48 protein-coding genes and 1 pseudogene (1 of these 49 only partly in view) are annotated in these 57671 nt (G+C 52.3%); 11 read left to right on the forward strand and 38 right to left on the reverse strand.

Going from position 1 to position 57671, the window contains the following annotated elements; translation table 11 throughout:
* Window positions 1–147: 147 nt before the first annotated feature.
* The 4 genes from D9738_RS13440 to yfhM form a co-directional block, all read right to left on the reverse strand.
* On the reverse strand, window positions 148–1302 hold the full coding sequence (locus D9738_RS13440) for a bifunctional tRNA (adenosine(37)-C2)-methyltransferase TrmG/ribosomal RNA large subunit methyltransferase RlmN (RefSeq protein ID WP_130207500.1): 1155 nt from the start codon (window positions 1300–1302) through the stop codon (window positions 148–150).
* 149 nt (window positions 1303–1451) lie between these two features.
* On the reverse strand, window positions 1452–1883 hold the full coding sequence (gene ndk / locus D9738_RS13445; RefSeq protein WP_000963835.1) for a nucleoside-diphosphate kinase: 432 nt from the start codon (window positions 1881–1883) through the stop codon (window positions 1452–1454).
* A gap of 148 nt (window positions 1884–2031) precedes the next feature.
* Window positions 2032–4344 (reverse strand): peptidoglycan glycosyltransferase PbpC, encoded by a 2313-nt coding sequence (gene pbpC, locus D9738_RS13450; protein WP_130260399.1) that lies wholly within the window; start codon window positions 4342–4344, stop codon window positions 2032–2034.
* Window positions 4345–9303 (reverse strand): alpha2-macroglobulin, encoded by a 4959-nt coding sequence (gene yfhM / locus D9738_RS13455; protein ID WP_130260400.1) that lies wholly within the window; start codon window positions 9301–9303, stop codon window positions 4345–4347.
* Window positions 9304–9509: 206 nt separating this feature from the next.
* On the opposite strand from yfhM, the gene sseA reads away from it, so the two are divergent.
* A complete protein-coding gene (sseA, locus tag D9738_RS13460) occupies window positions 9510–10355 on the forward strand; it encodes a 3-mercaptopyruvate sulfurtransferase (RefSeq protein ID WP_130260401.1) in 846 nt (281 codons plus the stop codon).
* Between the two features lie 342 nt (window positions 10356–10697).
* Window positions 10698–10823, forward strand: coding sequence for a small toxic inner membrane protein TimP (gene timP / locus D9738_RS25435; protein WP_246769588.1), 126 nt, complete (start codon window positions 10698–10700; stop codon window positions 10821–10823).
* A 31-nt stretch (window positions 10824–10854) separates the two neighbouring features.
* On the opposite strand, the gene sseB is transcribed toward timP, so the two are convergent.
* The 11 genes from sseB to trmJ all read right to left on the reverse strand — a co-directional run bounded on the left by sseB (window position 10855) and on the right by trmJ (window position 19696).
* Window positions 10855–11631: an enhanced serine sensitivity protein SseB gene (gene sseB / locus D9738_RS13465; protein ID WP_130260402.1), complete on the reverse strand. Its 777-nt coding sequence runs from the start codon at window positions 11629–11631 to the stop codon at window positions 10855–10857.
* 118 nt (window positions 11632–11749) lie between these two features.
* Complete coding sequence (gene pepB, locus D9738_RS13470) at window positions 11750–13033, reverse strand: aminopeptidase PepB (RefSeq protein ID WP_130260403.1); 1284 nt, start codon at window positions 13031–13033, stop codon at window positions 11750–11752.
* A gap of 58 nt (window positions 13034–13091) precedes the next feature.
* Window positions 13092–13292 carry a Fe-S cluster assembly protein IscX gene (gene iscX, locus D9738_RS13475; RefSeq protein ID WP_000523616.1) on the reverse strand — a complete coding sequence of 67 codons (201 nt, stop codon included), beginning with the start codon at window positions 13290–13292 and terminating at the stop codon, window positions 13092–13094.
* An 11-nt stretch (window positions 13293–13303) separates the two neighbouring features.
* Window positions 13304–13639, reverse strand: coding sequence for an ISC system 2Fe-2S type ferredoxin (gene fdx / locus D9738_RS13480; protein ID WP_130260404.1), 336 nt, complete (start codon window positions 13637–13639; stop codon window positions 13304–13306).
* Between the two features lies 1 nt (window position 13640).
* Entirely contained in the window at window positions 13641–15491 is a 1851-nt protein-coding gene (gene hscA / locus D9738_RS13485) for a Fe-S protein assembly chaperone HscA (RefSeq protein WP_001196613.1), read from the reverse strand.
* Between the two features lie 16 nt (window positions 15492–15507).
* Entirely contained in the window at window positions 15508–16023 is a 516-nt protein-coding gene (gene hscB / locus D9738_RS13490; RefSeq protein WP_000384413.1) for a co-chaperone HscB, read from the reverse strand.
* Window positions 16024–16118: 95 nt separating this feature from the next.
* A complete protein-coding gene (gene iscA / locus D9738_RS13495) occupies window positions 16119–16442 on the reverse strand; it encodes an iron-sulfur cluster assembly protein IscA (RefSeq protein ID WP_000028953.1) in 324 nt (107 codons plus the stop codon).
* A 16-nt stretch (window positions 16443–16458) separates the two neighbouring features.
* Window positions 16459–16845: a Fe-S cluster assembly scaffold IscU gene (gene iscU / locus D9738_RS13500; protein ID WP_000331707.1), complete on the reverse strand. Its 387-nt coding sequence runs from the start codon at window positions 16843–16845 to the stop codon at window positions 16459–16461.
* Between the two features lie 27 nt (window positions 16846–16872).
* Window positions 16873–18087 (reverse strand): cysteine desulfurase, encoded by a 1215-nt coding sequence (gene iscS / locus D9738_RS13505; protein ID WP_001295373.1) that lies wholly within the window; start codon window positions 18085–18087, stop codon window positions 16873–16875.
* 111 nt (window positions 18088–18198) lie between these two features.
* A complete protein-coding gene (iscR, locus tag D9738_RS13510) occupies window positions 18199–18687 on the reverse strand; it encodes a Fe-S cluster assembly transcriptional regulator IscR (protein ID WP_001241357.1) in 489 nt (162 codons plus the stop codon).
* A 268-nt stretch (window positions 18688–18955) separates the two neighbouring features.
* Window positions 18956–19696 (reverse strand): tRNA (cytosine(32)/uridine(32)-2'-O)-methyltransferase TrmJ, encoded by a 741-nt coding sequence (gene trmJ, locus D9738_RS13515; protein ID WP_000940020.1) that lies wholly within the window; start codon window positions 19694–19696, stop codon window positions 18956–18958.
* Window positions 19697–19814: 118 nt separating this feature from the next.
* Here trmJ and suhB point away from each other — a divergent pair, with 118 nt between their 5' ends.
* From suhB to csiE, 3 genes are all read left to right on the forward strand, one after another.
* Window positions 19815–20618, forward strand: coding sequence for an inositol-1-monophosphatase (gene suhB, locus D9738_RS13520; RefSeq protein WP_130260405.1), 804 nt, complete (start codon window positions 19815–19817; stop codon window positions 20616–20618).
* A 145-nt stretch (window positions 20619–20763) separates the two neighbouring features.
* Window positions 20764–21618 (forward strand): alpha/beta hydrolase, encoded by an 855-nt coding sequence (locus D9738_RS13525; protein WP_130260406.1) that lies wholly within the window; start codon window positions 20764–20766, stop codon window positions 21616–21618.
* 190 nt (window positions 21619–21808) lie between these two features.
* Window positions 21809–23089, forward strand: a complete 1281-nt coding sequence (gene csiE / locus D9738_RS13530) for a stationary phase inducible protein CsiE (protein WP_130260407.1) — start codon at window positions 21809–21811, stop codon at window positions 23087–23089.
* Here csiE and D9738_RS13535 read toward each other — a convergent pair.
* Window positions 23081–24220, reverse strand: coding sequence for a 3-phenylpropionate MFS transporter (locus D9738_RS13535; RefSeq protein ID WP_130260408.1), 1140 nt, complete (start codon window positions 24218–24220; stop codon window positions 23081–23083). The genes csiE and D9738_RS13535 overlap by 9 nt on opposite strands.
* 256 nt (window positions 24221–24476) lie before the next feature.
* Between D9738_RS13535 and D9738_RS13540 the strand changes: the two genes are divergently transcribed.
* Window positions 24477–24899, forward strand: a complete 423-nt coding sequence (locus D9738_RS13540; RefSeq protein WP_130260409.1) for a DoxX family protein — start codon at window positions 24477–24479, stop codon at window positions 24897–24899.
* Between the two features lie 159 nt (window positions 24900–25058).
* On the opposite strand, the gene D9738_RS13545 is transcribed toward D9738_RS13540, so the two are convergent.
* The 6 genes and pseudogenes from D9738_RS13545 to D9738_RS13570 all read right to left on the reverse strand — a co-directional run bounded on the left by D9738_RS13545 (window position 25059) and on the right by D9738_RS13570 (window position 33987).
* Window positions 25059–25931: an aldose 1-epimerase gene (locus D9738_RS13545; protein ID WP_130260410.1), complete on the reverse strand. Its 873-nt coding sequence runs from the start codon at window positions 25929–25931 to the stop codon at window positions 25059–25061.
* A gap of 11 nt (window positions 25932–25942) precedes the next feature.
* The gene (locus D9738_RS13550) at window positions 25943–27037 is read right to left on the reverse strand and encodes a zinc-binding dehydrogenase (protein WP_165383333.1); all 1095 of its coding nucleotides are present in this window, start codon (window positions 27035–27037) and stop codon (window positions 25943–25945) included.
* A 32-nt stretch (window positions 27038–27069) separates the two neighbouring features.
* A complete protein-coding gene (locus tag D9738_RS13555; RefSeq protein ID WP_130260411.1) occupies window positions 27070–28068 on the reverse strand; it encodes an ABC transporter permease in 999 nt (332 codons plus the stop codon).
* A gap of 24 nt (window positions 28069–28092) precedes the next feature.
* Entirely contained in the window at window positions 28093–29604 is a 1512-nt protein-coding gene (locus D9738_RS13560) for a sugar ABC transporter ATP-binding protein (RefSeq protein ID WP_130260412.1), read from the reverse strand.
* A gap of 22 nt (window positions 29605–29626) precedes the next feature.
* Window positions 29627–30609, reverse strand: a pseudogene (locus tag D9738_RS13565) (substrate-binding domain-containing protein).
* Window positions 30610–30705: 96 nt separating this feature from the next.
* Entirely contained in the window at window positions 30706–33987 is a 3282-nt protein-coding gene (locus D9738_RS13570; protein WP_130260413.1) for a DUF5107 domain-containing protein, read from the reverse strand.
* Window positions 33988–34104: 117 nt separating this feature from the next.
* Between D9738_RS13570 and D9738_RS13575 the strand changes: the two genes are divergently transcribed.
* Window positions 34105–35298: an ROK family protein gene (locus D9738_RS13575; protein ID WP_130260414.1), complete on the forward strand. Its 1194-nt coding sequence runs from the start codon at window positions 34105–34107 to the stop codon at window positions 35296–35298.
* A 197-nt stretch (window positions 35299–35495) separates the two neighbouring features.
* On the opposite strand, the gene glyA is transcribed toward D9738_RS13575, so the two are convergent.
* A complete protein-coding gene (gene glyA / locus D9738_RS13580) occupies window positions 35496–36749 on the reverse strand; it encodes a serine hydroxymethyltransferase (RefSeq protein WP_000919159.1) in 1254 nt (417 codons plus the stop codon).
* Between the two features lie 330 nt (window positions 36750–37079).
* Between glyA and hmpA the strand changes: the two genes are divergently transcribed.
* Window positions 37080–38270: an NO-inducible flavohemoprotein gene (hmpA, locus tag D9738_RS13585; RefSeq protein ID WP_130260415.1), complete on the forward strand. Its 1191-nt coding sequence runs from the start codon at window positions 37080–37082 to the stop codon at window positions 38268–38270.
* Window positions 38271–38313: 43 nt separating this feature from the next.
* On the opposite strand, the gene glnB is transcribed toward hmpA, so the two are convergent.
* From glnB to purL, 5 genes are all read right to left on the reverse strand, one after another.
* Entirely contained in the window at window positions 38314–38652 is a 339-nt protein-coding gene (gene glnB / locus D9738_RS13590) for a nitrogen regulatory protein P-II (RefSeq protein WP_000717691.1), read from the reverse strand.
* 60 nt (window positions 38653–38712) lie between these two features.
* Window positions 38713–40047: a two-component system response regulator GlrR gene (gene glrR / locus D9738_RS13595; RefSeq protein WP_130260416.1), complete on the reverse strand. Its 1335-nt coding sequence runs from the start codon at window positions 40045–40047 to the stop codon at window positions 38713–38715.
* Window positions 40037–40750, reverse strand: a complete 714-nt coding sequence (gene qseG / locus D9738_RS13600; RefSeq protein WP_130260417.1) for a two-component system QseEF-associated lipoprotein QseG — start codon at window positions 40748–40750, stop codon at window positions 40037–40039. The genes glrR and qseG overlap by 11 nt, the downstream gene beginning before the upstream one ends.
* Window positions 40751–40913: 163 nt before the next feature.
* Window positions 40914–42341 (reverse strand): two component system sensor histidine kinase QseE/GlrK, encoded by a 1428-nt coding sequence (gene qseE / locus D9738_RS13605; protein ID WP_130260418.1) that lies wholly within the window; start codon window positions 42339–42341, stop codon window positions 40914–40916.
* A 596-nt stretch (window positions 42342–42937) separates the two neighbouring features.
* Window positions 42938–46825 carry a phosphoribosylformylglycinamidine synthase gene (gene purL, locus D9738_RS13610; protein ID WP_130207544.1) on the reverse strand — a complete coding sequence of 1296 codons (3888 nt, stop codon included), beginning with the start codon at window positions 46823–46825 and terminating at the stop codon, window positions 42938–42940.
* Window positions 46826–47084: 259 nt separating this feature from the next.
* Between purL and mltF the strand changes: the two genes are divergently transcribed.
* Window positions 47085–48641 carry a membrane-bound lytic murein transglycosylase MltF gene (mltF, locus tag D9738_RS13615; protein WP_130207546.1) on the forward strand — a complete coding sequence of 519 codons (1557 nt, stop codon included), beginning with the start codon at window positions 47085–47087 and terminating at the stop codon, window positions 48639–48641.
* Here mltF and tadA read toward each other — a convergent pair.
* A complete protein-coding gene (gene tadA / locus D9738_RS13620) occupies window positions 48638–49141 on the reverse strand; it encodes a tRNA adenosine(34) deaminase TadA (RefSeq protein WP_064526984.1) in 504 nt (167 codons plus the stop codon). The genes mltF and tadA overlap by 4 nt on opposite strands.
* Before the next feature lie 57 nt (window positions 49142–49198).
* Window positions 49199–49834: a phosphatidylglycerophosphatase C gene (gene yfhb / locus D9738_RS13625; RefSeq protein ID WP_130207548.1), complete on the reverse strand. Its 636-nt coding sequence runs from the start codon at window positions 49832–49834 to the stop codon at window positions 49199–49201.
* Window positions 49835–50041: 207 nt separating this feature from the next.
* On the opposite strand from yfhb, the gene D9738_RS13630 reads away from it, so the two are divergent.
* Together D9738_RS13630 and yfhL are read left to right on the forward strand one after the other, a co-directional pair.
* On the forward strand, window positions 50042–50890 hold the full coding sequence (locus D9738_RS13630; RefSeq protein WP_130207550.1) for a MurR/RpiR family transcriptional regulator: 849 nt from the start codon (window positions 50042–50044) through the stop codon (window positions 50888–50890).
* Between the two features lie 55 nt (window positions 50891–50945).
* Entirely contained in the window at window positions 50946–51206 is a 261-nt protein-coding gene (gene yfhL / locus D9738_RS13635; RefSeq protein ID WP_001196294.1) for a 4Fe-4S dicluster ferredoxin YfhL, read from the forward strand.
* Between the two features lie 193 nt (window positions 51207–51399).
* Here the strand turns inward: yfhL and D9738_RS13640 are convergent, their stop codons facing one another.
* The 8 genes from D9738_RS13640 to lepA all read right to left on the reverse strand — a co-directional run.
* The gene (locus D9738_RS13640) at window positions 51400–51480 is read right to left on the reverse strand and encodes a small toxic protein shoB (protein WP_130207596.1); all 81 of its coding nucleotides are present in this window, start codon (window positions 51478–51480) and stop codon (window positions 51400–51402) included.
* A 419-nt stretch (window positions 51481–51899) separates the two neighbouring features.
* Window positions 51900–52280 carry a holo-ACP synthase gene (gene acpS / locus D9738_RS13645; protein ID WP_064526159.1) on the reverse strand — a complete coding sequence of 127 codons (381 nt, stop codon included), beginning with the start codon at window positions 52278–52280 and terminating at the stop codon, window positions 51900–51902.
* A complete protein-coding gene (gene pdxJ / locus D9738_RS13650) occupies window positions 52280–53011 on the reverse strand; it encodes a pyridoxine 5'-phosphate synthase (protein ID WP_130260419.1) in 732 nt (243 codons plus the stop codon). Before pdxJ ends, acpS begins: the two co-directional genes overlap by 1 nt.
* 11 nt (window positions 53012–53022) lie before the next feature.
* The gene (recO, locus tag D9738_RS13655) at window positions 53023–53751 is read right to left on the reverse strand and encodes a DNA repair protein RecO (RefSeq protein WP_130207598.1); all 729 of its coding nucleotides are present in this window, start codon (window positions 53749–53751) and stop codon (window positions 53023–53025) included.
* Between the two features lie 131 nt (window positions 53752–53882).
* Window positions 53883–54788, reverse strand: a complete 906-nt coding sequence (gene era / locus D9738_RS13660; RefSeq protein WP_000020738.1) for a GTPase Era — start codon at window positions 54786–54788, stop codon at window positions 53883–53885.
* The gene (gene rnc, locus D9738_RS13665) at window positions 54785–55465 is read right to left on the reverse strand and encodes a ribonuclease III (protein WP_001068343.1); all 681 of its coding nucleotides are present in this window, start codon (window positions 55463–55465) and stop codon (window positions 54785–54787) included. Before rnc ends, era begins: the two co-directional genes overlap by 4 nt.
* 272 nt (window positions 55466–55737) lie before the next feature.
* Entirely contained in the window at window positions 55738–56712 is a 975-nt protein-coding gene (gene lepB / locus D9738_RS13670; protein ID WP_000002532.1) for a signal peptidase I, read from the reverse strand.
* Window positions 56713–56727: 15 nt separating this feature from the next.
* Window positions 56728–57671 carry the 3' portion of a translation elongation factor 4 gene (lepA, locus tag D9738_RS13675; RefSeq protein ID WP_130260420.1) on the reverse strand. Its footprint extends 856 nt past the window's final position, so only the last 944 of its 1800 coding nucleotides appear in the window; the start codon falls outside the window, past its right edge; it ends in the stop codon at window positions 56728–56730.

Consider the following 57671-nt stretch of genomic DNA (forward strand, 5'->3'; position numbering starts at 1 on the left):
TCAAAGCTAACTCACTGTTGCATCGTTACATACTGCCTTAAAGTCAGCAAAAACGCACCGTTAATATTGATCAGACAATTGCAACTTAATGCTATATTCATAAAAGATTACGCCACGGTACAAAAAGTAACCGTGGCGCAAGAGACATCAAACCGTTTTCACATCGATGGCTTCACCCTGCATCCGTTTGCGCAGGGTACGTTTAGTGCGGTCGATAACCTCGCCCGCTAATTGCCCGCAAGCTGCGTCGATATCATCCCCACGCGTTTTACGCACGATGGTTGTGAACCCATAGCTCATCAACACTTTTGAGAAGCGATCGATACGACTGTTCGAACTGCGGCCATACGGCGCGCCCGGGAACGGGTTCCACGGAATCAGGTTGATCTTACACGGCGTATCTTTCAGCAGCTCCGCCAGTTGATGCGCGTGCTCTGTACCGTCGTTAACATGGTCAAGCATCACGTATTCAATGGTGACGCGGCCCTGGTTGGCATTGGACTTTTCCAGATAGCGGCGTACCGCAGCGAGGAAAGTTTCGATATTGTACTTTTTGTTGATCGGTACAATTTCGTCACGAATTTCGTCGTTCGGCGCGTGCAGAGAGATTGCCAGCGCAACGTCAATCATATCGCCCAGTTTATCCAGTGCCGGAACAACACCCGATGTAGAGAGCGTCACGCGACGTTTAGACAAGCCAAAGCCAAAATCGTCGAGCATGATTTCCATCGCCGGAACGACATTGTTCAGGTTGAGCAGCGGTTCGCCCATGCCCATCATCACTACGTTAGTGATCGGGCGCTGACCGGTGACTTTTGCTGCGCCGACGATTTTCGCCGCACGCCACACCTGGCCGATAATTTCCGACACCCGCAGGTTACGGTTGAAACCTTGCTGGGCAGTGGAACAAAATTTACACTCCAGCGCACAGCCGACCTGCGAGGAGACGCAAAGTGTGGCGCGGTCGTCTTCCGGAATGTACACCGTTTCAACGCGCTGATCGCCCACGGCAATTGCCCATTTAATGGTGCCGTCAGATGAACGCTGTTCTTCAACCACTTCCGGTGCGCGGATCTCCGCCACCTCTTTCAGCTTGCCACGCAACACTTTGTTGATGTCGGTCATCTCATCAAAGTTGTCGCAGCAATAGTGATACATCCACTTCATCACCTGATCGGCGCGGAAGGGTTTTTCACCCAAATCTTTAAAAAACTCCCGCATCTGCTGACGGTTGAGATCCAGCAGGTTGATTTTTCCATCTTTCGTGGTGACGTTTTCAGGTGTGACTAATTGTTCAGACATATGCTATTCCGGCCTCGTTATTACACGTTATGGCCCCTGGAGGGTTGAAAAAAGAAACGCCCCGGTGAGCGACTGCTCGTCCGGGGGCGCTGCATTGTACAAATTCTGGCGCATGGATGCCACGTTTGCACGCGGCATTTACGAAAATATTAACGTGTGCGCGGACACACTTCGCCTTCACCGAAGAAGAAGGCGATTTCGCGAGCGGCAGATTCTACAGAATCAGAACCGTGGGTACCGTTTTCGGTCAGGCTGTCAGCATAATCAGCACGCAGAGTACCGGCCAGTGCGTTTGCCGGGTTGGTCGCGCCCAGCAGATCGCGGTGACGCTGAACGGCGTTTTCACCTTCCAGTACGGAAACCACGATCGGGCCAGAGGTCATGAACTCAACCAGACCATCAAAGAACGGTTTTCCATCGTGTTCAGCATAAAAGCCACGAGCCTGTTCAACGGTCAGGTGCAGCATTTTGGTGCCGACAATTTTGAATCCAGCAGCTTCAAAGCGCGCAAAGATATTACCAATAACGTTTTTTGCTACCGCGTTCGGTTTGATGATGGAAAAAGTACGTTCAATAGCCATTTTTACCTCTGTAAATTATTCTGTTGTTGTCTGTACCAGCGTACGAGATGGCGCGGATTATAATGAGCTACAGGGCCGTTGACTATTGATGAAGGTAACATTTTTTTAAAATAAACCGAGTTTAAGCAACAAAATCTGACAAAACAGACTACTGCATGGCAAATCTCACCGTCGCGACCTGTCCCATTTCATCCATCACCAGTAACTGATAATCACCTTTTTCACTCAAACGCAACGTAATGTTACGCCCACGTTCAGTTAACGGCGCACCATTAAGAAACCACCATCGTTCACCTGTGCCACCCGTGGTTTGCACAGGCAAAGAAGCATCAGCAGTGCCAGGTAAACGTTTAATAATCGCGCCATCGCGAACGCCTGTCAGCTGCAGCGGGAGCTGGGCATCGTGACCGTACGGCGGGCAACTTGTTGATGCCGATGGCAGGCGTGCGGCGCGGCGCTCCGATGCAGGCAGCCAGGGTTCCAGCGGTAGCGGCCAGACATTTATCATTTCTTGTCGCGCCTGAGGGCAATCAGCGGCAACACGTTTGCCGTTTTCATCCAGCCAGATGGGGAAACGAATGCCATTAATGCCTTCCTGCTCCGGTAGTAATAGAGTTGGCGGCTGGCTCCCGTCCAGCAGCCAGGTTGCCAGGCGGCGGCGACAGTTACCGTCACCTTCCGGCAAAGACTGTCCGCCCGGCCAGCAGATAACGCCACGGCTTACAGAGTCAGGACGCGGGTCTTCCGGCAGATTCGCACTGTGCGACAGTAAGATATTATTGACCTGATTCAACAGCGGTACGGCGCTGGCAAAACCAAACTGACCGACAACGGGCGTGCCGTCCGGCCTGCCGGTCCAGATACCGACCACATAGCGAGCGTTTATCCCTATTGCCCATGCATCGCGGTAGCCATAACTGGTTCCTGTTTTCCACGCCAGTGGTACGACGCGTGGTAAGGCGCTATCCGGAAGCGGCTGCGCTTCATCTGCCATAATACGGCGGATAATCCACGCGGCCCCCGGCGACATTAACGGTCGCTCAAGTAATGGGTCGCCCGGCTGTAAGCGCAACTTACCCGCCTTACCGTGGCGAGCAAACGCGGTATACGCTGCGGCCATATCTTCCAGTTTTGCACCAGCGCCGCCAAGAATGAGCGAAAGATTGGGCGCAGCACCGTTGGGCAGATACAACGGCAATCCAACATTGCGTAATTTTGCCGCAAACCGTTTCGGGCCATAGGCTTCCAGCACCTGCACAGCAGGTAAGTTCAGCGAGCGCACCAGCGCCTCGCTCATGCTGATCGGGCCATGAAAACCGCTGTCAAAGTTACCAGGTCGATAATCACCGGTGCGTCGGGGGACGTCTTGCAACAGCGATGCCGGGTGGATCAAACCTTCATCCAGCGCCAGACCATAAACAAATGGTTTGAGCACCGATCCTGGCGATCGGATCGCATTAACCATATCAACATGACCAAAGCGTGAATCATCGTTGAGATCGACCGATCCTACCCAGCCGCGAACACGCATATCGGTATGATCAACCACGATCATCGCCAGTGAGCTGCGCGCCGGCAATCGTCCTTTCCAGTTTTGCGCCAATTCTTCCAGACGTCGTTGAAGACCTGCATCCAGCGTAGTAACGATTTTGTCGCTTTTACTTTTACCGAGCATCATGCGCGAAAACAGCGGTGCCAATTGCGGCATTTGCCTGGGGGCCAGCCAGATGGGCTCTTCACTAGATTCTTTTACCTGCTCACGGGACCACACACCTTGCGCAGCCATCCGTTTGAGCACTTTATTACGTGCGGCCTCAGCACGTTCCGGCCAGCGATCCGGGCGCAGTCGGCTGGGCGCTTGCGGTAACACCGCCAACATTGCTGCCTCGGAATAGCTCAAATTTGCAGGCGATTTCCCGAGATAAGCCCAGCTTGCCGCACCGATCCCCTGTAACGTACCGCCAAACGGGGCGCGGTTAAGATACAAGGTCAGAATTTCACGTTTAGACAGGTGCCATTCCAGTTGAAATGCGCGCCAGAGTTGGCGAATTTTACCGCCAAAGGTTTTCGAATGTGGATCAAGCAGGCGAGCTACCTGCATAGTGAGCGTACTGCCGCCGGAGATAACCCGACCAGAAGTAAGATCCTGCCAGGCAGCACGAGCTACCGAGAATGGGTTCACGCCTGGATGCTTCCAGAACCAGCGATCTTCGTAATTGATCAGTGCTTCGAGATAACGCGGAGAAACATCTTCGATGGTTACCGGATAACGCCAGATGCCATCAGCATCGGCAAAGCGCCAGAGCGGCGTCCCATCCTGCGCCACGACGACGCGTGCGGGGTTAACTTCATGTAGCGGCAGAGGCCAGAGTTTATCTGCCCCCCACGCTGCCAGAATGATAATAAAGGGCGTGACTGCCAGCGTTATCCAGCAGCCACGTTTGGTTAACAGACGAGGCATTTACGGTCTGATAATCAGCAAATCTTCAGTAGCGCCAGTCGCCCGCCATTGGGGAACATACATTGATTCCACCATCGGTTGCGGAACCTGATACGTTCCCGGCGTTACCGCCCGCGCCAGATACACCAGCGTTACCGGCTGATATTCATCTACAGCAACCGCCGCTACAAAGCGATCGTCCCGAAACTCAATATGCTTAATGTTCGCTTGTTGCATTTGATTGAGTAGGTTTTGCACTTCGCTGCCACTTTGCTCCAGGCTGGCGCTGCCGTTAGCCAGGTTCTGGTTTTCCAGTTCCAGGCCCGCTGGCAGTAAATCAACGACCAAAGCATCCGGCACGCTGTCACTGGCTTTTACCTGCAACCAGACCAGCACCAGATCGCCGCTACGCAACGAGTCCAGAGACTTACTCTTACCGTCAGTACCAAGAATATGACGCTCAATTTGCAGCACATTGCTCGCAGGTTGTGGTGCGGATTGCGGATAACCGCTGGCATCCACACGCAGCCATAACGGCTGGTCGCCACGGTTGGTCACCTGCAACGCTGCCAGTTGATCGCTATCCAGATTGCTGTTTTGCGCTTTCTCGCCTGTCAACGGCTCGGCAGACAAAGACGTCTGCGCCTGCCATTTACCCGGTAAATCCTGAAGAGTACGGGCAGCCAGGAACAGCGCGTTACTTTCCTGGGTCGAGAGCCAACGTTCGCCAAATGCCTGCTGTGAAAGGGTGTTAATCAATGCCTGCTGTGCATCAGGCAGTAGCTTGTTCTCTTCAAGTAAAGAGAGCATCAGCGCGTTATCGCGCAGTGGACTACCGTAATCGCCCAGCCATTTCCGTGCATCGTTACGCGACGTTTTCAGCGCCAGCGCAATCGCTTCTTCACCACGCGTCGCATCACCCATGGTTTTCAGCGCAACGCCAAGTTGCAGCAGCGGTAAACCAGAAGCCGCATCTGCACGACGCTCCCAGATTTCACGTAGCGCACCCAGCGGTGCTTTTTGCTGCCGTGCCAGCACCAGCGCTGCGTAAGACTGAACGGCAAACTTACTGGCTTTAAGATTATCAGCGTACGGAATCGACATCATGCCCTGATCTTGTAAATAGCGCAGCAGACGCTCGTTTCCACGATTAATGGCTTCTGTCGGCACGCTGTAACCCTGTTCACTAGCACGGGTCAGGAAATCCATCACGTAGGCGGTCAGCCAGTACTCTTCGTCACCGTTTTTATCCCACAGGGCAAAGCCGCCGTTATCACGTTGCATTTGCAGCAAACGCGAAATGCCAATATCGACTGCCGCACGGCGTTTATCATCGCTGTCACCTTTTATACCCAACGCCTGCAGTTGGGCTGCATTGGTATAAAGTGACGGAAACAGGCCGCTGGTGGTTTGCTCCAGGCAGCCGTAGGGATATGCTTTTAACTCTTTGATATAACGCGCGATGTTCAGCGGTGGCTTGCCGCTCAACAACAACTGCCCTTCCAGCGTAACAGGCGAGAAGTTTTGCAACCCATCAGCCGGGAGCGCCCATGTTTCACCAGGCTGTAATGCCGTACCGTAATTGACCGTTTGTGCCGGGAATGCCGGACGGACGCCGATTTTCCACTGCTTATGCTGATCGGCAACGGTTTCACCTGGTAACGCTAACCCGCTAATGGTGGCCTGAATTTCACCATCGCCAAACCCCGTCAGAGCACGCACCGGGATAAACAGCGTGGTTCGCACACCTGGCGCTAATTCAACAGGTGCGGGGGAATTACTCACCAGTTCAAGCAAGCCACTGGCGGTCAGAGCAACGTTAAGTTTTTGCGGTTTATCGGTAAGATTAGTGATGTCCAGCGTCAGACGTGAGGTGTCGCCGCTAGCCATAAAGCGCGGCATGTTCAGTTCCGCTATCACGGGTGCCGCAACAACCACTTTGCTTTCGTTGCTGCCGAAGTCATCGGCCGTCCATGCTTGCGCCATGACGCGCAATTCACCGTTAAAATCGCCAATCGGCAATGTAACCGTGCCTTCGCCCTGTTCGTTGAGCGTTACCGGCAGCGCCTGTTGCGCGACAATATTGACGTGATTTACTGGCGGTTTGCCACCGCGTTTCAGTTCATCACCATCGCCACCAAAGCGCAGTGCAGCCAGACGCCCCTGACCTTCAATAACCTGACCGTAAATATCGTAAATGTCTGCGCCATAGCGTTTCTGACCAAAGAACGCCTGCCACGGATCTGGCGTGACGTAGTCAGTAATATTCAGCACACCACTATCAACGGCAGACACCAGCACATTCACCTGTTTTGGCTTCTCGCCATTTTTAGTGCTGGCTTTAATTTTCACGGTTAATGGTTGATTGGGACGCATTTTTGATGGTGTTTCCAGCGCCAGATCAAGGCGACGGTTTTCATCACCAAGCGGCAAATGCAACACACCAACCGCGCGTTTTGGCGTCGCGGAGCGAGATTTATCGCCAGGACGCACCACCAGAGTACTCAAATAAAGATCATGACGATTCCAGGTTTTATCGACCGGAATCGTCAGATCCAGCCCTTGAGCCGGAACATCAATCTCTTGCCACCACAGCGGCCCTTCACTGGACTCGACCATCGCATAACCTTTACCCGCCGTTGGCGCGGTGATATGCAACTTAATGGTGTCGCCCGGGCGATAACTGGCCTTATCCAGTTTCAGCGTGACACGGTCCGGACGCACTGCGCCGCTACCGTCGCTATTATCCTGCCAGCTATATCCGGCCCAAAAACGCACGCTACTGACCGCTTCATTCGGCGCTTTGACTTCCAGACGATAAGCGCCCCACTCTACCGGAAAACTTACCTTGCCGGTTTCGTCCGCTTTCAGATCCAGCGTTTGCTCATTTTCGATCAGATCTTTTTGATCGAACTGTGACTTCCAGCCTTCATCTTCCGACCAGTTCCAGTAGTAATCGCGACGTTCGCGAATCAGTCGCACCTGCAAGCCCGACACTGCTTTTTTCACGCCCTGCGCATCGCTATAAACGATATCAAAAACAGCGTTACTGTCTTCATCAACAATGGGCTGTTTTACCATGCTGTCAGTGCGATAATCGTAAACTGATTTTGAAGAGAACTGCGGACGGATCCCTGGCAGCACATCGGCAGGCCAGATAGCCTGTTCAGCGCGGCGCGTCACCGGGCGACCGCCCGATTCCAGCAAACTCCCCTGGAAAATAACCTGTAATGGGGAATGTACTTCCTTCCACTGGCTTTCAGTGGAAACTTCGCCGCGTCCTTTATCATCCAGCGTCAGCTGGACTTCATCCAGCGTGCGGGAAAGGTTTTCGGCAGCAATATCGCCAAATTCGAAACCAGGCAATGCAGAAACGGCTTCACGCAGCGGCCGCAAGAAAAGCTGTCCCTGCAAGGTATTGCCATTAGCAGGTGCACCATACAGGTAGTACCCCACCACGGAGAATTTCACTTCATCTTTTGGCGTTAATGGCGTTTTCTCGCCGGTCAGATTCAACGCCATGCGCTCCGGCATAAAATCTTCGACGTGGAAATCCCACATCCGATACTGGTTATCCCCAGTGTTGGCTCGGATATGCCACATTCCAGTTGCCGCAGTGCTATCCAGCGGCCAGGTAAAGTGGTAGAGGCCATTTTCCGGCTGGCTAACAACACTACGCAGTACCTGCCCGTCAGGTTTAATCACGTCCAGTTTGATGGGTTGATCCGGCAGAGCTTTACCGTCTGCATCACGCAGTAAGCCGTTGAGGATTACCGTTTCGCCAGGGCGATAAAGATCGCGCGGACCAAACATAAAGAACTGTTTGCTGTAGCCTGGCGCGCCAGCAATGTTAAATTCCGCTAAGTCCAGTGCCGGAAGTTTTAAATCGAGCAGCGTTGTCTGACCGTCTTTACGCGCCAGCAGTAGCGCCGCGTTTTTATCATTTTCCAGCTGTACATGGCCTTGTGAATCACTGGTCGCTTGAGTCAGGGTCTGCCCTTTTTCATTTAATAGCGAGACTTCAATTCCTTGCTGGGCCGCGCCGTTTTCCAGGCTTTGAGTAAAGATATCCAGACGATTGTGATAACGGTGGGCCGATACGCCGATATCACTTAACGTAAATAGCGTAGCTGGATTACTGTAATCGTAATGTCCGGCCTGATTCATTACAGCCAGATACACGCCCGCCTGCTGAAGCGGCTTGATATCGCCCAGCGGCAGCAATAATTTTTCACGGGTGTTACGCGCAGGATTGAGATCAAACCGCCCGGTATAGACCAGGTCCGCCATCTCCAACAGTTTGTCCGATTGCCAGTTCGCCAGTGAGTTACGATATTCCCACTGGCTAATGAAAGCTGGCAGCGATTCCGGCTTAACACGGAAGAAGTTAACATCGACATTGTTAACGTTGAGCGCCATTACCGGCAGTCCTTCCACGACTTTTCCGGGTAGCAGCGAACCACGGCTGGCAAAGCCGACGCTGGGTTGGATATCGCGGGTGGTGATGGTTTTTTCGTAATCTTTACTGAAGGTGGCGTTATTGAGTGCCTTAACTTCCTTGCCAATAGTGACGATCAAATCACGTTTCGGTTCGAGGTGGCGTAAACGCAGTTCTTTGAGATTATCTGACAACTCCCAGGCGCCATCCACTTTGCCGCTCTTTTTATCGACGACATGAATAACACGAGAGAAGTCCTGATCCGGGTCGAGGGGGACAGAGAAAGTCAGTACCAGCGTGGCTGCGCCATCGAGCTGTACCTCAGAGAGATCCAGCAATGTCAGTGCCTTACCCGCACTCTGTTGTGCCAGTTTTTGTCGCGCCGGCGAGGAGAGTTTCGCAGAAGTCGCATTTGTCGAAGATGACTCTTTAGCAACTTCAGAAGACGTATCTTTTTTCAATGCAGTTGGCGCGTTATCGTTGTTGTCGCACCCTGCCAGCGCCAGCATCAACATACAGGCGGCTAAGCGTAACTTTTTCATCTCTCATCCCTGCCACAATGGCCCGTTAGCAACGTCGAATGATTATTATGCGTGAGAAATGATGTTATGTAATTCACTATCACATCTACAAAATCCGAATTTTAGTGAGAAATGTGGCTCAGGCAGCCAAATCAGCCTCTTTTGCTTGTCGCTTTTCGGCAAACATCCGACAATTTAACTTAACCCCGGCAAAAATGGAGATGCCTATGTCCACGACATGGTTTGTAGGAGCCGACTGGCTCGCCGAACATATTGATGACCCGGAAATTCAGATTATTGATGCTCGTATGGCGCCGCCCGGGCAGGAAGAGCGTAACGTTGCCCAGGAGTATCTGAACGGTCATATCCCCGGTGCAGTATTTTTCGATATCGAAGCTCTTTCTGATCATACATCCCCCCTTCCGCACATGCTGCCTCGCCCGGAAACGTTCGCCGTCGCGATGCGTGAACTGGGCGTTAATCAGGACAAGCATCTGATTGTCTATGATGAAGGAAACCTATTTTCTGCGCCGCGCGCGTGGTGGATGCTGCGCACTTTTGGTGTGGAGAAAGTGTCAATCCTTGGCGGTGGCTTAGCGGGCTGGCAACGTGATGATCTGCTGTTAGAAGAAGGCGCAGTGGAACTGCCGGAAGGTGAGTTTAACGTCGCGTTTACCCCGGAAGCCGTGGTGAAAGTGACCGATGTGTTATTGGCAAGTCATGAAAAAACGGCACAAATTATCGATGCCCGTCCGGCTGCGCGTTTTAACGCGGAAGTTGATGAACCTCGCGCAGGTTTACGTCGCGGACATATTCCCGGCGCGGTGAATGTCCCATGGACAGAACTGGTGCGCGAAGGCGAACTGAAAACGACCGATGAACTGGATGCGATATTTTTTGGTCGCGGCATCAGCTATGACAAACCGATTATCGTCAGCTGCGGCTCTGGTGTAACGGCAGCCGTGGTTTTGTTGGCACTCGCAACACTGGATGTGCCAAATGTGAAACTATACGACGGGGCGTGGAGTGAATGGGGCGCACGGGCCGATTTACCGGTTGAGCCATTGAAATAAGCTTTTTACAGGCAATAAAAAACCGCCGAATTTGGCGGTTTTTTATTGCTGGTCTGGTTCGCGGCCTTTCCAGCTGGTTGACTTGTGTTGCCGGAGCAACGCAGGCACCCCACAGTGTTGAAATACTCTGTTTTATGCCTGGCTATGTCAAGATAATAAACAGAGTAATTATTCAAACATGAGAGTATTATTCTTAACGGCCCTTTTCGCCGTCTCGCAAACGGGCGCTGGCTTTAGGAAAGGATGTTCCATGACCGTAAATACAGGCACCCCACAGCGCTTGCTATCGCGGCAATATCGCCAGTGGTGCTGTCGTGATGCGGTCTTCGCATGGACCGCACAATGAAGATACGGTGCTTTTGTATCGTACTTATTGTTTCTGGTGCGCTGTTTTCCGAAGTAAATAATAACCGGAGTCGCTTCGGTAACAATTTACTGGTGGTTAACAACCTTCAGAACAGCAGGTAAGCCCGAATGCCGCCCTTTGGGGCGGCATATTTTAGATTATCCGATTCTGTTTAAAGTCACGCAAAAAACCACCCCAGCGACGTTCATAGAATGGCGCAATATGTTCGGTAATAAAGTGGCTAATTCCTTTTCCCCCTTTTTTTACCTGACAAATATCTATTGGTTCATCGCCAGGTAATGTATCGGTCGCTACACTTCCCGCTGCCTGAATAATTTCTTCGATATCACCATCGGCTTCAATGCCAATAAGTAAATTAGGCTGTGCCTCTTCGTTCTCTTTAATTGAACAAATAAAAGCACGCTTCACTGGCTTAATGGTTTTAAATAAGGTGGTGAGTGAATCAATCATTTGTGCTGGCGGCTCTGCGACTTCCGATAATATCAGCGATTCACCGCCTTCCAGTACTTCCTGACTGCTCAGCGGATTCCCTTCTTCACCAATCAACAAACTGATTTCACGCGGCATAAATTCTTTACCGGTTGGCAGTTTGGCGTTAAGGAAGAGCGTTTCGCCAAGGGTCATCTCAAACAATGTGCGAACGGGCATTACGACAAATGCCTGTTCGTCTTCAACCGCCTGTTGAAGTGCTTCTAACGAGGTGAAAAAAGGAATGACGCTGGTGCCGTCATCTTTTTCCCAGTGCTGTAAATCGAGCGCGCTATCTTCAACTACAGCCTCGCCCTGTGCCGCCGTACCGGGCACCCAGACGGTGGATTCCAGTAGAGTACGGAAAAAGGCCGGGCGGTGCGCCGGTTCGATTGCTGCTTTTTCCAGCAGGTCTTCAAGTTCGTTTTTTGTTTCGGACATAAGAACCACAATTCATTCAATGTTCGGAGCGAAAATGCCTGATGCGCTACGCTTATCAGGCCTACAAGGGAGTCGCAATCTATTGAATTTTCGCAATTTTGTAGGCCAAATAAGACGTTTACGCAGTTAACAGATTGGCAATCGTGCGCACACCCAGCCCGGTCGCCCCCGCAGACCACTGTTCAACCGGCGCTTTACGGTAAGTCGCCGAGCAGTCAATATGCAGCCAGCCTTGCTGATAGTTCTCAACAAAGTGCGACAGGAAGCCCGCCGCCGTACTTGCACCTGCCGGATAAGCAGCACTGCCCGTGTTGTTCAGTTCGGCAAAGTTAGACGGCAGCTGGTTGCGATGGAACTCCGCCAACGGCAGACGCCAGAACGGTTCGTTCTCCTGCGCGGCACTCGCCAGCAAGCGACCGGCAAGCGCATCGTCAAAACTGAACAGCGCGTGATAATCATTACCCAGCGCGGTTTTCGCCGCCCCGGTGAGGGTCGCCGCATCAATGATCAGTTCCGGTTTCTGCGCACTGGCATCAATCAGGCCATCGGCCAGCACCAGACGCCCTTCGGCATCAGTGTTCATCACTTCGACTTTTTTACCGTTGCGATAGGTGATGATATCGCCCAGTTTGAACGCGTTGCCGCTGATCAGGTTATCCGCACAGCAGAGGAACAGCTTCACGCGCTTGTTCAGTCCGCGCGTAATGGCAAATGCCAGCGCCCCGGTAACCGTTGCCGCGCCGCCCATGTCCGACTTCATTGAGTCCATAAACGCGGTCTGTTTGATGCTGTAGCCGCCGGAATCAAAGGTGATGCCTTTACCAACCAGGCATGCGTACACCGGCGCTTCTTTATCGCCAGTTGGGTTGTAATCCAGCGCCAGCAATACCGGAGAACGTTCTGAACCGCGTCCGACGGTGTGCAGCCCCATATAACCTTGCTCACGCAAATCTTCGCCTTTGGTGATCCGGTAAGTCACACGATCGCCTGCGACGTTGCTGATCAGATCAACAGCACGCTGTGCCAGTTGCGATGGCCCTAATTCTTCAGCAGGTGCATTGATGGTGTCACGCACCCAGTCGATGATCATCAGGCGGTTATCCAGTTCCTGACGCTGGGCATCGTCCAGATCCGGCCACTCCACTTTACGCGTCCCTTTCGGGGCTTTGTAACCTTGCCAGAATGCCCAGCAGCGATCCGCATCCCAACCTTCACCGCTTAACTGAACATGCTTGATGCCCAGACCGTCAATCTTGCGCGCCGCACGCTGGATCAGCCCCAGATCGTCAGCCCCATTCAAATGCAGGGTAATGCCATCATTATTAATGCTGTAAGTCGCTTTTTCTCCCCAGCGCGCGTCGGCAGGTTGGGGAGAGAGGGTAATCTTCATCGCTTCTGTCATTTTAGTTATCCTTATTCGTTTAACAGCAAAACGGGCCACCCTCAGGCAGCCCGTTTATTCATTCGGCTTCGTCCAGCCAGACTAACAAAATCGCTTCGAGGATTTTCTCGTTGGATGCCTGCGGGTCGTCGTCGAAATCTTCCAGATCGCAAATCCACTGATGCATATCGGTGAATCGAACCGTTTTAGGATCAAGATCGGGATACGCATCGTACAGTGCTTCGCCAATTTCGCGACTATCGGTCCACTTAAGTCCCATACTAACCTCTGTTAATGCTCACGCGCATGGTTGATAGTGTAACGCGGAATTTCGACCACTAAATCTTCGTCGGTAACGCGCGCCTGGCAGCTTAAACGGCTTTCCGACTCCAACCCCCAGGCTTTGTCCAGCATGTCGTCTTCCTGCTCTGAGCTTTCCGGCAGCGAGTCAAAACCTTCACGAACGATGCAGTGGCAGGTGGTGCAAGCACAGGATTTTTCACAGGCGTGTTCAATCTCGATACCGTTACGCAGCGCAACGTCGAGAATGGTTTCACCGCTATTCGCTTCCAGAACAGCGCCATCAGGGCAGAGATCCTGATGAGGCAAAATAACAATCTTTGGCATATTAAACCTCGTCCACGGAATGGCCTTTCAGCGCACGACGAACCGACTGGTCCATGCGGCGAGCGGCGAAATCCTGGGTTTGTTTGTCTACGTTTTTAATCGCTTGTTCGATGGCGTCAACATCATCGCCCTGCGCCACCTCACTCAGGTGAGCGGCAGCATCGTCAATGACCTGACGCTCTGCGGCGCTTAACAGCGCGGCATCAGCAGCCAGCGCACCGTGCAGACTTTCCAGCACGCGCGCCGCTTCTACTTTTTGTTCAGCCAGCATACGGGCTTTTACGTCCTGCTCGGCATAGCTCATTGAGTCTTTGATCATCGAAGCAATTTCGCTGTCAGTTAGACCATAAGAAGGTTTGACCTGAATAGACGCCTCAACGCCGGTGGATTTCTCCATCGCCGTCACGCTCAAAAGACCGTCGGCATCGACCTGGAACGTCACGCGAATATGCGCACCGCCAGCCGGTAGCGCCGGAATACCACGCAGCGCAAAACGCGCCAGTGAGCGGCAGTCCTGCACCAGTTCGCGCTCACCCTGCATTACATGGATAGACATCGCCGTCTGACCATCTTTAAAGGTGGTGAAATCCTGAGCGCGGGCCACCGGAATAGTGGTATTACGCGGAATCACTTTCTCCACCAGGCCGCCCATCGTTTCGAGGCCCAGCGACAGTGGGATCACATCAAGCAACAGCATTTCGCTGTCTGGCTTGTTACCCACCAGAATATCCGCCTGAATCGCCGCGCCAATAGCGACGACTTTATCCGGGTCGATGGAAGTCAGCGGTGGACGACCGAAAAATTCGCCTACCCGTTCACGCACCAGCGGCACGCGAGTAGAACCGCCCACCATCACCACTTCCAGCACTTCATCAGCTTCTACACCCGCGTCTTTCAGCGCGCGACGACAGGCCAGTAAGGTTCGTTTTACCAGTGGCGCGATCAGTTCATTGAATTGTTCACGGCTGATTTCGCCCTGCCAGCCCGCAACATTCACGGTCACAGAGTCCGCATCGCTCAGCGCGATTTTGGCTGCAATGGCGGCATCCAGCAGTTCACGCTGAACGCGGTTATCGCTACGATCAGGAATGCCCGCCTGCTCGCGAATGTAATCCGCCAGCAGATGGTCGAAATCATCGCCGCCGAGCGCGGAATCACCGCCGGTTGCCAGCACTTCAAACACGCCGCGACTTAAGCGCAGAATGGAAATATCAAACGTCCCGCCGCCGAGGTCATAAACGGCGATCACGCCTTCCTGACCGGAATCCAGCCCGTAAGCGATAGCCGCGGCGGTCGGTTCGTTAAGTAAGCGCAAGACGTGAAGGCCCGCCAGACGCGCGGCATCTTTGGTGCCCTGACGCTGGGCATCGTCAAAGTACGCCGGAACGGTGATAACTACACCATCCAGCTCGCCCGCCAGGGCTTCAGTTGCCCGCGCTGCCAGTGCTTTGAGGATGTCCGCAGAAACGCGCACCGGGTTCAGCAGTCCCGCCGCCGTTTCAATCATCGGCAGGCCGTTTTCACTGGCCTGGAATTGATAAGGCAGATGCGGATAGCGTTGCTGGATATCAGCCAGCGAGCGCCCCATCAGGCGTTTAACAGAACTAATGGTGTTGGCGGTGTCAAGCGCAGCGTTAGTACGCGCGTCATAACCCACCGAATGCCCTTGCTGTTGATAGTGAACAACAGACGGCAGCAGGTGACGGCCTTCATGGTCGGCTAACGTTTCGGCCTGACCGCTGCGCACTGTTGCCACCAGCGAGTTGGTTGTGCCCAGGTCAATACCGGCCGCCAGACGACGCTGATGCGGCGCAGCACTCAAACCAGGTTCACTAATTTGTAATAAGGCCATGTTTAGCTTCCAGAAATTAAAAATCGAGCAGTTTTTCTTCGAGTTGTTCGGCACTGCTTCGCAGTTTATCGAGAAAACGCAGCTTACGCACGGTATCCGCCGCCGCGTCCCACGTCTCGTTGTCTAACTGTTCAACCATCAACTGATGGCGGGTATCAAACATCTTTTTCACACGTTTGATAAAGCTTTCCAGCCGCGCTTCATCTTTTGCCTGTTCGATCTCGTCCAGTTCTTCGCGCAGCTCCAGCTGTTCCATCAGGAACGCGGTGTCACGCACAGTATGCTGCTCGCTGGCGAGATCAAAACCGTGCAAAGAAAGCAAATATTCCGCACGCATTAACGGATGACGCAGCGTTTGCCAGGCCTGGTTAATGGTTGCAGATTGCTGTACGGCGGCGAGTTGTTCCGCCTGGCTTCCGCTGGCGAATTTATCAGGATGATACTGACGTTGTAGATCCTGAAAACGCAGGCTCAGCGCCTGAGTATCGAGTTGATAACGGGCAGGCAAGCCAAAGAGGGTGAAGTAATCCATAACATTCTCAGGGCTGCGATCCGCCGCGATAACGGCGAATCAGGTAAAACAAACCCCACGCGCAGGCGACCACGGTGGGGTTATCGGTATGCGCATCAAACGTGGAAGCTTTCGCCGCAACCACACTCATCTTTAACGTTCGGGTTGGTGAATTTAAACCCTTCGTTCAGACCTTCTTTTACGAAGTCCAGCTGCGTACCGTCCAGAAATTGCAGGCTTTTGCCATCGACCACGACTTTCACGCCTTTGTCTTCAAACACGATGTCTTCCGGCGTCGGTTCGTCAACAAATTCCAGTACATAAGCCATACCTGAACATCCGGAGGTTCTCACGCCCAGACGCAGGCCAAACCCTTTGCCGCGGTTAGCCAGAAAGGTATTTACTCGCGCTGCTGCACTGTCGCTCAGTGTAATCGACATAACCAAACCTCAACTCTTATTTTGCTTCACGTTTGCTTTTATAGTCCGCAATGGCGGCTTTGATCGCGTCTTCTGCCAGAATAGAACAGTGAATTTTCACCGGCGGCAGTTCAAGTTCTTCAGCAATATCGGTGTTTTTGATCGCCTGTGCTTCGTCGAGAGACTTCCCTTTCACCCATTCGGTGACCAGGGAGCTGGAAGCGATAGCGGAACCGCAGCCGTAAGTTTTAAAACGCGCGTCTTCAATGATACCTTCATCGTTGACTTTAATCTGCAACTTCATCACGTCGCCACAGGCCGGTGCACCCACCATGCCGCTGCCGACGTTCTCGTCGTTGTTGTCAAAGGAACCCACGTTACGCGGATTCTCGTAATGGTCGATAACTTTTTCGCTGTAAGCCATTATAAATTCTCCTGATTCCGATACCGATTAATGATGAGCCCATTCGATGCTGTTCAGATCCACGCCCTGCTTGTACATTTCCCACAGCGGAGAAAGGTCACGCAGACGACCGATAGATTTACGAACTAACTCGATGGTGTAGTCGATCTCTTCTTCAGTAGTAAAACGACCTAAAGAGAAACGGATAGAGCTATGTGCCAGCTCGTCGTTCAGCCCCAGCGCGCGCAGCACGTAGGACGGTTCGAGGCTTGCTGACGTACAGGCGGAACCTGAAGAAACAGCGAGGTCTTTCAGCGCCATAATCAGCGACTCACCTTCAACGTAGTTGAAGCTGACGTTGAGAATGTTCGGCGCACCGTGTTCCAGGTCACCGTTCAGGTAAACTTCTTCGATATCTTTGATGCCGTTCCACAGACGGTTACGCAGGCCGCGCAGACGTTCCATCTCGGTCGCCATCTCTTCTTTTGCGATGCGATAGGCTTCGCCCATACCGACGATCTGGTGAACAGGCAGAGTGCCGGAACGCATACCGCGTTCGTGACCGCCACCGTGCATTTGCGCTTCGATGCGTACGCGCGGTTTACGACGCACATACAGCGCACCGATACCTTTCGGACCGTAGATTTTGTGGCCGGAGAAAGACATCAGGTCAACTTTCAACTGGCTCAGATCGATAGGCAGTTTTCCCACGCTCTGGGTTGCATCAACGTGATAGATAATGCCACGAGCACGGCACATTTCGCCGATAGCCGCGATATCCTGCACCACGCCGATTTCGTTATTCACGTGCATGATAGAAACGAGGATGGTGTCGTCACGCATCGCTGCTTCAAGTTCTTTCAGGTCGATAATGCCGTTACGCTGCGGTGCCAGGTAGGTGACTTCGAATCCTTCGCGCTCCAGCTGACGGCAGGTATCCAGTACCGCTTTGTGTTCGGTTTTGCTGGTGATGATGTGCTTGCCTTTTTTCTGATAAAAGTTGGCTGCACCTTTGATCGCCAGGTTGTCAGATTCGGTTGCACCAGAGGTAAAGACGATTTCACGCGGGTCAGCGCCGACCAGATCGGCAATCTGATTACGGGCGATATCTACCGCTTCTTCAGCCTGCCAGCCGAAACGGTGAGAACGGGAGGCCGGGTTACCAAAGGTTCCGTCCATCGTCATAAACTGCATCATTTTCTCGGCAACACGCGGGTCCACCGGCGTGGTTGCGGAGTAGTCGAGATAAATCGGTAATTTCATTGCTCTATAAACTCCGTACATCACTCAATGCAAGGAATCAGGCTACCGGCTGGATGTACGACCGTGTTTACGGAGCGCGATACGCCCCGGCCTGATTCTGAATTCTTTTTATTAAGCGCGTAACTTAACGTCGATCGCGTCTTGTGTGCGGGTGCGTGGCGCGTCGTGAGTATGCTGACGACCAGACACATCCAACACTTCCTGGTTATTAACCAGTTCGCCTAAAGTAATGTTGTTGAGAAAACCGGTGAGACGGTCGCTCAAATCACGCCACAGCGCGTGGGTCAGGCATTTATCCCCGCCCTGGCAGCCGCCTTTACCCTGACAACGGGTGGCATCTACAGATTCGTCAACGGCGCTAATCACTTCGCCAACGGCGATGCTGCTGGCATCTTTGCCTAACAGATAACCACCGCCTGGTCCGCGTACGCTGGAAACCAGACCATTTTTACGCAGACGGGAAAAAAGTTGTTCCAGATAAGAAAGGGAAATTCCCTGTCGTTCGGAAATATCAGCCAACGGTACCGGGCCTGCTTCGGAGTTGAGCGCAACGTCAAGCATTGCGGTCACGGCATAGCGCCCTTTAGATGTCAGTCTCATGTCTTACTTCACCTCAAACTCGCCCCTGCCCGGGGTTTTTATTGTAAAAGTGGGGGTATTGCATAGCAGGGTCAAGTCTGACATTCCCGAGTAATTTGGTCAACTATTTACTTGACTGATTTAGTCAGGTATTTAACCTTCAGTGCCATTTTTTATCGTGCCGTTTGTACCTGTTGTCGGATGCGGCGTGAACGCCTTATCCGACCTGGGATTGCGTGCACTTCCAGGCCTGATAAGACGCGTTAAGCGTCGCATCAGGCAATCACTGTTATTCGGTCTTATTACCTTTATTCTGCTGTTCAATAGAAGCCAGAATCCCGCGCAGGATATTCAATTCCTGGCTTTCCGGGCGCGCACGGGTAAACAGACGACGCAGTTTATTCATCACCTGACCCGGATGGTTTTCACGGATAAAACCGGTTGCCAGCAACGTTTGTTCGAGATGACCATAAAAACGCTCCAGATCATCGACCAACGGATACGGCGTCTCTTCATGCTCAACCTGCTCGCCGTTTTCCTGAGTTGCCAGCCAGGCCATACGCACTTCATAGGCAATAACCTGAACCGCCATCGCCAGGTTCAGCGAGCTGTATTCCGGGTTAGCGGCAATCGCGACATGATAATGGCACTTCTGCAACTCTTCATTGGTCAGGCCGACACGTTCGCGACCAAAAACCAGCGCCACCGGGGTATTTGCCGCTTCAGCGACGCTTTTCAGACCGCATTCGCGCGGGTCGAGCATCGGCCACGGCAACGTGCGCGAACGTGCACTGGTGCCAACCACCAGGCTACAACCGGCTAACGCTTCGTCGAGCGTATCGACGATGTGAGCATTACCAATCACATCGCTGGCGCCTGCCGCCAGGGCAATCGCCTGGGAGTCGGGTTTCACCAGTGGATTAACCAGCCACAGATTAGTTAATCCCATTGTTTTCATGGCACGGGCAACAGAACCCATATTGCCGGTGTGTGACGTCTCCACCAGCACAATTCGAATATTTTGCAGCATTGTCTTTCTTCGTCTAAAGATTATTCGCGCATCTTAACATAAAACGAAGACAGATGCCGATCTCGCTGCTATACTCTGCGCCGTTTTCCCGTTCTTTAACATCCAGTGAGAGAAACCGATGCATCCGATGCTGAACATCGCCGTGCGCGCAGCGCGCAAGGCGGGTAATTTAATTGCCAAAAACTATGAAACCCCGGACGCTGTAGAGGCGAGCCAGAAAGGCAGTAACGATTTCGTGACCAACGTAGATAAAGCTGCCGAAGCGGTGATTATCGACACGATTCGTAAATCTTACCCACAGCACACCATCATCACCGAAGAAAGTGGTGAACTTGAAGGTACTGATCAGGATGTTCAATGGGTTATCGATCCACTGGATGGCACTACCAACTTTATCAAACGTCTGCCGCACTTCGCGGTATCTATCGCTGTTCGTATCAAAGGCCGCACCGAAGTTGCTGTGGTTTACGATCCTATGCGTAACGAACTGTTCACCGCGACTCGCGGTCAGGGCGCACAGCTGAACGGCTACCGTCTGCGCGGCAGCACCGCTCGCGATCTCGACGGTACTATTCTGGCGACCGGCTTCCCGTTCAAAGCAAAACAGTACGCCACCACCTACATCAACATCGTTGGCAAACTGTTCAACGAATGTGCAGACTTCCGTCGTACCGGTTCCGCGGCGCTGGATCTGGCTTACGTCGCTGCGGGTCGCGTTGACGGTTTCTTTGAAATCGGTCTGCGTCCGTGGGACTTCGCGGCAGGCGAGCTGCTGGTTCGTGAAGCGGGCGGTATCGTCAGCGACTTCATCGGTGGCCATAACTACATGCTGACCGGTAACATCGTTGCCGGTAACCCGCGCGTTGTTAAAGCCATGCTGGCGAACATGCGTGACGAGTTAAGCGACGCACTGAAGCGTTAATTTCTCTGGCGGGTGACGTTCCTCACCCGCCCTTGCCTTTCAGGCGCTATTCCGAAATACTTTCGCACCGCTTTACTTTCCTACGCCACTCTCCCACCATCCTTTCCCGATTAATGGATTACAAAGCAAGTCGTAAGGAAAGGTCATGGTTCTGCCAGCGAACAAACGCGTTCTCAAGATTCTGTTTATTCTTTTTATTTCTGCTTTCTGCGTTTATTTAGTGCCGCGCATCGCCATCAACTTCTTTTATTATCCCGACGACAAAATTTACGGTCCTGATCCATGGTCTGCTGAATCTGTTGAATTTACTGCTAAAGATGGCACACGGCTACAAGGCTGGTTTATCCCCTCTTCCACTGGTCCCGCCGAAAACGCTATTGCTACCGTAATTCATGCTCATGGCAATGCCGGGAATATGTCCGCCCACTGGCCGCTGGTCAGTTGGTTACCAGAACATAATTTCAATGTTTTTATGTTTGATTATCGCGGGTTTGGTAAATCTAAAGGCACTCCATCACAAGCCGGATTACTGGACGATACGCAAAGTGCCATCAACGTGGTGCGCCATCGTAGCGATGTAAACCCCAAGCGGCTGGTGCTGTTCGGGCAGAGTATTGGCGGGGCGAATATTCTTAACGTTATTGGGTTAGGAGATCGCGAGGGCATACGTGCGGTGATCCTCGACTCCACATTTGCCTCTTATTCGACCATCGCTAACCAGATGATACCCGGCAGTGGCTACTTACTTGATGAGAGTTACAGCGGCGAAAATTACATCGCCAGCGTCAGCCCGATCCCGCTTTTACTGATTCACGGCAAAGCTGATCATGTTATTCCATGGCAGCATAGCGAGAAATTATTTGCCCTGGCGAAAGAGCCAAAACGCCTGATTTTGATCCCCGATGGCGAACATCTTGATGCCTTTTCCGATCGTCACGGAGACGTTTATCGCGAGCAAATGGTGGACTTTATCCTTAGCGCATTGAATCCACAGAATTAACCTTATGGTCGAAACCAGATAAAACAGCAAGAAATCACCTTAAGGGATGGCATTAAACTGCCAGAAAGTGTTTATATCGATAAAAATTCTGTGATGTTTGTCATCATTTCTGATTAATAGCATTCCATTCACCGTATCCCTAAGCAAACTTTAGCTATTCTTATAAATTATGCTTATGGGAGATCTACAGATGATACCTACACTTGCCCCACCATCTGTACTTTCAGCTCCCCAGCGCCGTTGCCAGGTATTGCTGACGCTGTTCCAGCCGGGGTTGAGCGCCACCACGGCAACTTTCAGCGAGATTAATGGTGTGGATGATGAAATGGTGGGTCGCGATATCAGCGAAACAGGACGGGAGATCCAGCGCTATCATCAACTCACCATTACAACTGGATATGACGGGAGCTACCGGATTGAAGGTACAATACTTAACCAACGCTTATGTTTATTTCATTGGCTACGACGCGCTTTTCGCCTTTGTCCGTCATTTATCAGCAGCCATTTTACGCCCGCGTTAAAGGGGGAGCTAAAGCGTCGGGGGATTGCTCGTAATTTTTATGACGACACCAATCTACTGGCGTTAGTTAATCTCTGCTCGCGAAGGCTGCAAAAACGCTTTGACGCGCGTGATGTTCATTTCCTGTGTTTGTATCTGCAATATTGCTTATTGCAACACCATGCCGAAATCTCGCCCTTATTTAACCCGCTGCAACGTCACTGGTTGGAATCTTGCATTGAATTTCAGGTTGCACAGGAAATTGGCCGCCACTGGCAACGGCGGGCGCGTCAACCTGTTCCCCCAGCTGAACCGCTATTTATGGCATTACTTTTTTCCATGTTGCGGGTTCCCGATCCACTGCGAGACACCCATCAGCATGGCAAACAGTTGCGCCAGTCAATTAACCGTCTGGTACAGCATTTTCGGCAGTTGAGTAACGTCCGTTTCTATGATGAACAGGGGTTGTGCTATCAGCTTTATACTCACCTGGCCCAGGCGTTAAACCGCTGTTTGTTTTCTATCGGCATTGATAACACTTTACCGGAAGAGTTCCGTCGACTTTATCCACGGCTCGTGCACACCACCCGCGAAGCGCTGGTCGGGTTTGAAAATGAGTACAATGTCAGTCTTTCCGATGAAGAAAGTTGTCTGGTGGCAGTGATTTTCGGTGCATGGCTGATGCAGGCAAATGAAATTCACGAAAAGCAGATTATTTTGCTGACGGGCAATGACAGCGAACGAGAAGCGAATATTGAGCTGCAATTGCGTGAGCTAACGATACTGCCGCTCAATATTAAACACATGTCTGTGAAGACATTTTTGCAGATTGGCGCGCCGCGCAATGCCGCACTTATTATTGCGCCTTATACCATGCCGCTACCGCTTTTTTCACCACCGCTGATTTATACGGATCTGACCCTGACGGCACATCAACAGGAACAAATCCGCAAAATACTTGAATCAGCATGAGGGAACGACTTTCGGGCGCAAAAACATTGCCGGAAACGCCACCAATGCCATCACCCAGAACACGCCATGCCCCAGATATTGATACAAAAAACCGGCGAAGACGGTCATGATGGCGATACTGCCGCCCATCGCGACGGCAGAATAAACTGCCTGCAAGCGGATAACCTCACTTCCCTGACGAGCGGCAATGTAGCGCATAGCGGCCAGATGGCACACGGTAAAGGTGCCGCAATGCAGAACTTGCACCATAATCAACCACGGCAACTCAGTGGTTGCCCCCATAATGCCCCAACGTACTACCCCGGATACCGCCGAGATCAGCAACATATCACGGGCGCTACAACGGCGGAAAAGCTTATTACTCAGCGCAAAGATAATGACTTCCGCCACCACGCCCAGCGACCACAAATAGCCCACCGCCGAGGCCGAGTAGCCAGCTGCCTGCCAGTAAATGGCGCTAAAACCGTAATAGGCCGCATGCGCCCCCTGCAATAAACAAACGCAGGCCAGAAAACGCCAGTTCTGGCGGACCAGCGCCAACCACGCTGGCCACCCCGTGCTCTCCTGTTGACGGCTGGCCCCTTGTGGCTGAATCGTCGGACGGATAAGAAAGCCGAGCAGCATGGATGCCACGCCCAACGTCAGCAATGCCAGAATAACCCGATAATCGAATACGCTGACCAGTTTCCCCGTTAGCGCCGAGCCAATGACAAACGCCACCGAGCCCCAAAGTCGCACTTTGCCATAATCAAGCGGGAACTGCTTTTGCCAGGTATTCGCCAGCGCATCGGTCAACGGCACCAGCGGTGAGAAAAAGAGGTTAAAACCAACCATCACCACCATCAACCACGCCACATGCGCACCCGCCCAGAAGGCGATGGCAAAGAGTAGCGTCAGCAACGCCAGCACACGCAGCGCAGAAATCAGGCGAGAAGGATCGCTGACGCGAGGCGCAATTATCAAACTACCGAGAAAACGGGCAACCAGCCCGGCCCCCAACAACAGGCCGATGGTTTCTGGCGTTAAGCCAATCCCCTTAAGCCAGACGCTCCAGAAAGGTAGAAAAATACCGTAGCTAAAAAAGTATGTGAAATAACCGAGCGCCAACCAGCGCGTGGATTGCAAAACCATGAGTCCCTCCCGTCAGGAGGCGTTAGTCTGGAGTTAATCGAATGTTGGTGCAAGTTGAAAAATAAGAAAATTCGAGTCTGCTTCCAGTACACAGAGCTGGAAAAAATATCGTTAATACCGCTAACAAAATATCACCTAAAGAAAATGTGCTGGATATTGACCTGGATAATTACCAAATTTCTCATCCGCTGGGGCGTGGCGAGGTGCAAGAGTGTGTATTACGTTTAAATCACATTATCTTGCAAAGGGATTGGTTATGAACTCACTACGTTATTTTGATTTTGGTGCTGCCCGCCCCGTTTTGTTATTAATTGCCCGTATCGCCGTCATCTTAATTTTCATTATTTTTGGTTTTCCCAAAATGATGGGCTTTGACGGAACGGTACAGTATATGGCCTCGCTGGGCGCACCGATGCCGATGCTGGCGGCAGTTATTGCGGTGATTATGGAAGTACCCGCCGCGATATTAATCATACTTGGCTTTTTCACCCGTCCGCTGGCGGTGCTGTTTATTTTCTACACGCTGGGAACTGCGGTGATTGGTCATCATTACTGGGATATGACTGGCGATGCGATTGGACCAAATATGATTAATTTCTGGAAGAATATCAGCATTGCTGGCGCATTCCTGCTGCTGGCAATTACCGGGCCGGGGGCAATTTCTCTCGATCGGCGTTAGGAAAGATGCCGGATGCGGCGTGAACGCCTTATCCGGCCGACCGCTCCAACACCAATTGTAGGCCTGATAAGACGCGGCAAGCGTCGCATCAGGCATGGTGCGCCGAGTGCTACAAAATCGAAATTACCCTGTAGGCCTGTGCATCCGGCATTTTATAAATTACAGCCACTCTACCCGCAACGACATCTCTGAGGTTGTTGATTCACCCGGCGCAAGCGCAATGAGGTCACCACCTTCCGGGCGATGATGGTCATCTGGCGCATGACTCATCGGCTCCAGACAGAAGAAATCAAACGCATACCCTTTATCAAACGCGGGATCGGAGACAAAGATGAAATAGCACGGCGCAGGCGGCGTCGTTTCCATGATGACGGCGTAACCCTCCTGCGGCTGCTCGATGCGGGCCTGGCCATTCCATCCGGAAAAACCGTTGTTCACCCACTGGCGCGGCAACGGCGCGAGCTGGTTGAAATCCAGTTCTGGCGGTAACTGCTCGCAAAACTCGCCCGCCAACCACTGCTCCCGCTCCAGCCAGTAACCATTCGCCTGCGCCTGAATCAGCGTTTTCGACGACAACGGAAAATAAGGATGCCAGCCAGTACCAAATGGCAGCGTCTCAGTGCCTTCATTGGTGACAGAGAGCGTGACCGTCAGTGAATCCGCCGTTAAATGAAATGCCTGGCTTACACGATAATGATAAACGCCACAGTGATGTTCATACGCCAGACGCAAACTATCATCGCTGCGCGAGACACATTGCCACTGCCCCAACCAGCCATCGCCGTGTAGATAGTGCGCATCCCACTCAACATTCGGTTGCAGTTGATACTCTCGCTCCTGCCAGACAAATCGGTTACCACTCACCCGGTTTGCAAATGGCACCAGCGGAAAACAAGAGGCATCGGTTGCCACACCGCTTTTTTTACCAGGACGTAACAGCGGCGTCGTATCGCGCCAGAAGCCTTCGATTACGCCGCCCTGGTCAGAAACGTCCAGCTTTAGCGGCCCGTGAGATAAGGTATAGATGGTCATCCGCTAACTCCTTAATCCGGGAAGTTAATCACAACTTTCCCGCACTTGCCGCTCGCCATCAGTGCGTAGGCATCTCCCGCCTGTTCCAGAGAGAAGCGGTGGGTAATGGCGTTACGTGGCCATAGTTTCCAGTCGGTCAGATCGTGAGCGCATTTTTCCATATGGAACAGACTGGTTACCCAAGAGCCAATAATCCGCCGTTGATGGTGCATCAGATCGGCGCTGACTTCGAACTCCACTTTTCCGGTTTCACCAATGTAAACCACGCGCCCCCAGTCGGCGGTGGATTGCAATGCCAGCAAGCGCCCCGCAGCATTACCGGAACAATCGAGCGCAACATCCGCGCCGCCGTGAGTGAGTTCAGCGATTATCTGCGGCAAGCCCTCGGTCGTCGCTAAATAACCGTGATCCATCACCCCTAACTGCTTCGCCATCGCCAGACGTTCCGGCAACATATCAACGCCGATGATCCGTTTTGCACCGCGACCTTTCGCCAGCATCATCGCCATCATGCCGACCGGTCCCAGACCGACCACCAGCACGTTATCGCTGCCGGAGACTTCGCCGCGCAAAATCCCTTCATAGGCCGTGCCAACGCCGCAACTGATAAACGCACCATCTTCGTAACTCTGTGCATCCGGCAGGAGGATCAGATCTTTTTCTTCCGCCAGCAGATATTCGGCATGACCACCGTCACGCTGCCAGCCGTAAGCCGCTTTTCCTTTGCCAGTACAAGAGATAGGAAAGCCGCGGCGGCAGTTCGGGCAAAAACCACAGCCAGAAATGTGATACACCAGCACGCGATCACCCTCTTTAAAATGGCGACAGCCTTGCCCCATCGCCACAATTTGCCCGCACGGCTCATGACCGTTGATAAAGCCCTGGTATAACGGTTTATCGGGCGCCGCCGCCGTGGCGCGGTGTTGATGGTAGATATAGTGGACATCGCTTCCGCAAATCCCGGAGGATTTCATTTTGATCAGCACCTGGTTAATCCCCGGCGTCGGCACCGCAACTTCCCGCAGATCGACGGTCGAATTTCCTGGTAAATAAGCTGCCAGCATCGTTTTCATAAATCCCTCATTAACAATACGATTAATTTTCATCCCTGCCGCACCCGCGCCAGGGGCGTTAAGGTTTAGCGTTTCGCTTTATTGCTTCGCTGGGTCAGCAAGATATTCGCCAGGACTGCCACCACGATGATGACGCCGCGTACCACCTGCTGGAAAAAAGAGTTAATCCCGAGCAATACCAGACCGTTACCGATTAGCGTAATCACCAGCACACCAAGCAATGTACCGAACAGGGAACCGCGACCGCCGGAAAGTGCCGTACCGCCGACCACGACCGCGGCGATGACGTCAAACTCCAGACCGTTTGCGGCACCTGCGTTACCAGAACCAAGACGCGCCGCCAACAAAATGCCGGTCACCGCCGCTAATAATCCCGAAAGGGTAAAGATAAGAATGCGCACCCGACGAACGTTGATGCCGCACAACTGCGCCGCAGTGGCATTACCGCCAACGGCAAAAACCGAGCGCCCGAAAGCGGTTTTACGACTGATGAACACAAACAGCGCAAACAATACCATCATGATCAGCGCGGATACCGGCACTCCGAGAAATTGTCCGCCCAGCCAGTCCAGCACCTCGTTTTCGTCAATTGGCACTGGCAGGGCGTTAGTCATAAACAGCCCCATTCCGCGCAGGGCGCTCCACAGCCCCAACGTGGCAACGAAACTTGGTACGTTAAACACACCGCGCAGCACCCCGGCCAGCGTTCCCATCAGCGCACCTAACAGCAACACCAGCAGACAAGCAATCGCCAGCGGAACGTCAAATTGCAGCAAAAATGCCAGGCACACCGAGACAAAAGCCACCATCGGCCCAACGCTGACATCAATTTCCCCGGAGATAATAATCAGCGTCATCGCCCAGGCGGCGATCCCAATGGTAGCGGCATCGCGCAGCACGTTCATTTGGTTATTCAATGAGATAAAGCCAGGCGCGTTCAGGGAGAAGACCAGATACAAAATGGCAATCACCACCAGCAAACCGATCTCATTAATATGGCGACTGACAAATTGTTTGAGCGAGACGCTCTTGCCCTGCGGCAATGGTAATGACGAAGCAGACATCTTCAGGTTCCTCGGTAAAATTCATCAGTGCACAGACAGAATGGCGGACATCAGCTCATCCACATTGACTGGAGAGTGAAACTCCTGCGAGAACGTACCGTGCTGTAACAACAGAATGCGGTCGCACACCAGCGGTAACTCCTCCACTTCACTGGAGATAAACACCACGCTTTTTCCTTCGGCAGCCAGCTCGCGGACAATACGGTAAATCTGCTGTTTTGCTTCGATATCGACGCCGCGCGTTGGCTCGTCGAGCAACAAAATCTGGCTGGCGGCATAGACCCAACGACCGATCACCACTTTTTGCTGATTACCGCCAGAAAGCGTGCCGATGGGTGTTTCGCTACTGGCAGCCTTAACCGTCATCCGCTGCATCACCTCTTCGGTCAGGCGGCGGATGGTGGACCATTGCAGTACGCCGTTGGCGCTGATTTTTTGCCGATTGGTCAGCACTGTATTTTCGTCAACGCCCAGCCAGGGAATGATCCCCGCTTCTTTGCGGTTTTCTGGCGTATAGCCAATGCCGCGTTTCAGCATGTCGCCGTAATCGGGGCGCGTGATTTTCTCGCCGTTGATAACAATTTCGCCCTGTTCATACGCTTCCAGCCCAACTATCGCTTTCAGCAATTCACTGCGCCCTGCCCCCAGCAGGCCGGCAATGCCGAGCACTTCGCCACGACGCAGTGAAAAACTGATCTCCGTAAGTTTTGGTCTGTGGCGTAACGCGCGAACTTCCAGTACGGTCTGGTCCGCAATCTCCTGAGCTGCAACCGGTGCAATATCAACGTGATCGCGTCCGAGCATCAACGACACAATATGGCGAGTTGAGGTGTTTTCGAGCATCACATCGCCCGCCACCTGCCCGTCGCGCATGACGGTGGCACAGGAAGCGATACGGCGGATTTCCTCCATCCTGTGGCTGACGTAAATCACCGCCACGCCCAGTGCCGACATTTTTTTCACGGCGCTGATCACCAGTTCAACTTCCGCACTGGCAAGCGAGCTGGTGGGTTCATCAAGGATGACCACGCGCGGCTCGCCCTTCATCACCCGCGCAATTTCCACCAGTTGCTTTTGCGCCGGGCTTAGCGTTGAAACAAGTTGTTCAGGGCTAACGTCAACGCCCAGCGCCTGTAAGCAACGTTGGGCATCCTGCGCCATTTGCGGGTAATCAATCATGCCGTTGCGGCGAGGCCATTGACCAAGGCAGAGGTTTTCTGCCACCGTCAGCCCTTCCACCAGACTTAATTCCTGATAAACCGCGCGTACCCCCAGTTCAGCGGCACGGCGAGTCAGCGTAGCTTCGTCGCCTTCCAGTCGCGTCTCGCCAATCCAGATATCACCGCTATCCGGACGTTCGCTACCGGTAAGCATTCGAATGAGGGTCGATTTTCCCGCACCGTTTTTGCCTAACAGCGCGCGAACTTCGCCTTTATTGAGCGTGAAGTTAACGTTATCCAGCGCAACGACGCCGGGGTAACGCTTATTTCCTGCCACCACTTTTGCTACCGGGACTGCCTCTGTTGCCGTGAACATAGGGACCTCTGCGAATCAGCTATTAGGGCAGACCATCAACGTGCGTTGCCAGCCACTGTTTACCGTCTTCAGTTTTGGTATAGAGATCGATTGGCACCTGAATCACTTTTTCACCGTCGGCTTGTTTATTGATAACCTTCAATGTTTGCGCGAAAACAGCATTGCCCATTTTCTACCGGAAATATCCACTACCGCTTTCAGCACCTGGTTGTTTTCCAGCTCCTGAGCAATTTCAGTGGTCATGTCCGAACCGAAAACGGCAATTTTTCCGGCCTGATTTTGATTGCGTACCGCTTTTACCGCGCCGAGTGTCGCTCCGCCCGATTCCCCCATAATGGCGTTGAGATCTGGCGTGGAGATAATCAGTTTTTCACCGACAGAAATCGCTTTATCTAAAACAGTCCCTTCCTGATTAGCGACAATTTGCGCGCCGGGAACGCGGGCTTTTAATACTTCTTCAAACCCTTTACGTCGTTGCACACAAACTTCAAAGGCTTCGCAATTGATGACGGCAATTTTCGGCTGGTCAATTTTGTTGGCAATAAAATAATCGGCGGCAGCGTTACCCAGTTTTTTACCAAATTCCAGCGGATCGCCCACCAGATACGCCGAGACATATTTATCGACACCCTTTTGATTAATACAGGTGTTGTAGCAAATCACCGGAATACCCGCCTCACTGGCGCGGCGAACGGTGCGGCTACTGCCATTTTCAGACACTGCCGATAAAATAATGGCATCGACATTACGCGCCACGAGGGTATCTACAAAAGTACTTTCTTTCGAAATATCGCCCTGGGCGTTAGTTTCAATTAACTGTACCTGTACTGAAGAATCTTTTGCCGCATCCTGAACGCCCTGACGCACTCCAGCGTAATATCCCTGGGTATCAAGGTATATTGCGCCAATGGTCATTTCTTTATCCGCAGCGTTGGCAAATAGTGCGCTACCTAATAGCGTAGCCATTAATAATAGATTACGGGTTGTTCTCATTTTTTTAGGCATAGTGCCTCCTGTAGGGTTTTTATTTACAACGGCTTATTTTAATTATTTGAGCGTGAGCGGCAGCGCGTGCCGCTCAAATATTACAGTTAATAGGGTTTAGTGAACGCGGTTAAAAATAAAAGGCATCACGGTGGTGAATAATGCCGCTTTCGGCCAGGCCGGATTAATCGCAGTCAATTCAGCGCGAGCAGAATCGTATTGCGCAATCTCCCCTAGTCCCGCGGCCGCCAGCATCGCCACCATCAGGCATTTTTCTTTATGCTGCTGTTGTAAATCGCCATACAGCGACAACAAGTCAGGTTGCGAGACGGCAAAGAAATCCGCCTCGATACTGGTTTTCGCCATCTCTTGCGCCCACAGTTTCATTTCACTAAACAGTTGCTGTGCGGTTTGTTGTTCGCCCAGCAGTCGCAGCGCCATTCCTTGCCAGAAGAGATAATCAACCGGCTGATCGTTGTAATAACTGTGGATGTTAATGGTACGATCGCCGGTCGCCGCCAGACGTAAACAACGCGTCGCTTCAGTTTCATCGCCCTGAGCTTTGGCACATATCGCCTGCCAGAACCAGATGTCGTTGTCAGTTTGCCCCGGTAAACGGCCTTCGCTTAAATTCTCCGGATAGTGCAGCGCGGCATGAAGCAGTTCGCTGGCCTGCTGCGGTTGTCTGGCATCAAGGTGTTGCCAGGCGCGTAACATTTGGTTAAGGATAAACTGACTGGTGACCTTCCCTTCCCCGCCTTCCCACGGGTGGAATTTTCGCGTGGCGAGAATATCCGCCGCTTTGTCGGCCTGACCTGTGAGATGCCACAAATTGAGCAGTTCTGCGGTCATGTCGTCGCGTTTCAGAGCAATTTCCAGATTATTTTCCAGACGTGCCAGTCGTTTCTCCGGTGTGGCTCCGCTTAACTTATCCAGCAAATCCCGTTCGAAAAGCAGACGTGCATCCTGCGGCGCAAGCTGATAAGCATTATCAAGATAACGCGCGGCCAGCTCATAATCGTGTTGCTTATTCCACGCATGGATCGCTAACCCGCGCCAGCCGTCGGCAAACTCCGGTGACATCTCTACGCAACGCAGCCATAAAGTAATGGCTTTGTTGTAGCTACGCTTGTTGTAATAGAAGCAGGCCAGTAAATGACGGGCAAACCAGCACTCTTCAATACTCTCCAGCGCCGCCACTTCTTCCAGCGTATTCGGGAAACGGACAAACTGTGGGAAGACATCAATGGCTTTTGCGACCAGTTCGCCGCGTTCGGCTTTCGGCAGCAAGCTGGCTTGCAGGTAAAGCGGAAGCGTGCGCTGGCAGTCCAGTACGTTCAGCATCTCTGCCGCCAGGGCGGGCATTCCCCAGTTAATCAGTTGCCCGGCGGTCATCAGGGCGTTAACGTCGCGTCCCTGACACAGACCGCGCCACTGCGCGAGGGCTGATTCGCTACGACCATCGAACCAGTTCAGCCACCACAGAGTGGCGTTCAGCGGATAATCACGCAGCAGTTTCTCGCGCTGCAAACGCGCGTTGTCCTGACGACCACTTAACACCAGCAGCAGGTTATGCAGGCAAAGCACTTCCTGATTGGTTGGGCAGGCGCGAAGACTTTGTTGGCAAAAATCCAGACCCGCGTCGAAGTTACCATTACGCGCAGTCAGCCGTGCCAGACCATAATAGCCGCCGGCTTTACTGTTCCCGCTCCAGACCGCACGCCAGAAATCCTCTTCGGATTGTTGATATTGTCCCTGACGTTCGTAAGCACTGGCGCGAATCAAACTTGCCTGTCCACACTGCGGGTTTTTGTTCAGCGCATGTGCGCGTTTCAGCGCCTGACTGGCATACGCCACCGCTTGCGGGAAATCTGCGCGGTTATATTCCAGCATCGCCAGCGCCAAGTTACAGCGATAATCCAGCGGGTCCAGCGCCACGCCGCGCAGGTAGTAATCGAACGGTGAACGACTGGCGTGATGATATTGCTCCAGATGCTGACCGATAAACCAGGCTTCATCTGTACTGGCAATGTCTTGTGCAGCCAGTGGCGCTTTGGCAACGTCCGGCAACGGCAACTCTTGCGGCTGATGTTCCTGATAACTCAGTACAATATTGCCGTCAGCATCGGAAAGTTCGATGGTCAGTCTGTCAGGATTGATACCATGCAACACGCCCTGGATGGCGGTTGCTGGCGTCAGGGCCACGGCATCATCGAGTAACGCGTTGCATTTGCCGATTTCGCGGATCGCCAGACGATATCCACTCAACGGGGAGATGGCATACAGCCCCCACTCAATCCCCCGCTCGCTACGCTGGAGTTTTATCACCGCATCGCGGGAGGCATTTTGCACCATGCCCAGAGAATGATAAGGCAGGAAATACTGCTCGAAACACTTCTCTTCGTAAGCATCAAGCCAGGTAAAATCGGGCTGGTTATCGGCAAAAATACCGGTCATCAGCTCGATATACGGACCGTTATTGTCGGTCAGACTCTTATCCCACGCCTGGCCAAATTCACTGTGTCCCCAACTCCACTGTTTTTTACCTGGCGCAATATGGTGGTTGGCAACGTGCAGCAAACCGCCATCTTCATCGTGACACCACGCGCCAACAAAATCGTACTGCGATTTTTCAGCCATATACGAAGTCGGCACTGGCACATTTTTATAGCGAGAAATGTCCACTCCGGCGGAGTAGTCCACTTTGTAGTAGGTGCCGGTAGCGATGGGGAAAGCTGAAACAGCCCGTTTGCCGTGATCAAACACCGCAGTCACATCCGGCGGGAAAACGCTCTGATGCCCTTCACCACCTTTCACTGCCGGGTTGGCCCACCACAAGAAATGACGCGGCGTGGCGTTGCCGTTATAGACGCGGCTGGCGATTTCCAGCGCTGCCCGGTCAGGGCGCAGTGTGAAACCAGTCATCACTTGTAAACCGTGCATCGGCTCCGTTTCGCCGACCCACACCGTCTGTGCGCCGTCGTCATGGGCTTCGATGGTGAAATCAACGGGCATAAAGGTGGTCGGGCGATGGTGTTGTGGCCAGTTAAACTCAATCCCGCCCGAAATCCACGGCCCCAGCAGCCCCACCAGCGCCGGCTTAATGACTTCATTGTGATAGACAAAATCTCGCTGTTTCACTTTATCCCATGCGCGATGCACGCGACCGCCCAGTTCCGGCAGGATCATCACTTTGATGTAGTCGTTTTCCAGCCACACCGCCTGCCAGGATTTCAGGGTTTTCTGCTCGCTCAGCGTATCGGTCACGCCATAGGGATAAACCGCGCCGGACGATCCCTGATAAACGCGATTTTCCAGGAACATGGGATGTATATCCTGCGGCCCGGTTTCATAGGTCGGGATCTCAACGCGCTCTTGCCACACTTTTACTGGAGTCATGGTGCCCTCAATATTAACAAGACATACTGAATTAAAAGATTTGTGGCAGTGTATTGAACAATCTGGCAATGTTTTCGCGGAATAATCACGCAATTAACTAAACAAGGTTTAGTGAAGATGAGAGCCTGCATTAACAATCAACAGATCCGCCACCATAACAAATGCGTGATTCTGGAACTGTTGTACCGGCAAAAGCGCGCCAACAAGTCGACGCTGGCCCGGCTGGCGCAAATTTCAATTCCGGCGGTCAGTAATATTTTGCAGGAACTGGAAAACGAAAAGCGGGTGGTGAATATCGACGATGAAAGCCAGACGCGCGGGCATAGCAGCGGCACATGGCTGATTGCGCCGGAAGGTGACTGGACGCTATGCCTGAACGTGACGCCCACCAGCATTGAGTGCCAGGTCGCTAACGCTTGTTTAAGTCCGAAAGGCGAATTTGAATATTTTCAGATTGATGCACCGACACCGCAGGCACTGCTGTCCGAAATCGAAAAATGCTGGCATCGTCATCGCAAACTGTGGCCGGGCCGCACCATCAACCTGGCGCTGGCAATTCACGGTCAGGTTGATCCGGTAACTGGTGTATCGCAAACCATGCCGCAAGCACCGTGGACCACGCCAGTTGAGGTGAAGTATCTGCTGGAAGAGAAGCTGGGCATTCGGGTGATGGTCGATAATGACTGCGTGATGCTGGCGCTGGCGGAGAAATGGCAAAATAATTCGCAGGGACGGGATTTCTGCGTGATCAACGTTGATTACGGCATTGGCTCGTCGTTCGTGATTAACGAGCAAATTTATCGCGGTAGTTTGTATGGTAGCGGGCAGATTGGTCACACCATTGTTAATCCGGATGGCGTCGCCTGCGACTGTGGACGTTATGGCTGCCTGGAAACCGTCGCCTCGTTAAGCGCATTAAAAAAACAGGCGCGAGTATGGCTAAAATCACAACCTGGCAATACTCAACTTGATCCAGAAAAACTGACTACCGCGCAATTAATCGCTGCCTGGCAGAGTGGAGAACCGTGGATCACCAGTTGGGTTGACCGCAGTGCCAACGCCATTGGTTTGAGTCTGTATAACTTCCTCAACATCCTCAATATTAATCAGATTTGGTTGTACGGTCGCAGCTGTGCCTTTGGTGAGAACTGGCTTAATACCATTATTCGCCAGACAGGATTTAACCCGTTTGACCGCGACGAAGGACCGAGCGTGAAAGCGACGCAAATTGGCTTCGGGCAATTAAGCCGCGCACAACAGGTGCTGGGGATTGGCTATTTGTATGTTGAGGCGCAGTTACGACAGATTTGATGGCGCGATAACGTAACAAGGCTTCCCGAAGGAAGCCTTGACGATCACAAACGTAAGATTGCCTGATGCGCTACGCTTATCAGGCCTACACGGATATTGCAATATATTGAATTTGCAAATTTTTGTAGGCCGGATAAGGCGTTCACGCCGCATCCGGCATGAACAACGAGCACGTTGTCAGCAAATCACCGTTTCTCTTATGCGTAAACCGGGTAACGTGCGCAGATGTCGAGAACTTTACCTTTGATGCGCTCGATAACCGCTTCATCATTGATGCTGTCCAGCACGTCACACATCCAGCCAGCCAGTTCTTTCGCTTCTGCTTCTTTGAAGCCACGACGCGTAATCGCCGGAGTACCTACACGAATACCAGAAGTTACAAACGGGCTCTTCGGATCGTTCGGTACGCTGTTTTTGTTCACGGTGATATTGGCACGGCCCAGAGCGGCGTCTGCTTCTTTACCGGTCAGGTTTTTATCAACCAGATCAACCAGGAACAGGTGGTTATCAGTACCGCCAGAAACCACTTTGTAGCCGCGTTCCAGGAACACTTCTACCATCGCTTTAGCGTTTTTAGCGACCTGCTGCTGGTAAGTTTTGAACTCAGGCTCCATCGCTTCTTTCAGAGCAACCGCTTTACCAGCGATTACGTGCATCAACGGACCGCCCTGACCACCAGGGAAAACGGCAGAGTTCAGTTTTTTGTACAGTTCTTCGCTACCGCCTTTCGCCAGGATCAGGCCGCCGCGCGGACCCGCCAGGGTTTTGTGAGTGGTGGTAGTCACTACGTGAGCATGAGGAACCGGGTTCGGGTAGACGCCAGCAGCAACCAGGCCCGCAACGTGCGCCATATCAACGAACAGGTAAGCACCGATGCTGTCAGCGATTTCACGCATTTTCGCCCAGTCAACCACGCCGGAATATGCAGAGAAACCACCGATAATCATTTTCGGCTTGTGTTCTTTGGCTTGTTTTTCCAGATCGGCGTAGTCGATATGGCCGGTAGCATCAATACCGTAAGGAACGATGTTGTACAGTTTACCGGAGAAGTTAACCGGAGAACCGTGAGTCAGGTGACCGCCATGCGCCAGGTTCATACCCAGAACGGTATCACCTGGTTCCAGCAGCGCGGTGTAGACCGCAAAGTTAGCCTGGGAGCCGGAGTGCGGCTGAACGTTAGCGTAATCAGCGCCGAACAGTTCTTTCGCACGATCGATCGCCAGTTGTTCAACGATATCAACATACTCGCAACCGCCGTAGTAGCGCTTGCCCGGATAACCTTCAGCATATTTATTGGTCAGCTGAGAACCCTGCGCCTGCATTACGCGCGGGCTGGTGTAGTTTTCGGAGGCGATCAGTTCGATGTGCTCTTCCTGACGTACTTTTTCCTGCTCCATAGCCTGCCACAGTTCGGCATCATAATCGGCAATGTTCATTTCACGCTTTAACATCCGCATCTCCTGACTCAGCTAACAATAAAATTTTTTCGCCTAATTTTGGCGGTCCTGATGGACAACGGCGAACAGTATAACCGAATCATTGTGCGATAACAGGTCTTGACAAAGGAATTTACGCAAACGATTACCTTCAAGCTGCGCAAGGCTTTGGAGAATAAAGGGCCTGCAACCGGAAACGGATTTCTTTTCAGGTTTGTGATGCAAATTTTTCACTTCATCACATTCTTGATGAAAAACACCAAAAGAACCATTTACAGTGCAGGGCTATTTTTTATAAGATGCATTTGAGATACATCAATTAAGATGCAAAAAAAGGAAGACCATATGCTTGACGCTCAAACCATCGCTACAGTAAAAGCCACCATCCCTTTACTGGTGGAAACAGGGCCAAAGTTAACCGCCCATTTCTACGACCGTATGTTTACTCATAACCCAGAACTCAAAGAAATTTTTAACATGAGTAACCAGCGTAATGGCGATCAACGTGAAGCCCTGTTTAACGCTATTGCCGCCTACGCCAGTAATATTGAAAACCTGCCTGCGCTGCTGCCAGCGGTAGAAAAAATCGCGCAGAAGCACACCAGTTTCCAGATCAAACCGGAACAGTACAACATCGTCGGCGAACACCTGTTGGCGACGCTGGACGAAATGTTCAGCCCAGGCCAGGAAGTGCTGGACGCGTGGGGTAAAGCCTATGGCGTACTGGCTAATGTATTTATCAATCGCGAGGCGGAAATCTATAACGAAAACGCCAGCAAAGCCGGTGGCTGGGAAGGTACTCGCGATTTCCGCATTGTGGCTAAAACACCGCGCAGCGCACTGATCACCAGCTTCGAACTTGAGCCGGTCGACGGTGGCGCAGTGGCAGAATACCGTCCGGGACAATATCTCGGCGTCTGGCTGAAACCAGAAGGTTTCCCACATCAGGAAATTCGTCAGTACTCTTTGACTCGCAAACCGGATGGCAAAGGCTATCGTATTGCGGTGAAACGCGAAGAGGGTGGGCAGGTATCCAACTGGCTGCACAATCACGCCAACGTTGGCGATGTCGTGAAGCTGGTAGCTCCGGCGGGTGATTTCTTTATGGATGTGACAGATGACACGCCGGTAACACTGATCTCTGCGGGTGTAGGGCAAACGCCAATGCTGGCAATGCTCGATACGCTGGCAAAAGCAGGCCATAACGCCCAGGTAAACTGGTTCCACGCGGCAGAAAATGGCGATGTTCACGCCTTTGCCGATGAAGTTAAGGAACTGGGTCAATCACTACCGCGCTTTACCGCGCATACCTGGTATCGCCAGCCGAGCGAAGCCGATCGCGCTAAAGGTCAGTTTGATAGCGAAGGCCTGATGGATTTGAGCAAACTGGAAGGTGCGTTCAGCGATCCGGCCATGCAGTTCTATCTCTGCGGTCCGGTCGGCTTCATGCAGTTTGCGGCAAAACAGTTAGTGGACCTGGGTGTGAAGCAGGAAAACATTCATTACGAATGCTTTGGCCCACATAAAGTGCTGTGATTTGATGTTGCCGGATGGAGACATCCGGCAACCCTGACGCGGTTTAAATCGCCGCGTCGTCCTCTTCGCCGGTACGGATACGAATGACCCGTGCCACGTCGAAGACGAAAATTTTACCATCACCAATTTTGCCGGTTTGCGCCGTACGAATAATCGTGTCTACGCAGATATCGACAATGTCGTCCGGCACGACGATCTCAATTTTCACCTTCGGCAGAAAATCCACCATATATTCCGCACCGCGATACAGCTCAGTGTGGCCTTTCTGGCGCCCAAAGCCTTTCACTTCGGTCACGGTCATGCCGGTAATACCGACTTCGGCCAGTGCTTCACGGACATCGTCCAGCTTGAAGGGTTTAATAATCGCATCAATCTTTTTCATGCTATTCCTTGAAAAGGTCGCCTGTCTTTTGATCTGCTAAACGTAACACATTACACCGATTCATTCCTTGAAATCGTTTGCATCCAGCTCGTGTCGGGAAAGCAGTTTATAAAATTCTGTCCGGTTGCGCCCCGCCATTCTCGCCGCGTGAGTGACGTTGCCTTTAGTGATTTGCAGCAGCTTGCGCAGGTAGTTGAGTTCAAACTGATTACGCGCCTCAACAAAGGTGGGCAGCGCCGAGTTTTCGCCCTCCAGCGCCTGCTCCACCAGCGCATCACTAATCACCGGAGATGATGTCAGCGCCACGCACTGTTCAATCACGTTCACCAACTGGCGCACATTTCCCGGCCAGCTGGCAGTCATCAGGCGTTTCATCGCATCCGTGGAGAACGCGCGGACAAACGGTTTATGCCGTACTGCTGCCTGACGCAATAAGTGGTTTGCCAGTAGCGGAATGTCTTCCGTGCGCTCCGCCAGTGCCGGAATTTTAAGGCTGACAACGTTGAGGCGGTAATAGAGATCTTCACGGAATTCCCCGCGCGCCATCGCTTTTGGCAGGTCGCGGTGAGTCGCAGAAATAATCCGCACGTCGATATCAATATCGCGGTTACTGCCCAGCGGGCGGACTTTTCGCTCCTGCAATACGCGCAGCAATTTTACCTGTAACGGCGTAGGCATATCGCCAATCTCATCGAGAAACAGCGTACCGCCTTCCGCCGCCTGGAATAAACCTTCGCGATTGCTGACGGCACCAGTAAACGCGCCGCGTGCATGACCAAACAGCTCCGACTCCAGCAACTGCTCGGGCAATGCGCCACAGTTAATGGCAATAAACGGCTTGCTGTTACGCGGGCTGGCGTTGTGGATAGCCTGGGCAAAAATCTCTTTCCCGGTGCCGCTCTGACCGTTAATCAAAACGCTAACGTCTGATTGCGCCACCAGCCGCGCCTGTTCCAGCAAACGCAGCATCAGCGGGCTGCGAGTGACAATCGCCTCGCGCCAACGTTCGTCGGTGGCTGGGGCGGATTGCTCCAGCGCATCATCAATTGCCTGATATAACGCGTCTTTATCGACGGGCTTAGTGAGGAAACTAAACACGCCCTGCTGTGTCGCGGCAACGGCATCGGGAATGGAACCATGCGCGGTGAGGATGATTACCGGCATACCTGGCTGCACTTTCTGGATTTCAGCAAACAGTTGCATACCATCCATTTCATCCATCCGCAGGTCGCTGATGACTAAATCCACTTTTTCACGATTCAGTATCCGCAGCCCCTCGGCACCACTTTCTGCCGTGACCACGCTGTAGCCTTCGCTGGTCAGGCGCAGGCCAAGTAATTTCAGTAATCCCGGATCGTCATCGACCAATAATAAATGCGCGGGTTTATGGCTCATCAGGGGTGACCTCATTGGTGGATGGCGCGGTTTTTTCACTCTCGTGCGGCGTGTCCGGTGGAAAATTTCCGGCCGGTTTGCGAGTCGAGAGTTGGCGTTCAATATCCGTCAGGTTCTCCAGCTTGCGGGTGGTAAGTTCCAGTTGTTGCTGTAGAACGTGATGTTGCTGGCGCAGGGCGTCCAGTTCGCTGTCGCTGGATTGCTGGAGTTTACTGTAACGTTGGCGCTCTTCCGCCAGTTGCAGTTGCAGCGCCTGTCCGTCGCGCCAGAGTTGATACAACGGGCGAACCTGCGCCGGGATCTCAGTACTTAACGCATCAATGCGCGCGACCAGTTGGCGGCGCTCAAAAGGCGTGATTTTGGCATCGGCAAGCAAAATCCCCTGCTTAAAGGTATTTTGCCAGCTGCCATCACCATACTTGCGCGCTTCCTGACGCGACTGCGCTGGCATTAAGCGGTTGGCGCAATCCATCGCCCGTAGCCAGTAAAGCGGGTTAGTTTCAGTTGATTTACCTTGCAACGCCCAGATGTCGCTACATTCAGTAGGAAGATAATCAGCCAGTTGATAAACCGGGATTTTTTCTTCTACTGGCGCATTAATGGCTGGCTTATTGTGATTCTGCACGCAGCCCAGCAGCGCCAGACAAGGCAACCCCGCCAGCCACAGCCGTCGGGATAAAAATCGTTGAAAAATGTGTCGCATATTCACCAGACTCAGAGCCTATCCCAGTGGGCGTAATTGTTGCAGGCAGTTTGGACACGGACAGCGCGGAGAAACCGGAGCGTACACGTAGTACGTGAGGATTTCGAGCACTGCCCGGGGCCGAACTGGCAAATAAAATAGCCTAATGGGATAGGCCTTAACATTATTTCGTGTTTTTCGACGAAGGCAATTCAATGCGGAAGCAAACGTCTTGCCCGCTCTCGTCGACCAGATACAGTTCCCCCTGCATACGGCGAATACAATCCCTGGCAATGCTTAATCCCAGACCGCTCCCCTTCACCGCCCCTTTTCGCTGGTGACTTCCCTGAAAAAAGGGTTCGAAGATCATGGCGCGTTCCTCTTGCGGAATGGGCGTGCCTGTATTGATGACATCAATATAAACCCGTGCGCCATGTAAACTGCTGCGAAGGCAAATGTTACCGGATTCAGCCCCGTAGTGCACCGCATTGGAGTAAAGATTATCCAGCACGCTCATCAGCAACATGGGTTCCGCCAGGCATGCTGTTGCCTTGAGATCAACGTCGGTATGCATCATTTTAGTCCGGGCTGGCAGACTGTGAGCGGAAACTACCGTCTCCACCAACGGTGCTAACTCAACATTCTCCAGTTCCACCGCGCCATCTGCCTGTTTACGGTTGTAATCAAGCAGTTGTTCTATAAGTTTTTGCAAATTGCGGCTGCTGCTATCAAGGATGCTTACCACCTCTTTTTGCTCTGCCGTAAGCGGCCCGACAACCTGGTCAGCCAGTAATTCAGTGCCCTCGCGCATACTCGCCAGTGGCGTTTTTAATTCATGAGATAAATGTCTTAAAAATTGATGGCGCTGGGATTCCAGCCATGACAGGCGTTCACTTAACCAAAGAATACGTTGCCCTACCGAGCGTAACTCGCTCGGTCCACTAAACGAGACGCTATTACCCAGTGAGCGTCCTTCCCCCAGACGGTTGATCATCCGCTCGATATTTTTCACCGGACCAATAATCATTCGGGTGAAAAGCAGCACCATTATCAGACTCACCAGAAACAACACCAGTGACTGCCAGCCGAAATACTGCCCGCGTTCGGCTATCTCTCGCTGGAGTTGCTGCCCGCGTGAAAACACCACGGTGCGCGTGGCCTGTACCATTTCGGCATTGGCATTGGCAAAGGCTTCCAGACGCGCGGCGGCCGCCGCATCCGGCCCACTGTTGTTACACTGGAGTTGGGCAAGATTGTTCAAATCCTGACGCAATGCCTGGTAAAGTTTATCGTCCGGCAGCACGCCAGCGTGGGCATCGAGCATTTCGCTGTAACGTTTACGCTGGCTTTGATAGACCTTCGCCAGGGTTGAGTCGTCCAGCACGCAATACTGACGGTAGCTACGCTCCATCTCCAGTGCCGCATTAGTCATTGCCTCACTGCGCCGGGCGTCAATAAGCGTTGTGCGATTGACCAGCGCCGCCTGATCGCTAAGCGCATTAAGGCTTTGCCAGGCTTGCCATGCCAGTACCAGCAGAGGCAGCAGAATCAGCAAGAATGCCAGCATGACTAATTGTCGTAATGAACGGGGAAAAACAGGCCAGCGTTTCAAGGTGTTACTCTCGTCAGACGCGAATAGCCTGATGCTAACCGAGGGGGAGTTCAGATACAACAAAGCCGGGAATTACCCGGCTTTGTTGTGGAATAAGGCGGTGCCTAACTCGACGTTTCGCCCGATGGTTGATATAGCTACGCTGATATCAGAAGTTGGACGGCAGGCACCTTGTTGTGCGTCATTCGAATTTTATGTAGCACGTCCCGAAGGGGCTGACATAAGTAGGTGAATGAGCCACTGGTTATTATTATGCAGTAACTGTGCCAATAAATAAAATGGTTTGATAACGTACTGATAAAAAATAGCTTTAATGGATTAATGGCTGCTCCACTGGTTGACTATAAATCAGCCAGTGTGTCGCTTAAAAGAGACGCCCAAAGCTTAAATTATTCGTTTTAAATTAAATCAATAAGTTATATGTCACCTATAAGCGACACGGCAAACCACCCATTGTCGTGATTTACAGACACAAAAAAAGCTCCCGGAGTTGGGAGCTTATAATTGTTGGCGAAGTGGTTGTGTGTAATGCCGGATGCGGCGTGAAAGCCTTATCCGGCCTACAAAACAATGGGTTGCGTGGAACTTCCGCAGCCTTACCCCAGCTGCTTACGCGCATTACGGAAAATACGCATCCATGGGCCATCCTCGCCCCAGTTTTCCGGATGCCAGGAGTTGCTGACAGTACGGAAAACACGTTCCGGGTGCGGCATCATAATGGTGACACGACCGCTTTCGGTAGTGACCGCTGTAATACCGTTCGGGGAACCGTTCGGGTTAGCCGGGTAGGTTTCGGTGACTTTGCCGAAATTATCGACATAGCGCAACGCAACCAGCCCTTTGCTTTCCAGTGCCGCCAGATGCGCCGCGTCGCGTACTTCAACGCGCCCTTCACCGTGAGACACAGCAATCGGCATCTGCGAGCCCACCATCCCCTGCAACAGCAGAGACGGGCTTTGGGTCACTTCAACCAGGCTGAAACGCGCTTCAAAGCGATCGGAGGTGTTACGCACGAAACGAGGCCACAGCTCGCTACCTGGGATCAGCTCACGCAGATTAGACATCATCTGGCAACCGTTACATACCCCCAGCGCCAGCGTTTGCGGACGATGGAAGAAGGTTGCAAACTCATCGCGTACACGGTTGTTGAACAGAATAGACTTCGCCCAACCTTCACCGGCACCCAGCACATCACCGTAGGAGAAACCACCGCACGCGACCAGGGCGTGGAAATCCTCCAGACCAGTGCGTCCAGCCAGCAGATCGCTCATATGCACGTCGATAGCATCGAAGCCCGCACGATGGAAAGCTGCCGCCATTTCAACATGCGAGTTCACGCCTTGCTCACGCAATACGGCAACTTTCGGGCGCGCGCCAGTAGCGATAAACGGAGCTGCTACATCTTCGTTAATATCGAACGACAGTTTCACATTCAGGCCCGGATCAGCGTCGTTGGATTTCGCCTGATGTTCCTGATCGGCGCACTCCGGGTTGTCACGCAGGCGCTGCATCTGCCAGGTGGTTTCTGCCCACCAGACGCGCAACGTAGTACGGCTTTCGCTGAATACAGCCTGCCCGTTGGCGGTAATCACAAAACGGTCACCGGAAACCGCCTGGCCAACATAATGGACGCACTCAGCAAGGCCATGCTGTGCCAGTACCGCTTCGACCGCTTCACGGTCAGCGGCACGAACCTGAATCACCGCACCCAGCTCTTCGTTAAACAGCGCCGCCAGATGATCGTCGCCCAGAGAGGCGATATCCGCTTCAATGCCGCAATGACCGGCAAATGCCATTTCCGCCAGCGTCACCAACAGACCACCATCAGAGCGGTCGTGGTACGCGAGCAGCTTACGCTGTGCAACCAGCGCCTGAATCGCGTCATAGAAGCCTTTCAGTTGTGCGACGTCGCGCACATCAGCCGGTTTGTCGCCAAGCTGACGATAAACCTGCGCCAGCGCCGTTGCGCCCAGCGCATTATTGCCAAGGCCCAGATCAATCAGCAACAGTGCGTTATCTTCGGTAGAAAGCTGCGGCGTGATGGTGTGACGCACATCTTCCACGCGGGCAAATGCAGAAATAACCAGCGACAGCGGCGACGTCATTTCACGCTCTTCGTTACCTTCCTGCCAGCGGGTTTTCATCGACATTGAATCTTTACCCACCGGGATCGTCAGGCCCAGCGCCGGACAAAGCTCTTCGCCCACCGCTTTAACAGCTTCATACAGGCCAGCATCTTCGCCAGGATGACCTGCCGCCGCCATCCAGTTGGCGGAAAGTTTAATGCGTTTGATATCGCCAATTTGTGTTGCGGCGATGTTGGTTAACGCTTCACCGACCGCCAGACGGGCAGAAGCGGCGAAATCCAGCAGCGCAACTGGCGCACGTTCGCCAATTGCCATCGCTTCACCGTAGTAGCTGTCGAGGCTGGCAGTAGTGACCGCACAGTTAGCGACCGGCACCTGCCACGGGCCAACCATCTGATCGCGCGCCACCATGCCGGTTACGCTACGGTCGCCAATGGTCACAAGGAAGGTTTTCTCCGCCACGGTCGGCAGATGCAGCACACGTTTCACCGCGTCAGCAATGGTGATCCCTTCACGGACCAGCGCGTCGCCTTTCGCTTTCAGCGTTTGCACATCGCGGGTCATCTTCGGTGTTTTACCAAGCAGTACGTCCAGCGGCAGATCGATCGGCTGATTATCAAAATGACGATCGTGCAGAGAAAGATGCAGTTCTTCGGTCGCTTCACCAATCACCGCGTAGGGCGCGCGTTCACGCTTACACAGTTCGTCAAACAGCGGTAACTGATCGGCAGCAACCGCCAGCACGTAACGTTCCTGGGATTCGTTACACCAGATTTCCAGCGGGCTCATGCCCGGTTCGTCGCTCAGGATGTCGCGCAGTTCAAATTTACCGCCGCGCCCGCCGTCGCTTACCAGTTCCGGCATCGCGTTAGAAAGACCGCCTGCGCCAACGTCGTGGATAAACAGGATTGGGTTGGCATCACCAAGCTGCCAGCAACGGTCGATCACTTCCTGGCAACGACGTTCCATTTCCGGGTTGTCGCGCTGAACAGAAGCAAAGTCGAGGTCGGCATCAGATTGACCAGACGCCATAGAAGACGCCGCACCGCCGCCAAGACCAATGTTCATTGCCGGACCGCCGAGAACGACCAGCTTCGCACCAACGTTGATCTCGCCTTTTTGTACGTGATCGGCGCGAATGTTGCCGATCCCGCCCGCCAGCATGATCGGTTTGTGATAACCGCGCAGCTCTTCGCCGTTGTGGCTGTTCACTTTTTCTTCATAAGTACGGAAGTAGCCGTTCAGTGCCGGACGACCAAATTCGTTGTTAAATGCCGCGCCGCCCAGCGGACCTTCGGTCATGATGTCCAGTGCGGTGACAATGCGCTCAGGCTTACCGAAATCTTCTTCCCACGGCTGTTCAAAGCCAGGAATACGCAGGTTGGAAACGGAGAAACCGACCAGACCGGCTTTCGGCTTCGCGCCGCGTCCGGTGGCGCCTTCATCACGGATTTCACCGCCAGACCCCGTCGCCGCACCCGGCCACGGAGAAATCGCCGTCGGGTGATTGTGAGTTTCGACTTTCATCAGAATATGCGCCGGTTCCTGATGGAAATCGTAGCGGCCCGTTTCGTGGTCAGCAAAGTAGCGGCCTACTTCAGAACCTTCCATCACCGCGGCGTTATCTGTATACGCAGAGAGAACGTGATCCGGCGTGGTTTCGAAGGTATTTTTGATCATCTTGAACAGCGATTTCGGCTGCTGTTCACCGTCGATAATCCAGTCGGCGTTAAAAATTTTGTGGCGGCAGTGCTCAGAGTTCGCCTGGGCGAACATATACAGCTCGATGTCGTTCGGATTACGACCAAGCTTTGTGAAAGCATCCTGCAGATAGTCAATTTCATCGTCCGCCAGTGCCAGGCCGAGACGCAGGTTAGCGTCGATCAGCGCCTGACGGCCCTGCCCCAGTAAATCAACGCTGGTGACTGGAGTCGGTTGATGATGCGCAAACAGCTGCTCTGCATCATCTAAAGCAAAAAAGACCGTTTCCATCATACGGTCGTGTAGTTCAGCGGTAACCTGCTGCCACTGTTCATTGGTCAGCGTAGCGGCTTCTACATAGTAAGCCACGCCGCGCTCAAGGCGGTTTACCTGTTGCAGCCCGCAGTTATGGGCGATATCGGTCGCTTTTGAAGACCAGGGAGAGATGGTGCCTGGGCGCGGGGTCACCAGCAGTAATTTGCCTTCCGGGGCATGGCTGGCGAGTGCCGGACCATATTTCAACAGGCGTTCAAGTTGCGCGTGCGCTTCTTCGTTTAACGGCGCATTGAGGTCAGCAAAATGGACATACTCGGCGTAAATGTTGTGAACCGGGAGCCTGGCAGCCTGAAAACGCGCCAGCAGTTTATTGATTCGGAATGCCGACAGTGCAGGCGAACCACGCAGAATTTCCATCATAAGTCTCTCGTCTTCTAAGCTTTCGGTGTACCCAAGGGGGGGGGAAACGGGCGTCATTATAAAGAATCTGCTGCGCTGACGAAACCGTTTGCGTGGAAATAAAATCACCATCGTGAATTAGCAACGCGTGCCGCCAATGGCTGTAATAAGTTGCCAACTGGCACAGGTTTACGCAAAATGCCGCTCATTGATGATTATACCTTTGTTTAGCATATCGTTTTTTCAAGCCAGGACATGAACGACACAGAGAATTAACTAATTGAAAAAATTAAAGATTAATTATCTGTTCATTGGCATTCTGGCACTGCTTCTCGCGGTAGCTCTCTGGCCATCTATTCCTTGGTTTGGTAAAGCCGACAACCGTATCGCCGCCATTCAAGCGCGGGGAGAATTGCGCGTGAGCACCATTCATACTCCCCTCACATGGAATGAGATTAACGGTAAATCTTCCGGGCTGGATTATGAGTTGGCCAAACAATTTGCCGACTACCTCGGCGTGAAACTGAAAGTGACCGTACGGCAGAATATCAGCCAGTTGTTTGACGATCTCGACAACGGCAACGCCGACCTGCTGGCAGCAGGTCTGGTTTATAACAGTGAGCGGGTAAAAAACTATCAGCCTGGTCCTACCTATTATTCCGTTTCACAACAACTGGTTTACAAAGTGGGTCAATATCGCCCACGCACGCTGGGCAATTTGACGGCGGAACAGCTCTCCATCGCACCAGGACACGTTGTCGTTAACGATCTACAAAGACTGAAAGAAACTAAATTCCCGGATTTAAGCTGGAAGGTGGACGACAAAAAAGGCTCAGCGGAATTACTGGAAGATGTCATCGGAGGTAAGCTGGATTACACCATTGCTGATTCTGTCGCCATCAGCCTGTTCCAGCGAGTTCACCCGGAACTCGCCGTGGCACTCGATATCACCGATGAACAACCAGTGACCTGGTTTAGCCAGTTAGATGACGATAATACCCTTTCCGCAGCTCTGCTCGACTTCTTCAACAAAATGAATGAGGACGGCACGCTGGCACGCATTGAAGAGAAATACCTGGGGCATGGCGATGATTTTGATTATGTCGATACGCGCACATTTTTACGCGCCGTCGATGCGGTGCTGCCACAATTAAAACCTTTGTTTGAGAAATACGCCGAGGAAATTGACTGGCGTTTACTGGCGGCTATTGCTTACCAGGAATCACATTGGGACGCGCAGGCCACCTCGCCGACCGGTGTGCGCGGCATGATGATGTTGACCAAAAATACCGCGCAAAGCCTGGGCATTAACGATCGTACCGATGCTGAACAAAGCATCAGCGGCGGCGCGCGTTATTTGCAGGATATGATGAGTAAAGTGCCGGAAAGCGTGCCAGAAAATGAACGGATTTGGTTTGCGCTCGCCGCTTACAATATGGGTTATGCGCATATGCTGGATGCTCGCGCCCTGACGGCAAAAACCAAAGGTAATCCAGACAGTTGGACCGATGTTAAACAACGTCTGCCTTTACTTAGCCAGAAACCCTATTACAGCAAGCTGACTTACGGTTATGCGCGGGGACATGAAGCTTACGCCTATGTCGAGAATATCCGTAAGTATCAGATTAGTCTGGTGGGGTATCTGCAAGAGAAAGAAAAGCAGGCAACAGAAGCGGCGATGCAGCTGGCTCAGGATTATCCGGCAGTGTCGCCAACAGAATTGAGTAAAGGGAAATTTCCTTTTCTCTCGTTTCTTTCACAGTCGTCATCTAACTATCTGACACACTCCCCTTCGCTGCTGTTTTCCAGGAAGGGAAGTGAAAAGAAGCAAAATTAATCCGCAGAAGATTGCGCTTTTTTCTGCGCTTTGATTTCCTGACGGCGCATGCGAAAGAAGTCGCTGAGCAGCGCTGCACACTCTTCCGCCAATATCCCTTCCGTGATTTCCACCCGGTGATTCATGCCCGGATGGTGCAACACATCCATTAATGATCCGGCAGCCCCCGTTTTCGCATCTCGTGCACCAAAAACTACACGACCAATCCGGCTGTGAATCATCGCTCCGGCGCACATCACACACGGCTCCAGCGTGACATATAATGTGGCGTCGATCAGGCGATAATTTTGCATCACCAGACCGCCCTGACGCAGGGCCATGATTTCAGCGTGCGCGGTAGGATCATGCCGACCAATCGGACGATTCCAGCCCTCGCCGATTACCCGGTTGTTATGCACCAATACCGCGCCGACCGGTACTTCCCGCTCGTCCCAGGCACGCTTTGCCAGCGTCATGGCATGGCGCATCCAGTATTCGTGACTAAATTCGACTTCAGACAAAAAGAAAACTCCGGTTATAAAAGCGCGGCGCATTATACACGGACGCTATGCTTTACTCTATTCCAGTTGCTGGAGTTCACCGCGCGGGGTTACTCGCCAACGATGCTGGCAGAAATAAAGCAACGGGTTGTCCTGATTACTGTCGCTGTAACCACTGTACAACCGCAGTGGCGTGCCGATTTTGCGTTCCAGTTGCGCGACCTTCTCATGCCCGAGGCAACGCATTGTCAATACCCAGCCGCCATAACCACGCTGAATTTGGCTGGCGATAAGATTCACCCGCGGTAACCAGGGCGTATCGAAATAGACCGCTTCAACCAGCGGCTGTGGAGAACCGGTAATCAACCAGATATCAGCATCGGAACTGAGCAAGTAGGTGGTCAGGCGCTCTTGCACCAGCGGAAAGGCAGTCACATTGTCGCGAAACCAGTGTACAAAATCGGCTTGTAATGCCTGTAAACGCGCTTCGCTGTGACCAAAAGTGCATCCCCACAATAGCAGACTCATCGGCCAGCGCGCAGCACGGCCTTTTATCAATAATGCCATGGCAATAATCGGCAATAGCGGCAGGACAAGCAGTGTATTCAGCGGTTGGCGACGCAGTAAGTAGCGCAGAAAACTACCGAACATATCCTGTTGATGCAATGTTCCATCTAAGTCAAAAAACACCACACGACGCTCGTGAGTTGCCAAACCATACTCCTCTGGACTGAAACATCCTGATTAATCATCGCTACTACATAGCCTAACAGATAGATCATCACTTTTCCGGCAACAATCTACCGTATAATGCTGAATGGAATTTTTAATTCATAGATCTTACAAGCTATGGAATATAATATTCACTCGCTTGTGTCTCATATTGCCTGTTGTCGCCATTATTTCATCGCGAGGAAAGATATGAACGGCTTACTTCGTATTCGTCAGCGTTACCAGCAGCTTGCCCAGAGTGATAAAAAACTGGCGGACTATCTCCTGCTACAACCTGATACGGCGCGCCATTTAAGTTCGCAGCAATTGGCCAACGAAGCTGGGGTCAGTCAATCCAGCGTGGTGAAATTCGCACAAAAACTCGGCTATAAAGGTTTTCCAGCCTTAAAACTGGCGTTAAGCGAAGCTCTGGCGAGCCAGCCGGAATCCCCTTCTGTCCCCATTCATAACCAAATTCGCGGTGATGATCCGCTGCGACTGGTGGGTGAAAAACTCATAAAAGAAAACACGGCTGCCATGTATGCGACGCTGAACGTTAACAGTGAAGAGAAATTGCATGAATGCGTGGTGATGCTGCGTTCTGCGAGGCGGATTATTTTAACTGGCATTGGTGCTTCGGGTCTGGTAGCGCAAAACTTTGCCTGGAAACTGATGAAGATTGGTTTCAATGCTGCCGCAGAACGCGATATGCATGCGTTGCTCGCTACTGTACAGGCATCTTCACCGGACGACCTGTTATTAGCCATCTCTTACACTGGTGTACGACGTGAGTTAAATCTCGCGGCAGATGAGATGCTGCGCGTGGGTGGAAAGGTGCTGGCAATTACCGGTTTCACGCCGAATGCTCTGCAACAACGAGCGTCCCACTGCCTGTATACGATTGCCGAAGAACAGGCGACGAATAGTGCATCGATCTCCGCTTGTCACGCTCAGGGAATGCTTACAGATTTGCTGTTCATTGCGCTAATTCAGCAGGACCTGGAACTGGCCCCTGAGCGCATTCGCCACAGCGAGGCACTGGTGAAAAAACTGGTTTGAGCAAAGAATGCGCGTATAATGCCCGCCCGGTTTGTGTTGTTTTGAGAGTTTCCTTATGGCGCTGTTAATCACTAAAAAATGCATCAATTGTGATATGTGTGAACCTGAATGCCCGAATGAGGCGATTTCAATGGGTGAACATATCTACGAGATTAACAGCGATAAGTGTACCGAATGCGTAGGTCACTACGAGACGCCAACCTGCCAGAAAGTGTGTCCGATCCCTAATACTATTGTGAAAGATCCGGCGCATGTCGAGACAGAAGAGCAGTTGTGGGATAAATTTGTGCTAATGCATCACGCAGATAAAATTTAATATTCTGCTCCTGAAGTAGAATATTAATTATTTATAGACAAAAGCTTAACGCTATTATATTTATTAAAATGATGACAACAGCATAATCATTTATCAAATGAATTCATATAATATCTGCGCAGACGTTTATTTATAATTATTAAAGGCGCGCCTGGCTGGTTAACCTGACGCGCCTTAAGTACGTTTCCTTGTGTTATAAGAACAGAAGGATCAGCTGTAAAACAGCAATGATGACTTTAATGACCCGTTTAAACAGGTATCGACAATCAGCCATTCGTTTTTCCTTAAACAAGGAATGCAGCCGTTCAGATTAGCCCTTACATCTCCCCAAAACTGAACGTGCGAGTTATTGAGGATGCATGCTGCACTCCACACCAGAGCTTTGACGACACCACTCGTTTCAATGGGGGAATTCAGTGGCATGGTGTAAAGCACAGCAAAATCGCCAATAACGAAACCAATTTTAATGTACTTACGAATTTGCGGTCACGTTAATATTTCCATCAATATCGCTTTCTTCGTAAAGGCTCGAGTTTTTATGATAAAGATTGCAAGTTGCTTGTAAAAGATAACCACCCTGATCCATAATCGCTGTTGTTGAGGGTGCATGCTGTACAAAATTAAAGTTATAAAGTAAAACCCCCGTTCCTTACCAGTTCGGGGGTTTTACTTTATAAAGAGAACGGTATTATTTTAACTTTCAATAATTACCGTGGCGCAAGCATAATGACGTTCATCTGCCAGCGTCACATGCATATGTGCGACGCCCAGCTTTTCCGCCAGTTTTAATGCCTCGCCCCACAGTCGCAACCGTGGCTTACCAAGCTCATCGTTGAACACTTCAAACTGATTAAACGCCAGACCATTGCGGATCCCGGTTCCAAACGCTTTTGCCGCCGCTTCTTTCACAGCAAAACGCTTCGCCAGAAAACGCACTGGCTGTTGGTGCGTTTTCCAGATTTCCCATTCGTTATCGCTTAATACGCGGCGTGCCAGGCGCTCACCGGATCGGGCGATCACCGCTTCAATGCGAGCGATCTCCACGATATCCGTGCCTAAACCTAATATTGCCATTAGCCACGCGCTTCCAGCATCAGACGCTTCATTTCTGCCACCGCATCTTTCAGTCCGGTCATCACTGCACGACCAATAATGGCATGGCCGATATTCAGTTCATGCATCTCAGGAATGGCGGCAATGGCCTTCACGTTGTGATAGGTCAGACCGTGGCCGGCGTTAACTTTCAGACCGAGACTTGCAGCAAAGGTCGCGGCTTTAGCAATGCGCGCCAACTCTTGCGCCTGTTCAGCGTCAGTTTTGGCATCGGCATAACAACCAGTATGGATCTCGATAAACGGGGCGCCTACCTCTGCTGCAGCTTTGATCTGCTCTTCATCTGCGTCGATAAACAGAGAAACCTGAATCCCGGCATCCGCCAGACGTTTACAGGCATCGCGCATTTTGTCACGCTGACCTGCGACGTCCAGGCCACCTTCAGTTGTCACTTCCTGGCGCTTTTCCGGTACCAGGCAGCAAAAATGAGGCTTCGTCTCAATGGCAATCGCCATCATCTCTTCGGTCACCGCCATTTCCAGATTCATGCGGGTATCCAGCGTCTGACGCAGGATGCGCACGTCGCGGTCAGTAATGTGGCGACGATCCTCACGCAAATGCACGGTAATGCCATCCGCGCCAGCCTGCTCGGCAATAAACGCGGCCTGCACCGGATCGGGGTAAGCAGTACCACGTGCATTACGCAGCGTTGCGATATGGTCAATGTTGACGCCCAACAGTAATTCAGCCATGACAATCCTCATCAGTCATTATGTGTTTGCACTGTTCGCTTAGGTATAAACTGCCGGAACAGTTCCCTGCTCTTTAATGGTTTACCGCCAAGATACGGCTTAAGCGCCATGCGGGTAAAGCGTTTCGCGGCACGCAATGTGTCTGCGTCAGGAAATTCCCGCGTGTGTAACGCTTTCAACTGCCTCCCGGTGAAGGTTTTATTGTCGATAACGACGCTTGCGATAAACCCTTTTTCTTCGCGATAACGATACGTCATGGTGTCATCCACCGGTTCGCCGCTACCTGCACAATGGGTAAAATTGACGCCATAACCCAGATGCCCGAGCAATGCCAGCTCAAAGCGGCGCAACGCGGGTTCCGGTGTGCCAGTAGCCCCAGCCAGAGACTGGATGCAATGTAAGTAATCGAAAAAGAGTTCCGAGAAGCGCGTCTCGTATTCCAGCACGCGGGAGAGAAGCTCGTTGATGTACAGACCGCTGTAAAGCGTGATACCGCTTAATGGCAGCGCCAATGAGACAGCTTCAGCACTGCGCAGTGTTTTGACTTCACCGCGCCCACCGAAGCGAAGCAAGAGAGGCGTGAAAGGCTGTAATGCACCTTTCAGGGTAGAGCGTTTAGAGCGTGCGCCTTTGGCAACCAGACGCACGCGGCCCGATTCCTCCGTGAAGACGTCCAGCATCAGGCTGGTTTCGCTCCACGGGCGACTATGCAATACGAATGCGCGCTGCCAGCCTTCCATCATACTCGTCGCCTTTCAAGTTGCAGGTGCCTTGGCTGCACCCGTTCACCCTGGTCACTTACTTTAGTAAGCTCCCAGGGATTCACGGTCTTGCCGCCTTCCTGCACCTCGAAAGTCATAGAGTATGCTAATTAAAGATCGTCAACGTAACCGAGACTACGCAGTGCGCGTTCGTCGTCGGCCCAGCCGGATTTCACTTTTACCCACAGTTCAAGATGGACAGGCGCTTCGAACATTTCCTGCATGTCTTTACGCGCTTCAATGCCGATGGTTTTAATCTTGGCCCCTTTGTTGCCAATGACCATCTTCTTCTGCCCTTCACGCTCAACGAGAATCAAACCGTTGATGTCGTAACCACCACGTTCATTGGTGACAAAACGTTCGATCTCCACGGTCACGGAGTACGGCAGTTCTGCGCCGAGGAAACGCATCAGTTTTTCACGGATGATTTCAGAGGCCATAAACCGCTGTGAGCGATCGGTGATGTAATCTTCCGGGAAGTGATGCGTCGCTTCAGGCAGATGCTTACGCACGATTGCCGCAATAGTGTCAACATTCAGCCCGGTTTCGGCAGAGATCGGCACGATATCGAGGAAATTCATCTGGCTTGCAAGGAACTGCAGGTGCGGCAGCAGATCGGCTTTCTCCTGCACGTTGTCCACTTTGTTCACCGCGAGGATCACCGGCGCTTTGCCATCACGCAGCTTGTTGAGCACCATTTCATCGTCCGGCGTCCAACGGGTGCCTTCAACGACAAAAATCACCAGCTCAACGTCGCCAATGGAGCTGCTCGCCGCTTTGTTCATCAGGCGGTTAATAGCACGCTTCTCTTCCATATGCAGGCCCGGGGTATCGACGTAGATCGCCTGATACGCGCCTTCAGTATGGATACCCACAATGCGGTGACGAGTTGTCTGTGCTTTGCGGGAAGTGATGGAGATTTTCTGCCCCAACAGTTTGTTCAGCAGCGTGGATTTGCCAACGTTCGGACGTCCGACGATGGCAATAAATCCGCAGTAACTTTTATCGATGCTCATTCCAGCTCCAGTTTTTTCAACGCCTGTTCGGCGGCAGCCTGCTCAGCCTTACGACGGCTTGAACCTGTGCCAACCACCGGTTCACTCAGGCCGCTGACCTGGCAGTGGATAGTAAATTCCTGATCGTGCGCTTCGCCACGTACCTGAACTACCAGATAAGTCGGCAGCGGCAGATGGCGACCCTGCAAATATTCTTGCAAGCGCGTTTTCGGATCTTTTTGTTTATCGCCTGGGCTAATTTCGTCCAGACGGGTTTGATACCAGTTAAGGATTAACTTCTCGACAGTTTGAATATCACTGTCGAGGAATACGCCGCCAATTAATGCTTCGACGGTGTCGGCGAGAATTGACTCGCGACGAAATCCACCGCTTTTAAGTTCACCCGGCCCTAAACGCAAGCACTCGCCTAACTCAAATTCCCGTGCCAGTTCTGCCAGCGTATTGCCACGGACCAACGTAGCACGCATGCGACTCATATCGCCTTCATCCACACGCGGGAAACGGTGATACAGCGCATTGGCGATAACGTAGCTCAAGATTGAGTCGCCTAAAAATTCTAAACGCTCGTTATGTTTGCTGCTGGCGCTGCGGTGAGTTAATGCCTGCTGCAGCAGTTCCTGATGATTAAAAGTGTAGCCCAGCTTCCGTTGAAGCCGATTAATTACGATGGGGTTCATGCGATACCAATAAATAAATGCGTCAACAATTCAGCACACGAAACAGACCTGATACACATAGGCTCTGTTAACCGCTTTGTCGCGGATTCATTACGCCATATATGGAAACCAACGCTGTTTCGTGTGCCGTGGCAACCAGAAGGCGCCAACCTTAAACTTCGGGGGAATATTCTATACACAACGATAAGGGATGTCGTTAGCCTGGGGAGATTTATCTCATAAATAATTCACGTTGCCGCCAGAATGACGACAACGTGAACGAGAAGCAGCAATTAATGGATGCCGCCAATGCGACTTAAGCGCACACCTGTCGGCCATTCACCTTCTTGCTTATCGAAACTCATCCAGATAGCCGTTGCCCGACCTACCAGATTCGCTTCCGGCACAAAGCCCCAGTAACGGCTGTCCGCGCTGTTGTCGCGGTTATCGCCCATCATGAAGTATTGACCCGGCGGGACAATCCAGGTTGCCAGTTGTTGTCCTGGTTGCTGGTAATACATCCCTACCTGATCCTGGGCGATTGGCACAGTCAGGATACGATGCGTTACATCGCCCAACGTCTCTTTACGTTCGGAAAGACGAATACCATTTTCTTTGGTTTCGTTTTTCGGCACTTCAAAGAAGCCACTGGTCGCTTCCCCGCCGTTACGACGCGAGAAGGTCTGTACGAAATCGCTCGGTTCAACGTTGGAATAAGTTACCGGCAGCGCGTTTTCACACGCTTGACCAGAACTGCATCCAGGTTGAATGGTCACTTCTTTCGCGACCGGATCATAAGTGACCTTATCGCCCGGTAAACCTACCGCTCGCTTGATGTAATCAAGCTTCGGATCTTCCGGGTATTTGAAGACCACGATATCGCCACGTTTCGGATGACCGGTTTCGATCAATGTTTTCTGGTAAATAGGATCTTTAATGCCGTAAGCAAATTTCTCTACCAGAATGAAGTCACCGATTAACAGAGTCGGCATCATCGAACCTGACGGGATCTGGAACGGTTCATAAATAAATGAACGCACAATCAATACGATAGCCAGCACCGGAAATACAGAAGCCCCGGTTTCCAGCCAACCTGGCTTCGGCGCAACCTTTTTCAGTGTTGCTTTATCCAGTGAATCCCCGGCAGCCGCTTGCGCCGCTGCCTGACGTTCCCGTCGTTTAGGTGCGAAAAAGAATTTATCCACGCACCATAAAATGCCCGTCACCAGTGTGGCAATCACCAGAATCAGGGCAAACATATTCGCCATGCCAACTCCTAAGGGTTATTTGTTGTCTTTGCCGACGTGCAGAATGGCAAGGAACGCTTCCTGCGGCAGCTCAACGTTACCGATCTGCTTCATACGTTTCTTACCTTCTTTCTGTTTCTGCAGCAGCTTTTTCTTACGGCTGATATCACCACCATAGCATTTAGCCAGTACGTTTTTACGCAGCTGCTTCACGGTAGAACGCGCAATGATGTGCGTTCCAATCGCTGCCTGAATAGCGATATCAAACTGCTGGCGTGGGATCAGATCTTTCATCTTCTCCACCAGCTCGCGGCCACGGTTTTGCGAATTATCACGGTGGGTGATCAATGCCAACGCATCAACACGTTCACCGTTGATTAAGACATCAACGCGCACCATGTCAGAAGCCTGGAAGCGTTTGAAGTTGTAATCCAAAGACGCATAGCCACGCGAGGTTGATTTCAGTCGGTCGAAGAAATCAAGCACCACTTCCGCCATCGGGATCTCGTAGGTCAGCGCTACCTGGTTTCCGTGATAGACCATGTTGGTCTGTACACCGCGTTTTTCCACGCACAGGGTAATGACGTTACCGAGATACGCTTGCGGCAGCAGCATGTGACACTCTGCAATCGGCTCGCGCAGTTCGTAGATGTTATTTACCGCTGGCAGCTTGGATGGGCTGTCGACGTAGATAACTTCTTTTGCCGTAGTTTCAACTTCATACACTACTGTCGGTGCTGTGGTAATCAGGTCAAGATCGTATTCACGTTCCAGACGTTCCTGAATGATCTCCATGTGCAACAGGCCGAGGAAGCCGCAGCGGAAACCAAAGCCCAGCGCCGTTGAGCTTTCTGGCTCATAGAACAGTGAAGCGTCGTTCAGGCTGAGTTTGCCCAACGCGTCACGGAAGGCTTCATAGTCGTCGGAACTTACCGGGAACAGACCGGCATATACCTGCGGTTTAACTTTCTTAAACCCAG

This window comes from Escherichia sp. E10V5 (assembly GCF_004212315.1).
Taxonomy (GTDB): domain Bacteria; phylum Pseudomonadota; class Gammaproteobacteria; order Enterobacterales; family Enterobacteriaceae; genus Escherichia.

Bases quoted from the DNA above. Each gene is read 5' to 3' on its own strand.
- D9738_RS13540 (WP_130260409.1), top strand. From the start codon at position 24,477: ATGAACTCACTACGTTATTTTGATTTTGGTGCTGCCCGCCCCGTTTTG.
- iscS (WP_001295373.1), bottom strand. From the start codon at position 18,087: ATGAAATTACCGATTTATCTCGACTACTCCGCAACCACGCCGGTGGAC.
- D9738_RS13630 (WP_130207550.1), top strand. From the start codon at position 50,042: ATGAACGGCTTACTTCGTATTCGTCAGCGTTACCAGCAGCTTGCCCAG.
- glrR (WP_130260416.1), bottom strand. From the start codon at position 40,047: ATGAGCCATAAACCCGCGCATTTATTATTGGTCGATGACGATCCGGGA.
- csiE (WP_130260407.1), top strand. From the start codon at position 21,809: ATGATACCTACACTTGCCCCACCATCTGTACTTTCAGCTCCCCAGCGC.
- sseA (WP_130260401.1), top strand. From the start codon at position 9,510: ATGTCCACGACATGGTTTGTAGGAGCCGACTGGCTCGCCGAACATATT.
- lepB (WP_000002532.1), bottom strand. From the start codon at position 56,712: ATGGCGAATATGTTTGCCCTGATTCTGGTGATTGCCACACTGGTGACG.
- D9738_RS13640 (WP_130207596.1), bottom strand. From the start codon at position 51,480: ATGGCTGATTGTCGATACCTGTTTAAACGGGTCATTAAAGTCATCATT.
- iscA (WP_000028953.1), bottom strand. From the start codon at position 16,442: ATGTCGATTACACTGAGCGACAGTGCAGCAGCGCGAGTAAATACCTTT.
- iscR (WP_001241357.1), bottom strand. From the start codon at position 18,687: ATGAGACTGACATCTAAAGGGCGCTATGCCGTGACCGCAATGCTTGAC.
- pepB (WP_130260403.1), bottom strand. From the start codon at position 13,033: ATGACAGAAGCGATGAAGATTACCCTCTCTCCCCAACCTGCCGACGCG.
- era (WP_000020738.1), bottom strand. From the start codon at position 54,788: ATGAGCATCGATAAAAGTTACTGCGGATTTATTGCCATCGTCGGACGT.
- D9738_RS13575 (WP_130260414.1), top strand. From the start codon at position 34,105: ATGAGAGCCTGCATTAACAATCAACAGATCCGCCACCATAACAAATGC.
- iscU (WP_000331707.1), bottom strand. From the start codon at position 16,845: ATGGCTTACAGCGAAAAAGTTATCGACCATTACGAGAATCCGCGTAAC.
- timP (WP_246769588.1), top strand. From the start codon at position 10,698: ATGAAGATACGGTGCTTTTGTATCGTACTTATTGTTTCTGGTGCGCTG.
- iscX (WP_000523616.1), bottom strand. From the start codon at position 13,292: ATGGGACTTAAGTGGACCGATAGTCGCGAAATTGGCGAAGCACTGTAC.
- D9738_RS13550 (WP_165383333.1), bottom strand. From the start codon at position 27,037: ATGAAAATTAATCGTATTGTTAATGAGGGATTTATGAAAACGATGCTG.
- D9738_RS13525 (WP_130260406.1), top strand. From the start codon at position 20,764: ATGGTTCTGCCAGCGAACAAACGCGTTCTCAAGATTCTGTTTATTCTT.
- qseG (WP_130260417.1), bottom strand. From the start codon at position 40,750: ATGCGACACATTTTTCAACGATTTTTATCCCGACGGCTGTGGCTGGCG.
- purL (WP_130207544.1), bottom strand. From the start codon at position 46,825: ATGATGGAAATTCTGCGTGGTTCGCCTGCACTGTCGGCATTCCGAATC.
- glnB (WP_000717691.1), bottom strand. From the start codon at position 38,652: ATGAAAAAGATTGATGCGATTATTAAACCCTTCAAGCTGGACGATGTC.
- pdxJ (WP_130260419.1), bottom strand. From the start codon at position 53,011: ATGGCTGAATTACTGTTGGGCGTCAACATTGACCATATCGCAACGCTG.
- hscB (WP_000384413.1), bottom strand. From the start codon at position 16,023: ATGGATTACTTCACCCTCTTTGGCTTGCCTGCCCGTTATCAACTCGAT.
- acpS (WP_064526159.1), bottom strand. From the start codon at position 52,280: ATGGCAATATTAGGTTTAGGCACGGATATCGTGGAGATCGCTCGCATT.
- trmJ (WP_000940020.1), bottom strand. From the start codon at position 19,696: ATGCTGCAAAATATTCGAATTGTGCTGGTGGAGACGTCACACACCGGC.
- rnc (WP_001068343.1), bottom strand. From the start codon at position 55,465: ATGAACCCCATCGTAATTAATCGGCTTCAACGGAAGCTGGGCTACACT.
- recO (WP_130207598.1), bottom strand. From the start codon at position 53,751: ATGGAAGGCTGGCAGCGCGCATTCGTATTGCATAGTCGCCCGTGGAGC.
- fdx (WP_130260404.1), bottom strand. From the start codon at position 13,639: ATGCCAAAGATTGTTATTTTGCCTCATCAGGATCTCTGCCCTGATGGC.
- sseB (WP_130260402.1), bottom strand. From the start codon at position 11,631: ATGTCCGAAACAAAAAACGAACTTGAAGACCTGCTGGAAAAAGCAGCA.
- hmpA (WP_130260415.1), top strand. From the start codon at position 37,080: ATGCTTGACGCTCAAACCATCGCTACAGTAAAAGCCACCATCCCTTTA.
- D9738_RS13535 (WP_130260408.1), bottom strand. From the start codon at position 24,220: ATGGTTTTGCAATCCACGCGCTGGTTGGCGCTCGGTTATTTCACATAC.
- D9738_RS13545 (WP_130260410.1), bottom strand. From the start codon at position 25,931: ATGACCATCTATACCTTATCTCACGGGCCGCTAAAGCTGGACGTTTCT.
- D9738_RS13440 (WP_130207500.1), bottom strand. From the start codon at position 1,302: ATGTCTGAACAATTAGTCACACCTGAAAACGTCACCACGAAAGATGGA.
- yfhL (WP_001196294.1), top strand. From the start codon at position 50,946: ATGGCGCTGTTAATCACTAAAAAATGCATCAATTGTGATATGTGTGAA.
- yfhM (WP_130260400.1), bottom strand. From the start codon at position 9,303: ATGAAAAAGTTACGCTTAGCCGCCTGTATGTTGATGCTGGCGCTGGCA.
- suhB (WP_130260405.1), top strand. From the start codon at position 19,815: ATGCATCCGATGCTGAACATCGCCGTGCGCGCAGCGCGCAAGGCGGGT.
- D9738_RS13560 (WP_130260412.1), bottom strand. From the start codon at position 29,604: ATGTTCACGGCAACAGAGGCAGTCCCGGTAGCAAAAGTGGTGGCAGGA.
- D9738_RS13555 (WP_130260411.1), bottom strand. From the start codon at position 28,068: ATGTCTGCTTCGTCATTACCATTGCCGCAGGGCAAGAGCGTCTCGCTC.
- D9738_RS13570 (WP_130260413.1), bottom strand. From the start codon at position 33,987: ATGACTCCAGTAAAAGTGTGGCAAGAGCGCGTTGAGATCCCGACCTAT.
- hscA (WP_001196613.1), bottom strand. From the start codon at position 15,491: ATGGCCTTATTACAAATTAGTGAACCTGGTTTGAGTGCTGCGCCGCAT.
- pbpC (WP_130260399.1), bottom strand. From the start codon at position 4,344: ATGCCTCGTCTGTTAACCAAACGTGGCTGCTGGATAACGCTGGCAGTC.
- glyA (WP_000919159.1), bottom strand. From the start codon at position 36,749: ATGTTAAAGCGTGAAATGAACATTGCCGATTATGATGCCGAACTGTGG.
- ndk (WP_000963835.1), bottom strand. From the start codon at position 1,883: ATGGCTATTGAACGTACTTTTTCCATCATCAAACCGAACGCGGTAGCA.